The following is a 56506-nucleotide window of genomic DNA, read 5'->3' on the forward strand; positions in this document are numbered from 1 at the left end:
CTCCCTCTGATAAGCGCATTACAAGCGCTCAGGAAAGCAGCACAGCACTGAAGGCAAAATCGCTTGGCAGAATGCCAGAATTTAACCGGCATTCCGGGCAGGCCTCTCTAAAAAGAGTGTTTTCACACAGCCTGTGTCCCTAGCCCGCCGTCGTCGGAGCGCGGCGGGTGTGTGTGCTGGAGGAGTGCTGTGGAGTTCTGGGCGTTTCAGTCTGGGAGTAAGAGGAGGAAGATGCTGACGCAGGAGGAGGGGCGGCTTGTCGTTTGAAAGCGGTGGCTTGAAGCGATGCCCCGTGATCGAGGACGAGTTCGAGTAGGACGAGGACGAGAACGATAAGCTCGCGATCATGCACGGCGGGAATTTGGAGTGCGGCGCGCGAAGCGAGGGATGGGCAAAGCTGCCGCTTTCGGGCGTCTTGTGGCGGGCGTGGGCATGCTGGGTGGCGAGAGCGCACAGGCTGCCGCTTTCGTCGGGTTTGTGGGCTTTGTTTGGCCGTCCTGCACGGCGAAAGCGGTAGCTGCGCTCATTCTTCGCTGCGCGACCGCACTCCATATCCAGCTTCGCGTTGCCTTCTTCTGGTAGATGGGCTGGAAGTGGTGATGCACGCTCAGGCTCAGCACGGCGCAGTCAAACTGGCTGACTCAGCTTTATCTAGCCGTATCCATTCCAATTGATCAGCTCGACTTTGAAAGTCGTTAAATCGACGAAAACGCGGGTGCTGAAAGTGCCTCCATCGGAGATCGTGAAATAGGTTTTACGCCAGATGTCCAAACCGGCTTCCGTCGCCAGCAGGTGGAGCATGAGCATTCGCCTCCCTTTGATGAGGACCGGCATCATTTGAATGCGATACTCGGCTTGTTGCAGCCGGTTTATGATGCTCTCAATTTCGAATTCTTCCCCGGTTCCGAGTCGGCGGACGCGAAATTCTTTGATCATCGAAGTTAAGTTGAGGAGGACCTTGTTCTCTTCCTCGGGTGTGAACTGGCTCTCGAAAGCCAAACCGTAACAAGATTGAGCTTCCAGCAAGAAATTGCGGTCGCCGTGGAAAACAACGTGTTCGCAAACGGCTGGAGTCAGTGCGAGGCAGGGAGCCCCGGTCAACGACAGGACGAATAATAGCAGGAAGACCGACTTATATAGTCCTGTGAATGTCATGCCGATGCTAGGGTTGTGGAAGAAAGGAATAACACCTCTGAGCGACTCGGCCACTTCCTTGACGCTGCACAGCGCCCCCTACTTCTGATAAATCGGCAGGAAGTGATGATGCACGCTCAGGCTGAGTAGGGCGAGCGACGTTGCATACACCGCTCCGGCGCTTTTCTCATTGCCATTGCGGGGGAACCAGCTGCCGTCCTGGCCTTGGGCGGCGATGAGGGTCTGCTCGGTCTTCTGACGGGCGGTGGCGGCGTGGTCGCCGCCGCGCTGGTACATGCCCTGGGCGTAGTAGTAGCAGCCGTAGAAGAACCAGGGTTCATTGATCTCGGGCGGGGACTTGAGCAGCCAGTTGGCGGAGCCGAGGACTTCGGGGGCCTCATACTGGCCGCAGACTTGCAGGGAAAGCAGGCCGGCGGCGGTGGTGGAGAAGGTCTGGCGGCCGCCGTAGGGCTCGTAGCTGAAGGCGGCGTTGTCGCTCTTCGGGCGGCCGTTGGAGTCGCGGTCCACGCGGTAGCTGCGCTTGATGTAGGCCACGGCGTTGTCGATGGCTCCTTTGGGCACTTCAAATCCGGCGTTCTTGGCGGCACGCAGGGCCATGACCTGCCACACGCTCACGGAGATGTCGCTGTCGCTGGAGCTAGGCTCATAGCGCCAGCCGCCGCGGTTGGCCTCGCTCTTGGGCACCTGCTGGGAGCGGATGATGAGCTGGATGGCGCCCTCCAGCTGTTTGCGCAGGCGTTTGTCCGTGGCTTCGTCCGGGGCGTGGCCGATCATCTCTCCCATCATGAGGGAGATGATGCCGTGGCCGTACATGCGCGAGCGGTCGCTGCGGCCGAGGTAACCGTTTTCATCCGCCTCCACACCCTCCACCACGTAGCGAAGGGCTCTGCCGCAGGCCTGGCCTTCGGGCGTGGGGTCGTCTGGCATGTAACCCACGGAGGCCAGCCCCATGAGCGCGAGCGAGGTCATGGCCGCGCTGTGGGAGGGCAGATCGCCACGCGTGGGCTTGGCATCGGTCTTTTCATCGACGATGTAGCCGGCGGACTTTTGCTGCTTGATCAGCCAGCCGACGGCCTTGTCCACCGCCGCCTTGACCTGGGGGGAGATCAGCTCCGGCTTGGGGGACTGGGCGGCCGCGAGCGTGGTGGCCGCGAAGAGGATGAAAAGTGATCGGGAAAGGCGCATCAGGGGACGAAAACAGTCCAATGCACCTTCAACGCGCATTCATCCACGGAATTTGCGGCTCATTCTTCAACTGCTTCCAATTATTCCACGCCAGCATGCCGAAGACGATGAGGGTGAAGAGGCCGCTGCCGACGCGGACGCGCGCGTTGATCTGGAGCAGGCGCAGCACGCCATCCTGCAGGCCCAGCCAGAGGTCCGGCTGCAGGGAAAGCAGCGCCAGTGCCACCGCGCAGGCCAGACTGATCTTCAGCGCCTGGGTCTGCCGGGCATGTCCGAGCCAGGTGCGGCACAGATTGCCGCCGTCCAGGGGCAGCACGGGCACGAGATTGAGCAGCGCCCAGAAGATGCTGATCACAGTGAAATTATCGAGCAGCAGGTAGAGCCAGAGCCACGGCGGCCGCCAGAGAGTGGCGGCCCACCCGACGACCAGACCGGCGAGGATCTGCAGCGCCGGGCCCGAGGAGGTGACGATCAGGGACTCCCGGCGCGTGCGCGCCTGGCTGCCCACCGCCAGCCCGCCAAAGGCAAAGAGCACGATGCCCACGCGGCGGTCGCCGAAGTTGCGCATGGCCATGGCATGCCCCAGCTCGTGAATCAGGATCGAGATAAACGCCGCAGCCACCCAGGTGAGCACCTGCAGCCATTCCAGGGAGGACTGGGCCGAGATGGCGCCGCCCATGAGCGCGGCATTCAGCCAGAAAATGCCGTGGATCATGACAGGGAAGCCGAAGAGGATGAAGCGGAGCATGAGGGGGGAATGATGGAGGTGGGGAAGGCAGCGATTACCCTGTAAGGACTCGAACCTTAAACGAGAGAATCAAAATCTCCTGTTTTATCCTGATGTCTACCTCGCGAGACTGGCTGATATTTGCGGGGCTAAAGCAACAGCACGTCTACATTTGCATTGATGTGGGGGCGAAATGACTGCCTCACAAGGATTCGAACCTTGAATAACAGATTCAGAAGAGTTGTCTTGGTGCGCTGAACCCCTGATTTTACAAGGCCTCCAGGGCAAAAATCACTTTGCTACCGGTTCAGCTACCGTCAAAACCCAGCACTTTCCGCATCGCCAGACGCCTTTGAGCTACCACCTTGGCATTCAGCCGGTCCTGCATTTGCTCCCGCGTCGCCTCTGGAAAGTTCTCTTTGATGGTCTGCATTTCCTTCACCGCCTGACGTATGCCCGGCCCGGCCGTCTTCACAAGTTCATATCGTTCCTCGGACGTCAGAACATCAGCTGCAGCCCGGCCCAGCTTCCGTTCTCTTTCGATGCGCCACGGCCCCTCCTTGGCGGCTTTCTTCTCCATCTTGCTGAGGTAGCTGCCGACGTCGATCTGGTTGTCTAAGCCTGGCAGCCAAAGTTTTTGACGGGCCAGCCACAGGCCTTGCTCGTCCTCGCCCTGTCCCGTGGCGAGGCGCTTCATGATTGGCAAACGTTGCAGCGTGTCGAGCTTCACAGGCTCGCCAAAGATGTTCAGCGCTGGCTTGCCCACCATTTCCCGGATCACAGGCACATCTTTGAGCAACCCGGCTGTGATGGTCGTGTCGTCGATCTTGTCCCCGTGAAACAATTCGCTGATGTCTCTCAGCAGCCCTTGTGCAGGCACGAACCCAGCCGCAAACCGCGTGGCAAACTGTGAACTGCTACGCTGCCCTTCCAAGAGGTTGAACAGATCATTGATGCTCGATAGCACCCCTGTTTTCAAAAGCGCCTGAGGCGAAGTCCCCAGCGCATAAGCCGCTGCCCCCAGAGCGTGCTCTTCCTTCCCCTTTGGATTGTATCGCAGGTAGTCCATGGCATTGCCGGCCACGGCAAACACCAGCGAAAGCGGCGTCTCAGCATAGGAGACGTAGCCGTCTCCGACCTTGACTGTGAATGGGCGCCAGCCCTTGGGCATTTGATCTCGGCGCGCTTTCGTCGTAGGCCCCATGCCGTAGATCATGAAGGGGACTTCGTCGTCATCCCGATCGCGCAGAGCCAGTGCCCAGCCCCAGCACAGGCCTGCGCCTAATGTGCCGAGCATGCCGGAGGCGATGCGCTGGCGTCCCTCCCAGGCATCGAAGTCCACTTGGCTACGGTCCAGCCCATGTCTCGTGAAGCGCCCAAGAGTTCCTCTGACAATGCCCACTGGAGTGAAATCTAAGGCAGTGCTTGTCACATTCGCGACAATGTTAACGAATGGAATAAACGGCGTCAGCACCCGGACAGGGCCCCAAGGACTCGGGATCGAGAGCCGCTTGTGCGCATCGTTGATCAGTCCTGCAATGGCACCCATCGTTCCCTCGGGTTCCTGCGTGAATGTTGTTAGATCTCCAAACCTTGAAGCCTTGGCATTCAGATCCACGGGCCTCGATGCTTCCATGATCTCCCATGCCCTGCGCTCGACGTAGTCCTGGTTCCTCCCCTTGCTTGTTCCTGCCATCTCAGCCTGTGCCTGCGATAACGCGTTCTGATACTGCGTCGGACCATTGCCCAGCTGCTCAGCGAGATAATCCGTGAACCTCCCACCGTTGGTCTTCGTTTGCTCTGAGGCATAGCGCGCTGCTTCGAGCCACGCACGCCCTTCCTTGGCCGTGTGATAAAAGAAAGCATCGCCAGCACCCAGGGCACGGAAAACAAAACGGCCCAGCGCCACTCCATTCTTAAACCGTTGCCCCCACGTCTGCGGATTGTCGCTGTGAATCAGCTCCAGCGTCTGGCCGCTCCCGAAATGCAGGTCACCCTTGTAAGGCACCAAGCCTGTCTTCAGCGTGTTCCATCCCTCGAAGGCTCCACGCTTGGCACCCTCGAACATGCCGCGAATGAAATGCCACGTCTGTACAGGATTGTGCGTGGCCCCCACAGTCAAAGTTTTGAGCATCAGATGCACCGCGTTGCCGAAGACGTTCACGCCCTGCGTTGTCAATCCGCTCAGCACGTTGGCATACCAGAACGCTGTCACGATGTCGAGCGCTGGTATCCCCTTCCACATCGCCAGTTCAGCCATCAGCTTTGTCGTGGCCTCCTGTCTCAGGAACCCCTCAGGCGCGGCTTTCTGCGCCTCGATGAGACCCTTGATTTTCTTCCGCGTAGCATCGTCCATCAATGGCAAATCGAACGCTTCGGCGAAGGCCTTCAAAAACTGCGGACGGTCGAGAGCGCCGAGCTCGTGAGCGTCGAACAGCTTCCTCAAAAACTTGGGCATACGATCACGTGCTTTGCCTGGCAGCTTCGGTGTCAGCTGCTTCATCAGCCTGTCTATCGCACGCTCCTGTGCGATGACAGCGATGGCATGGCGCTCTTTGTCCAGCAGCCGCTGCAGTTCGGCGGCGTGCGCTTCGCTGGCTCCCAGCGCCATGGCTTGTGCCTTAATGTCGGGCAGTGCGTCGGGCTTCGCTTTGATGTACTCGCGGATTGCCTGGCTAAGAGCGCTTCCGACTTCCTTGGCCTGATGCGGGCCGCCGATCACGTGCCGCAGCGTTAAGCGGTCAATGTGCCCTTTCAGCTGTTGCTGAAAGGCATTCAGTTTCCGCTCGGCGGCATTGGCTTCAGCCAGCGCAGCCTTGGCAGCGCGCTCCATGTCCAGCATCCGCTGCAGTTCCACAGCCAGCGCAGCGTCCAGGCCTAGCTGACGGGCTTTCCCGTTGAAATCGGGAAGCTGGTCAGGCGTGGCCTTCAGATAGTCTCGAATGAGCTGGCTGAGAGCGCCTGTGTTCTGCTTCACTTGGTGAGGCCCACCGGTCACATGGCGCTCTGTGAGGCGGTTGATCTGGTCCCAGGCTTGCCGGGACAGATCTTCCGCCTCGCGCTTCTGAGCCGTCGCGTGAGCGGCGGCGGCATCATCGTCCAGTAGCGAGTGGAGACGGGCGGCCGTGTCCGGATCGATGCCCAGCGCTTGAAGCGAAGCTTGGAGCGTCGGGCCGTCGATCCGGCCGGCCGTGTAGTCGGAGGCGAGCTTGTGGACCTGATCTTTGGCGGCTTGCCCGGCTGGTTGCGCAGATGGTGAGGCTGCTTGCTGCCGTTCCATCTGCGCAATGAGACGGGCTGCGAGGGCTTGGGGATCGACGCGCCCTGGCTTCTTCTGGCTGGGCGGACGCGGCTTGCCCGCTTCCGCCGCTTTGCGCTGCTGGCGGGCCGTGGCCTTGGCTAGGTCGGCCTGGGCACGCTGGCGGCGCTTCTCCGCTTTCTGGGCGCGTTTCTGGGCCTGGGCAGCGTCGGCTGGAGTCGAAGCCTGCGTAGCCTCCAGCTGCGCTGCTGAGGCCTCCTGTGTGGCCTGGGCGAGCTGCTGGCGGAGTTCTGCGACTTGTCGCTGCAGCTCCGCGAGCTGATCGGCGGTGGTTTCTCCCAGCGCCTCGGCGGCCACGTCGTCTCGTTCCTCCGCCGCCGTGGTGCTCACTTCGTCGGCCAGCTTTGCTGGATCTTGGCCGGTTTGCACAGACATCTGCTTTTCTCGGGCTGCATGGACCTTGCGTTCAAAGGCCCGCAGCACTCCCTCGGAGCTCATGCGCGTCCACATCCCAAACACTCGCACCCCCTGCCCAAGAGTCGTGCCTTTGTGTTCCACCCATTCGGCTGTTTCGTGCAACAGGTCATCGAGGTAAGAGGTATCACCTCCTCCGGCCATTTCGGTTTGGCGGATGGCTTCATCGAGATGAAGGATCAACTGCAGGCCGATGGCCACGCGGTCAGAATCCACGAGGCCGCTTTCCGGATCAGTCATCACGGCAAATGCCGCCTCGGGTCCCTCACGGTCTAGGAAATCATTCGCCCGCTGTTGCCACTCCGCCTCGGACTCCACGCGGTAGTTGCTGCCTACGCTCTGGCGCCAGCTTTGCCTTAGACGCTCGTCAGCTTTCAGCCTTTGGCCGAAGGTCGTTTTCTCCCACTCGTTTACTGAGCTTGCACCTGGGCCGCCATTACCGGCTTGGCCTGGGGCTTCGGTTGCGTTGGCTCTGCCGGCATTTGCAGTCCCTTGAGCACGTAGCCCATCATTACTTTGCTCAACTCTTCCGCGGATCGCGGCTTGCCGTTCTGGTGTCCAGAATCCGTTTTGCTTTCTTTGCTCGAGCTCATGGTCAATCTGAGTATGCACCCTTCCCCGCGCATCGTCAAGAGAGCCGTAGGCCCGCCCAGCCAGCGCGCCGGGAGAGATGTGCATTGGCACGGCTCCGCTGTTATCGGCTACTTCCACTTTCACCTTCGGATTGCCGGCATACTCCCTGGCCAGACGCAGCACAGTTTGCTGTGCCCTGTGGTGCATGTCGGCCATCTTATCGGCGTTCGTTTCACGCCCTTCCCGCTCATAGCGGTCCATCATGTTCTTCGCCGCTTTCTCCAGTGGCGTGTGAATGTAGGTCACTGACACGTTGGCCCCCTTGCTCAGCGCCCGGTCTATCGCCGCCTTGCCGTTGGCGTAGGTTGCCATCGGTGCATCGATCAATACGTCCGCTTTCTCTGCCATCTGCGGCAACCGACTGCGCACATAGCTCTTCCCGCTGGCTGGCCCCCCGGTCAAAAACACCACGTTGCCACCCTCGGGCAGTGCATCGATTGCTCGTCTCGTGGCCTCGCGTGACAGCGCCGCCACCAGAGGATCTGTTGCCCGCGTGAAGTCCGTTCCATCATGCTCCGGGCTGCGCAGCATGTCGCGCATTTGATCGGCGTCGATCACGTTGCCATGCTTGGCCTGATAGTCTGCAAGGAACGACTCGGCATCCGGAGCCTTTGCATTCAGGATGGCCTGGCTCCTTTGCTGAAGCTCCGGCGGCAGAGTTTGAATGCCTCGCTGCAGGTCCTCATCAAGAGTGGATGGAGCGGGCTCCACCTGCACCTCTGGCCGGTTCAATTGCTCGGCAGTCGGCGGCGGCAACGTTCCTTCGAGCTGCTGCCGCTCCTGCGCAGTTTCGGCAGGTGCCGTGTCTGCAGCCTGTGGTGGCGTTTGATCCTGTGATACGCTTTCATTGCTTGCCCCTGTCAGTTTGTTCATGCCTGCCTTCACCACGGCGCCCGCGCCCATCAGTCCCAGCGAGCCCGCCAGTGAATCCTTCAACACCTGCAGCCGCTCCTGCTTGCTCAGATACGGGTTGTCGATGGTCGCGCTCACCTGCTCACCAGCCAGCTCACCCGCCAGTCCCAGTGCCACGTCACCAGCACGTTGCAGCCGCGTCGCACCCTTGGCGGCCGCCTTCACACCTTGCTTCACCGCCAGCATTCCCGGTATCACCTCGGCTGGATCCGCCGCCTCGGAAATCAGTCCCCTCACTTCCGGCTTCAGTGCACGCCCCAGCTTTGTATTGTTTTCCAGGTCTTGCTTGTCGTATTCCAGCTTCGCCATGAAGGGCGTTTTCAGCAGGTTCTTCTGTAGCGCCTCCCATGTCTGCGGGCTTCGGCTCACCAGATAGCCTTGCAACAGCTTCGCGTTCGCAGGATTGCCGAGCAGGCTGTTCTCCTCCGCATAGTCCTTGTCCCCGTAAAACTCCTCCTGCGTCTTCTGCAGCCCCGTGTGGTGCTCGTCGATCCACCCTTGGAAGCCACCCTTGTGAGTGAGGAAGTCCCCCCGGTCGATCTGCTCCTTCAGCCCGTCCAGCTTATTCACCAGCGGCTGCTCCGCATCGCTCAGCATTGCCGCACCGCTCACCGCCAGGCTCGTGATGTTGCGGCCCAAGGCGGGTCCCAGCGTCTCCATCGGCACCTGCCCCACCACACCCCACCCTGGCTTGCCATCGGGCAGCACTGGACTCACACCCATCACCCCCGTGCCGACGATGCCGGCCATGTCGTTGATGGCCTTGCCTGCCACTCCTGCATACCGCTTCGTGGTCTCCCACCCAGTCTCGGAGTCATTCACTTGCTGCCGCGTCTGCTGCGCGAGGGTGCCAAACTGCTGCCACCTCTCTGGCGTCCACCCACCGTTCTTGGAGATATAGTTGGATGCAGCAGCCACCCCCTTCTCAGACACCTCCTTCCGTTGCTCAAACGGCAGCGCATGAAAGTCCGGATCATTCAGCATGTTGTCCAGCTCTCCCGGATGCAGCATCGTCACTTCGTCAGACATGGTCTTGTGTGGTATGAAATATGATCGTGATTAAACCCCTGGCAGGAGTCCCTTCCATCCTCCCTGCCCCGCAGGTTTGGCAGGCTGCGCCGCCGCAGCCCCTCCACCCCCGGCGTCCTTCTTCTTCAGCTCCTTCCACCCCGGAGGCACCTCGTGGTCTGCTGGGAAGTCCACGATTTTTCCTAGATCGTTGACCACCTTCACCGTCTCCGCCTTGGCGGCCTGCGGTTCATAGGTCCAGCCTCCTTTGCCATACTGCGCCTTCACGCCCTTGGCCTTCATGTCCGCGATGTGCTGGGAGATTTGATCAGCGGTCGGCGCTTGCGGCTTCGTCTGGTGCTGCGGCACCGTGCCCATGGGCTTGCCGTCCGCAGTCGGAATGCCGTAGTCACTGTTAGGGATCGGAGTGAATCCTACCTTCGGCGTGCGGTTCCTGTCCAGCTCTTGCTGCTGCCGTGCGCGCTCTTCCTTCATCGCATCAGAGCCTTCGTTCAGGCCCCACATGGTCATCTGCTGCTGCCAGTGCTGGTCTGCAGCTTGCTGCCTTGCCGCCTGCTCTGCCTGCCACATCTGGTAGTGGTCCATTCGCTGCTGCTGGTCCTGTTGCACAGCATACTCATCCCTCCATTGCTGGTGTTCTGCCGCTGCCTGGTTGGCCGCATTCTGCTGGTTCATCGCTACCCGCTGGCCCGCGATCTGCGCAGCAGCATGGTAGTTTCCATCCGCCATCGCTTCACGCTCCGCCATCTCCAGCCGCCGCTCAGGATGTGCCTTCAGGCTGCGCCCCACAGCCCACGTCTGACTCATACCGGGACTCAAGGGCTCCCCAATCCCAGCAGGCCTCGGCGGCGGCGGAGCCTTATAGCCAGCCGGTCGCCACGACATCGGCGGCGGCGGTATGTTCATGGGCGCAGGCGGCGGCATCCCGCCACTTGGCGGGAACTGCATGGGTGCTTGCGGTTGCTTGGGCCTCTTCGGGCCGCCATCATCTTCCTCGTCGCCACCACCACCACCACCACCACCACCACCCGGAAGCGGCTCGTTCGTCTGCGGCTTCGTAGGCATGCCACCACCGCCGCCTTGTACCGGTTGTCTCGCCCAGTTCGCGTTATCCTGCGGCGATCCCGCTGCGGGTTTAGGTGGCTGCCATCCTGCGTTAAAAGCCTCACCCGTCCCAAATCCCACCGTCCCCGGGCCACGAGCTTGGTTGCGGTAAAACTGATCCAACCCGCTCCCGTTCCCCGCAGCGCTCCCCGTGCCCCGTTTCACAGGACCCGGCAATGGTTCGCTCGGAGGCATGGCCCCGCTTGGTGGTCGGTTCCCAGCACCTGGCGCTTGCTGCCCCTGCTGACCTTGCTGCCCAAACGGGTTCGCTATCGCCGCAAACGGATCTACACCACTCGGCGGCCGGCTACCTGCCCCCGGCATTGGCTCTGGCTGCGGAGCCTGCTGATTCGCGGCTATGACGTTCGCAAAGGGATTGTTTTTCCCCATCGGTGCAAAGGTCTGCGGAAAGCCCGCGGGACTTCCAGACACAGGCTGTTCCTTGTCCTGTTCCTGCTGCTGATCGTCCTGCTCCTGGTCGATGTTCGATGGTGGTGGTTTGGCCATGATGAAGTCCTCTCTCAGTGTTTGGTTTCTCTACCAGATTCGGCGCTCTGCCATCCCGCCTGCCCCCAGTTGCTTGAGGCATTTCACGTAGGGCAGGTGGCCGTCATCCCGCTCAATCATTTCTGCGGTCGCCCAAGGCGCGTGAACCATCGGGATGCATCCTTGCCTCTGGCCTATCAGCGCCAGCGTCACGTAAGCATGCCAGTCATCGCGCATCTCCAGAAGCCTCAGCACATGCTGGTCAGGATGGAGCCATGCGCACGTCCGCAGGCCGGTGCGCAGTGCGTCCAGCACACAGGATCGGCATTCCTCTTCATGCCCTAGCAGCAGCGCCCGATAGGCCAGCACTGCATTCACCCGCATGTAGTTCACAGCAAAGCTCGGATGCACACGCAGCCACTCCGTCACGGGGCTTTCTTCGTCCCACGTTGCCACTGCCTCTTTCAGTTTCAGCATGCGCCAGTAAAAGTTCGCTGTTCTCAGGCTCGTTTCCCAACGCACGCGCTCGCTCTCATTGCCGATCTCGCACAGAGACACATGAGCCGTTATCATCCTGCACTCATCAGCGCCCAGATCCGCACCCTCCATGCTTCGGTAGAGTGCCCAGCACTTCGCGTGGGCACGTTGCTCCATCGGTGCGGCCAGATCCGCCAGAACTGCAGACGCAATAGCCAGCTGCATTTGATGAGCAGCAGCACCTGGCAGCAATTTCCCGGTCTCGTGAAAGGAAGCGTTCATGCCAGTTTGATTGCCCTCGCGTGTTGAAATTTCACCGCCGCGTCTTCCGCCCTTTCGCCGCTCTCGCTGGTGTCCAGATCATAGCCCAAGAACTCGGCGGCCACGTCCAGGTGGCGCATTTTCTCCGCCACTGGAAAGCCCGCTGCGTGCACCGCGTGCACCATCGCTGGAGTGTGCAGGAAGCTGCGCCCTTGCACCATAAACCTCATGTAGTTGAAGCCAAAGGGAAGCAGGTGCAGCGGCACCTTGTTGTGCTGCACTCCTGCGTTGAGAAGGCTCTGGTCACCCCAGTCATGCAGTTTGTCTATTTTGCCTGCTTCGATTTCTTGGCTCAGCTTTCGGGCTGTGCCAAAGACTGCCCGGTGCTCTGCCCTGGAATTATCCCAGCAGAAAAAGCCGCTGTTAAAATATTGTCCGGCATCTAGGCCCAGCACCGGACAGTCATGCACCGGAAATGCTTTGGGGTGGAACACTCCCGGGTCATGAACCGCCATCCACGCCGCACCGTCCCATCCCGTCAGGTCCATGTCCCTGATCGCGCGCCAGTCCGCATCAAAGAAGACGCACTTGGTTTTTGGGCATAGCCTGTCCAGCCTCAGCTTCGTTAGATAGGCCTCCCGGTCTTCACACTCCACCACTTGCACAGGCACCTTCAGGTGCCGCTCGACGCTCTCCACAGCCGCTCGCGCTAGCTCCGCATACAGGGGCGTGCTCACAGTCACCGCCATCAGGGGCGCGGCTTTTGGGCCTAAAAGGTTTCTCAGAAAGTTCATCGTTTGTTGTACTGCCAGTTGTCACTCTTCACAAAATTCGTCATCGGCCTCACGCTCACGATTTTCGTCCCGCTCCCCGCATAACCGAACGCACTGATTCCGCTGCCCAGCAGCACGGGCCTTCCCCGTGGGTTCATGTTGCCTTTCTGGAAGTAGTCAGTGCTCATGGTCAGAACCTCATCTGTTTCACCGCAGGAGGATTTACCGTGGTCCTCACGCAGCGCCGCACTCCTGATTGTTGTGACACCACCTCGTCACACACATGGGTGATCCATGTCGTATGGTTCGTGGCGGGGAAGTCCTGATACTCACCAATCGAGATAGGCCGCTCAAACGTACCTGCCCCATTGAGCACAGTGCCTCCCATCTGTGTTTCGGGAAAGCGAATGTGCGGATGCAGGCACCGCTGGCTTCCGCTGCTGTTCCGCATGTTCCATGTCACCACCGTTGGCACCGGAATATCGAGCTGGAAGAAGTTGTCCGGAAATGGCTGATCACTCAGAAACACCTCCGTCTTCATTTTGCTGGCATACACTCCGCCCGGCAGCATCACGTATCGTTCAAACAATCGCGGCACACTCTTGACGTGGCCCCCCACCTCAAAGGTCAGAGGCTGCGTGCCGTCTTCGATGAACCCCAGACGCATCATCACGTCGGGCCATTCATGCGGCATCGTTCCCGGGTCTGTCAGGTAGCTGATCGGCTTTCTGAAAATGGCGCTGCGGTCGAGCGTGAAGTAGAACTCCCACAGCAGAGGACTTTCACTCTGCTCATCGCTCCGCCCTCCCAGCCGGTCATCCACAAAGATGTAGTCCTTGGTCCACGACTCATTGGAACGGCTCCGCACCTGATACGGGAAGTCCTTGTATTTTGTCACCAGTGGCACGGGCATTTTGTCGCCACGAATCGACGTGCTCGGCACGCGCACAATGAAGTCAGGCACGCCCGCCTGGCCGCTCGGCACTGGTTCAAAATCTAGGTAAGCCATGATCGTGCTCCGTGACTTGAATTAAGACACCCTCGACAGCCCAAGGCTGGCCGACCATCGTTTGGGCAGCACGTTCCCGTCATCCAGGATGAAGTGCACCACCGTCACGGTCTGCTTCTGCTGCCTCGGCGCCGTGTGGGTCAGCCGGTCATCTACCGCCGCGTTCAGCGTCCCGGTCAGCACAGACACCGTCCCCCCTCCAGAGTTTACTACTCCCCGTGTCGGTGCGGTGATATACACCCCCGCCCCCTCCATCGCATTTCCATTGCCGGGCGAATCATTGCCACCTGCGGTCACAGAGAAAGCCGTGCTCCCCCCGAACAGATCCCGGTAGGGCTCGATATTCAAGTCCACCGTCGCCACCGTCCCGTCAAAGCGGTAGGGTATGTAGCTGCGCGCCACCACCTGCACTCCGGGTGCATTCACTGTGGCCGTAGCCACGGCGCTCATGGTAAAAGTTGTGGCCGTGTCAACGGTGGCCACCGTCGTTCCGTTTGTGATGCCTTTGCCCACCAGCACCATGCCAGGCCATAGCCCCGTTGTGGCAGCGCATGTCACCACCGCATTGTTCTGGGTGAGCAATACACCAGCCAGCTTCACGGAAGCTGCCACACAGCCGATGGTCTCCACCACCCGGCCGCTTTCTTCGTCCACCACCTGCCATGTTTGTGATGCCATAAGCGTTTCAGTTTCTTCGTCTGGTTTCTGCGTACGTTGTTCGGGCTTTAGCCCGTCTGGTTCAGACCGTGAATCGTATCCGCGTTTTGATCAGGCTCAGCTTCCGCCGCTTGTTCATCACTCCGCCACCCTCACGCGAGCCCGCCACATCCGTGTTGCCCTCAATGGTCGGCACCATTCCGTTCTCATCCGGCGCACCAGTCGCTATCCCCACGTGCGAGAACGTGAAAATCACAATGTCCCCCGCCATGATGTCCAGCCCTGGGCTCCGCTTCGTCAGCGTTGTGTCATCCTGCTTCAGCGACCAGTTCTCCAGGTTCCACGCGCTCGCCGTCGTTGGCCGTTTGAATGTCGCTGTCTCCTTGATTCCCGTCGCCTGCATTGCCTGCCACACGCACCAGCACACAAACGCCGCGCACCACGGCCACGACTCATGCGGCGGCAGCACCGTCGCCGCTTTGTACTGGTCCACACGCGGCCCGCAGTTCGTGCCGTTCACTTCCTCCGTGCCAATTTCCTTGGTCGCGGCCTTCACAATCGCCTCAGGTAGTAGTCTCATGGTAGTTTGGGGTATCCGGGGCTTTCTGCCCCAGCTTGTTTCATCTCCGACTCACGGCGTCACCACCACCGGCTGCTTCGCGCTCGTCACCGGCACCGCCTGCAGCACCTTCGCCGCATCCGCCGCCTGCCCCGGCAGCTGCTTCAGCTCCAGCGCGATCATTGACGCCCCCGCCGCCGCACCGCTGCCCGTCGTCAGCCATACCGTGGCCCCGTTCGCCACATCGGCCAGCACATCGCCCCCCACCCTCACGGCGATGGATTTCCTCTGCTCTGCAGTCGTCCCGCAGCTCACCACCAGCAGGCAGCAAAGCAGCAAGCCCAGCGCTTTGAGTGAGCCTGTCACACCGGCATCCTTGGCCAGGTAGCCAAGCACAGCCATAAGCAGCGGGATCACCCACAGCTTCCAGTCGCTCAGGTTGCCCCCGTTCGACTGAAACTGTCCCAGAAAGGTCGCACCTGCCAGCAGGGCGCCAAAGATCGTTGTTCTCCAATTTTTCATGCGTCGATTGTTTTTGTTGTTGTTCTTACCCTTCCTGTTCCGGCCCCTCTTCAACCGCCGCCTCTGGCAGCGAGATGTTCAGTTTCCGAAACACACTTTTGTAGATCGCCAGTTGTCCTTTGATGAAGGACAGTTCTTCCAGCGTCTTCTCGAACAGCTTGCGCAGTGACAGCCGGTCCCGGCGGCACTCGTGATGGTCCTTCACGATGTAGCCAAAGAGCGCCACGATTACCGAAGCCAGCGCCCCGACTGCGATCTGAAACATGATTCTTTCTTGCGTGTCCATTATGACAAAAAATGTTGGAATCTCCTGCGCAGCCGCTTCTTCCAGCGGCTCAACCGCGTGCGCTCTCCGCCGGTCAGATTGTCTCGAAACATCGTGTCTTCCGTCACACCTGCGCGCTGCAGTGCCGCAGCCAGCACGCCCAGGTCATGCAGCGTTTCGGGAGTCTCAGGCCCTGCCACATGCAAAGCCATCTCCAGCGTCAAAGGCACGCTGCCAGATCCTCGGCACACCCGCATCTTGGCGCGGTGCCGGTTGATCAGGTGCCAGTCCAGCTTTCGCCTGAGCCACACGCCCTGCTGCGCAGGTGCGAATCCTCCCAGCGTGTCATACTGTCCGGACTCGAGGAGCTTCAGAAACAGCTCTTGCACCGCCTCGCACGCATCATCGGTCGGGCATCCCCGGCGCAGAGCATGCCCTACCAGCATCTGCCAGTGTTCGCGGCAGACTTCTTCGTCGATGCGTTGGGTGCTATGAGGTTCGGTTTGCATCAGAAGCTCGTGAAGCCTGAAAGGTCGATGTTGGTCAGGGTCGTGTAGCCACCCCCCAGCGTGGTCATGGCGGACTGCAGCGCAGTCCGGAATGCCTGCACACTGGTTCCCTGTCCGGAGCCGCCAAATGTCCAAAGATTGAGCAGCACGAGCTGGTTGCTTACGATCAGGCAGGAAGGGTTGCCGCTGTCGCCAGAGACCACGTCCTCGTAGAATGCTCGCCTCTGTGCATCCGCAGGCACGGCATACACCGCACGGGCGCCGGGGTCGGAGGTCAGGCTGGAGAGTTCGCGCACCAGCAGCTTCTCTTCCTGGTCGGTTCCCACGGTGGGCAGTGGCCGCGTCGCCAGCGTCGGCAGGTAGCTTGCCCAGTTGTCGGGCAGCACTTTCGCAAACCCAATTCCTGCCGGCACATCCGAGTCTAGAAGCCCGACCGTCATATCGGGGTAGTAGCTCGATGTCGTGGCCAGCGTTGACAGTGCTGTCAGCGTGCGCGTTACCACCGTATTGTCGGCTTTCACAAAGCGCATCGTGCAGCCCGTGGCCGGCAGATAGTGCGAGGCAAACAGCACGTGCCTTGGCGAGATCAGGATGCCCGCGTAGTAGGCTCCGCCGCTGCTGTTCCATGGGCTGATCGGTGTCAGATCCACACCCGTTGCCCAGCAGCTCGCGTTCCTCACATACACCCCGCCTGCATGATCTTGCGTGCTGAAAATCGGCAGCGCTGTGCTCGCTGTCTTTCCGGCGAGAAGCGTGTCGATGGTGCTTTCGACCTGCGCTCTCATCGTGCTTGCCGTGGTGCTCAGGTAGGTGTCAGCCGTTGCACCTGTCGCGGTGCTCGTGGTGACGTCCGCCGTGTAGATTGCCGTGGCCGTGGTCAGTTGAAGAGTGGCAGTGCCGTTGCCCGTCCACGTCCAGCGGTAGGGATCGGTGGTGTGTGGCGTGATCACGGCAGGGTTGCTGCTGGATCTCGCCACGCTTGTTGGCAGCACGTTGTGACCGTTGGGCGTCCAGTTCCACACGTAGTCTGTCACCGTGGTTGCTCCCACAGACCGTGTCACTGTCACGTCCTGAGTGGTCACTACGCTGCTGCTGGCCTGGCTGATGACTCTCGCCACGGGCGTTGCCGATCCTGTGTCCAGTGATTGCGCATTCAGGCCGCCCACGGTCAGGCCTGCCAGTGCATCGCCCACGTCGTCGTCCAGCTCCACACCCAGCCGCATGAACATCCGCTTGTGCCGCTGCCCCTGTGCCAGACACACAGAGATCACGAGACCCGGATACACTTCGGAGCGAATGGCCGACCTTCCGTCAAACCAGCGGCGCAAGGTCAGGTCTCCAACCTCGGGGACATAGACAATGCCTTCCCCGCCTGGGCGCGGGGCATACTGCAGGGCCACGTGCCAGCGTCCGTTGTAGCCGTTGCTGGGTGGCTTCGTGAAGCTCGCAAACTCCCATTGGCCGATGGCCGGCCCCGTCCTGCGCATGAACGCGATGCGTGGCATGCTCGCGCTCTTCGCGTCGGAGACATTCGGCACCATCCCTGACAGCGCATACTCCATTAGGTTAGGCACCCCATCGTGGTCTGGGTCGGCTGTGGTAGCGGCATTGCCGCCGGTCAGGCCATACGAAGCGATCCAATCGGCATACGTGATGGCATGCACGGGCAGTGCACACAGCAGCAGGGCGAAGATGAAGAATGGTTTCATGGGTTACCAGGTGGAGATGGCCGCGCGCTTCCAGGTGTTCGTCCCGGTGCAGACGTAGAAATAAGAACCGTCGTAGGCCACTTGGCCGGCAGTGCCGGTGCTCGATGCCGTGGCGGGCGCGCTTACCACTTGCGGCACGCCCATCTGCGCATGGGTGCGCACCGTTCCTTGCAGGTAGTTTCTCACCAGACCGCCACCACTGATGACGTCGATGGTTGCGAAGTAGCTCCCGGGCGTTGTTGGCTGCGACTGCGACAGCGGCCCCGTGTTTGCATACGTGAGACCGTTGGCACCTGCATAGCCTGCATTGTCCTGCCATGCTGCCATGGGTTGCGTCATCGAGTTCAGCATGACTCCGCTTCCAAGGATTCCGCTGTTCACCTGGCTCCCGTCAATGCTGGCCGTCAAACTTGCCGCCTCGATGCTGTCCACGGTGATGCGCCCCGGCCAGTACAGCGTTGGCTCCAGCGGGTCACCCGTGGAATAGAGCTGCATCGCTCCCGCTGGAGTTTGCAGCGTGAACTTGCCATCAGCCCAACCCATTCCTGATTGTGATGGCGTGATGGTCGCTGTGCCGTTTTCCAGTAGCCATGCACGCGCCAGCTGCTTCAGCTTGCCGCCGCCGCTGATTTCTGCGCCGATCAATACCAGCGGCACTAGGAGAAAGATGAGAAGCAATCGTTTCATAAAATCAGTCCTTTTTGCGCAGCCACCACTTCGACTGCAGCCTTGTGAATTCGACGGCCGCCAGCTCGTCGCAGAGATCCTTGGCGTCTTTCCTTCTGGCTCCGCCCGTCTCATACTGGCCCGCGCCTCTCCAATGCTCTGCCTGGGCAAACGCCAGCGTGGCATCGGTAAGGATCGCAATCAAAGGCGCATCGGGGTCTGTGCCGGTGAACTGCGGGCATGGAGGCCTCCAGAATCCAAACACCTGCGGGTAGTTGGTGCCCACGAAAACACCTGACTTGGCTGTGGTCGCATCCACCCAGCAGGCAGGTCCGCGCCGTGGATCTGTGGTCCAGAGATTGAACACGTGCGCATCGTCGATGTCGCCGTAATCAATCATTCCATCGGTCACAGTCAGCGTGCCTTCCTCCCATGAGTCTTCCCACGGCACACCTTCATACTTCCACGCAGCACGATAGCCTGCGTTGAAGTGACGCAGCAGCGTGGCCTTCTCGGCACCCTGCGTTTCTTCGTAGATGCCGCCAAGGCTGACAACGAAGTCGCGAAAGACATCTTCAAATCTGGCTGGTGTCCGCGCCATGAATTATCCTTCTTTGCAGGTGAAGGGCACAGCCGCCGTGTCAGAGATGATCTGCACGGCCCGATAGTCGATGAACGATGGCGTGTAGGTTTCCAACGGCCCCACTCGGATGCTTGGTTGCCCGACCACCGCGGCGCCGTTGTATTGAATCCACAGATCGGCAGTCTCGGAGTGGTTTTGCAGGCTCCAGTACACCCGCTCCGTATTCGCGGCCATCAGGACCTGGCTTGCGTTGGCAGCGGTAATCGTCCCGCTGCGGTCATCGAGCACACCCACTGCAGGGCTTGTGATATGGTGAAGTTTGGGACGTATGGTGACCATGGCTGAGAGTGGCTAGGCAGCGGCGGCGTCCGGAAACTCAGGCCGGATGATTTGCGCCTTCTGCTGGTAAGTCGGTTTGAAACAAAGGTGCTGGTTGTCCGCGATCAGCTGTTTGATGAAGGCTTCGTCGTAGACGTAGTTGGGGCAGTAGGCATGAAGCCAGGCGTTGAGCTTGGCTCCGATCCGGAAAGTGCATTGCCCCAGCCCATCGGTGGGCCGGTGCTGGGCTTTGAAGTTCTCCGCGCTGACTTCCAGCATTTCATCCAGAGCCTCGGCAAGCTCCACGTTTGCCCTTCGCTTGTACTCTTCAATCCACCACGCGCCGAGGTCTGCGCCGACAGCGGCATAGACTTGTTCTCGGACTTCGGGAGTGATTTCGACGTTAAGCATGGCGTGTGGAGCTTGCCTCGGTTGATCCTCTGGGAGAGGGAATGGCTCTCTTTAGGCGCTGCGCTTCCAGCGGGCGCCCATCTTGGGAACGTATTGCAGCCCGAACGTGTGGGTGCACAGCCCCTTGGTGGAGTTGCTGGACTTCGGCAGCTTCTCCACCTTCGGTGTCTGGCGCATGCGCAGGCAGCCGTAGCGGAAGTCGATGCCGATCGCTTCAGAGAGCTGCGTGCCGGTGTCAAACCGCAGCCAGGGGTGCAGTTGGAAGCGTGCCGTGCCGCAGTCGCCCTGGTAGGTGTCCACGCGGGTCGTGATCTTCATGTCTTTCGACTCGGTGTTGTAGCGACGCACAATGGTCATGTCCGCATCGGTGGGCACGGAATAGCCCATCTTGCTCACCTTCCGCTTGAACGTGCGCGTGCAGAAGACATCCAGGTCAATGGTGCCTTTCATCGCATCCCAGATCGCGCTGAAAGGATCATTGATGTCGTCTTCTGTGAGCGGGTAATCACCCGCGGTCACAGTCATCGTCTTCAGCGCACCGGACACACAGCGGAACGCCGAGGGGACAACAGTCGGGGTGTCCGTCTGTGCGGCAATGCCGGCAGTGTCCACCAGATGGCGCTCAAAACCACGCGTCTTGTGGTTCGCCACATTGCTGCCCGTCTGGCTTTCCTGCCCGCCAACGATGGTGTACTCCGCGCTGCGCATCAGTGTACGCATGCCTTCCTTGGCTTGGTAGGCATACTCATCACGGCCGCCTGTGGCGAACACCTGGTTGCCCTGCGCCACGCCGCCCACGATGATGGGCTTTTCGTAGTGATGCATGCGCCCGTAGATGTTGGCCCTGGAACCGTAGGACGCAGCCGTGTCGGAGCTGACTTCCTGGCCGTCCGGGCTGCCGCCGTTATCAGGCGCGGTCGGGGCGTCGAATTCGTAGTGAAACAGGTTGGCGTCGGGGCTGTCAGGCCCTTTCGGCATCCGGTTGTAGATGGGGGTTTGAGAGAGGTCGATATCTCCGCGCAGGAAGTCATAGACGTCCGGCTTGATGGTGGTCTGATTGCCAGAATGGACGATCATGGTCGTGAAAAGGGGTGAAAGTTTGGAATGCACTTCAGCCCAGGAATGCCGCGTCGATGGCGGCTTGGGATTGGCGGTCGCCGCTCTGCGCACTGTTGCGCAGTTGATCCAGCTGGCGTGCGGTCAGCTTGCCCGCGGCGGGCTTCGCCTCCCTCGGCTTTTCTTCCCGGGGTTTGCTGCGCTGTTCCGGCTTAGCTGACTTGGCGGGTTTCCCCTCCTTGCCCTTCTTGGCCGGTGGTTTCACCTCGACGAATTTGATTCCCTTGCCCTTCTTCTCGCGGAGCTCACGCCCGGCCTTCGCATCAGCGAGCACCTGCAGGAAGCTAGGTTCGCGCATCAGTTCAGGCACTTGCTTGAAGAGTTCGCTTTCACGATTGGCCACCTTGGGCCGCGTAAGGTCGGAAACGCTTTCGGCTCCGAGTGCCTTGGCCGTTTCACCGTAGGTCTTCAGCCAGGCCTTGCGGTCTGTCTTCGCCTTCTCCAGTGAACTGGTGAGGTTCTCGTAATGCTCGATTGCGGCGTCAACGTCATCCGCTGACATCTTCCGTTCCTGGTCGGTGCCTTCGGCCCACGTGCCGCCGTCTTGGTGGCGGTTCAGCCAGCGCAGTTTGGCCCGCGCATTGGCGAGCTTCTCCGCAGCTAGGCTTTCCACCTCCGCCTCGGTTTTCGCGGTTGAAAGAGGGTTGAGGGCGTTTGGCGCCAGAACCGCGTTGGGTGCTTGTCCAAGTGCGTCGAGCTGTTCTCTCAGCGTCTTGACTTCGCGCTTCAATTTGGGGTTCTCTTTCAGCAGCTGATTGAACCGCTTGCGCAGTCCCTTCTTGCCTTTGAAAGCGTCCTCTTCCTCCTCGTCAGATTCAGACTCTTCGTCATCGTCTTCCTCGTCGGCTTCGGATTCTTCATCCTCTTCCTCGTCGTCAGATTCAGACTCTTCGTCATCATCTTCGGATTCTTCATCCTGTTCCTCCTCATCAGATTCAGACTCTTCGTCATCGTCTTCCTCGTCGGCATCGGATTCTTCATCCTCCTCCTCGTCGTCAGATTCAGACTCTTCGTCATCATCTTCTTCGTCGGCTTTTGGCTTGAGTTTAGGCTTGGGCTTCTCCTTCGTCTGAGTGTCCTTTTTGCGCTCGCCAGACCCTTTCTCCTCGGGCAAACCCATGAACTCGGCGGCAATCTCCGCCGGGCTAAGCTGTTCGAATCCCTTGGTGACAGGCATTTCCGGGGCAGGTTTCGCTTCACCGGGGCCGGTCGACGCGCCAGCCGCAGCGGCTGGCGTAGCTTTCCCCGATGTTGCAGAGCCGCTGGCAGAGGCGGCGGGTGTGTGTTGTGCAGCCATGATGTGTGCATGCCGCTATGGGCAAGTGCGCCGATCATTCCCGCCTTCCCACCAAACCCCAAGCCACTGCCCGCCAGAATAACCTAGGAAACCTGAAATAACCTGGAATACCCAAACACAAAACACCCGGAGCGCTTCCGCGCCCCGGGTGTCTCACTCTCTAACCAACAACCGGCAGACAATCCGGCTGAAATTATTTGTCCCTGAAAAATTCCTTCAGGCTCGAATGCACTTCCCCGTTCTCCAACAGCATCAGCAGCATGGCCAGCACGTCATCCACTGCCTGCCTGCCTCCGAGCTGGTAGCGCGTATCGTCTCCTCGATGCGCATCACTGCTTGCTGCCTCCATGCACTCCTCACGCTGCACTGCCAGAATTTGCAGCACGGCCCTGATCTTCGGATCTTCTCTGTATCCGTGCAGGGTTGCTCTAAGCTCTGACCGCGAAAGGATCGCCCCATAGGCATCAGGGATGTTGATCAATCGTCGAGGCCTTAGTAGGCGAAAAAGTTTCTTTAACATACGCATGCATCGTTGGTGTGATGGATTAGGATATACCTCTCTGGCACTTACGCCTTACCACATAGAACCATAAACTTATGTCTCTCAAAATATCACAGATCACCTGCATTGGTTGGACGCTTCTACCGCGGCTGCAAAATCGCGTTCCCTGTCCCTTCACCCTTGAAGAATTGGAAGATGCCATCGCCAACCGCACAACAATGGACCTTCTGTTAAAGCTTGATGATGAGAACCAGCTCATTTTGACCTCTGTCAACCTTGGCAAGGACGCGATTAATAAGGCGATGTCAGACGCTGGGTATGCCCTCAGTGGTCGGTGGTCCCACAAGACAGCGATTGAGGACGATGTTACTTGTTGCGTCATGGCCATGGTGCTCGAAGCGATTCAGCAGAATTTCAGACAGTTTTCCCCTATGGAGTAGATCGGACTTTAGGACACACCTGCTTCATTTGCCTTTACCCCCGTGCGTCCAGTGACAGCATTCTGAATCTGCTGTTGCTGGAAGTTCAGGTACTCCTGCTCTTTCTGCATCATGCCCGACAGCGTCGGGTCCATCTGGGCGCGCTGCACATTTCCGGGCATCTGCATCCACTGCTGCAGCACCTGCATTCTCAGCTGAGGGTTGCTCGCCTTGTCATCATACCCCACCGGCACACCGGCCATGATCTTCGCAATCCGGCTTTCCTGATCGTCCACGATCTTCCCGCTCGCCGCCTCCTGGCTCATCACCAGCCGGTTTGCATACGTCGGCGAAAGCATCCTCGCCAGGATCATCATCGCTTCGTTCCAGTCCACCGCACCCGCACGGTCATTCTGCATCATGATCCCCAGAACCGTGGCGAACTTCTCGGCGGCATCGTCGCCGTAGCCGTCCACGTGCACGCCGATGGAGATTGCCGCTCGCCCCTTGAGCTGGTCACGGTTCATCCCCAGCTTCACCATCTGCCCGTTGATGTCGCTGATCTGGGTGTCCGTCATCTTCTCCTGCATGATCGTCCAGATGATTCTCAGCACGGCCACCTGGCAGCGGCGGGCCTGCAGCACCTTCCACTCGCGGAACATTCGCTTGTCTTCCGGGTCGGTGTCCTTTCCTCGGAAGTAGTAATCGTCCACCAGCTTGTCCACGTACTGCATCACAGCCATGGAACCCTGGTCAATCGGTGGCACTTGCATGAACTGGGAGCCGGCATAGCTGCTCGTGCCGCTGCGTTTGGCATACAGTTCCTTGCCCGGGGTTATGCCCACGTGCTCTCCGGCAGTCCTCAGCAGCGGCGGATTGCTCCCCAGCTGGCCCCGCGCCCCTTCACCGTCGAGCGTGTCTTTCACGAAGCTCTGCTTGTCCGCCACGATGTCAGCCACTCCACGAGCCTGAATCGCATACAGCACCGGCTCCGCTGTGTCTACCACCAGCGGCATTTCTTCCAGGTCGGTAGGCTCCCAGAACAGCATGTCGTCTGGCATGTTCGGATTGAAAGCCCCTTTGTAGACCATCGGCAGGCCTTTCTCATTCACGGCTTTGCGCCACACATACACGACCAGCCAGCGCGGCAGCTTCTCCAGCGCTGTGCGGTCGATCACCAGCCCCACCCCCATGCTGTTGAGTGACCAGTTGGGAATCGTGATGGCCGATTGGGTCGTGAGCTGCTCAAAGAACTGATTCTTCTTCGTCAGCAACTCTTCCATCGCCTTGGCATCCCACTTCTCCGTTTCTGCTTTCTCCCGCAGTTGCGTCTCGGAATAGTACCGCACCACGAACAGCGCGTCTGTTTTCCCCTCGCCGCTCATCGTCACTGGATGCACGCAGTTGATCCACGGCATCAACGTCTCCACGTTGAACATGTAGCCATCATCACGCGGCGCGGTGTACTTCGCGGGCTTGGCCGGCTCTTCGCGCAGCTGCTCCAGCACGGATTCCGCCTCAGCCTCGGACATCTTCGGGTCCACACTCTGCAGCAGCGCCACATAAGGCTCGTCATCACCGTCCTCGTCCGCCAGAAGCATTTCAAGTTTGACGTTCACTTCCTGGACAATCGCGCTGTCTTCCTCTTCCGAGAGTTCCACCGGCTCCTCTGACTGCGCTTCTTCCATCTGTTGCGCCAGCTCGATCAGCTTGGCTTGACGTGCCAGCTCGACGAGGTTGTCTGTGATGGACTGCAGGTCCATCTGCAGGAGTTCGCTTCGCTGCTTGCGCTCGTCATCCACGAGAATCATCCCATAACCCAGCTCTTCCGTGCAGGTGCTGAAGAGGTCGGTTTGGTAGGCCACGTTGAAGCTCTTGTCTTCCAGCAGGCTGTCCATGGTGGTCTGCCAGAGCGAAGCCAGCGCGGCCGGGGCCTCATCTGCAGCACGTCGCGGCTCGCACCTTACATCCCCGCGGCTCGTCACAGCAGAGCGCAGCAGCATCAGCCAGCGCACAATCTTGTCGCAGGTATACACGCTCACATCCGGTGCTCCGGGCCAGCGCCACACTTGTTTCTCTTCCTTCTGGTCCTGTTCACCCAGCCGCCCGTCGGGCTGCTTGTTATTCCACAGGCAGCGGCGGGTGTTGTGGCAGTTCACCAGTCGGCTGAAGATCCCGATGGCGTTCCCCGCCAGGATGCACTCTTCAAGCTCCGCAATCAATTGCGTTGCCTTGGGAACCTCGTCGGTTTCCAGCGTTTCGATTCGTGGATTGGAGTCGTCGTTCATGGCTTTTCGATCCCTCTCCCAAAGGTATCGAGGCCTGCCGAGACAAGGCCGATGATAGGGGCATTCCCTCGCCGGTCAAGCCTCCCCGATGGCCTTGTGGTAGTATTCCATCAGGGCCGCCACACAGAACCGCAGGTTGCGTTGGTGCTCGATGCGGCGCGGCATGAGCGCTCCGCAGCTCACCAGTTTCTTCAGATGCTGCTGTCCATTGGAGGCAAAGCCCCAGAACTCCAGCATTCGCGCCACGTCGCCGCTTCCGATGTGGCGCGGTCGGCTCTCCTCGTCGCTGAGGTGCTTGAGCTCAGGGGGTAAGGGAACAGTTGAATTCTTCATGGTGAAATTATCTGCCGCCGCTGGTCATTAAAATCTTGCCCACGTACTCTGGCCCCTTGAGTTCCGCATAGGCCACAGGATCACGGAAGTCTTTGCATGCCTCGTCTGCCGCCTTTGTGGTGTCCCGGAACTCTGGCACACTGTAAGTCTGAAACATAAACCGCAGGTTCTCGCACTCCTCGTTCACGATCAGCTTGGGCAGTCCCATGACGTCATCGGCCAGAGCTTCTTGAATCAGTTGATCTCCTTCCGTTAGGCGGTCCCCAGGTGCTGGCATGAAGTCGATGGCGTTCTCTTCACCCCACATGGCCTCCAGCAGCGTCACGACTTCCTTGTCTTCGTTCTCTGTTTTGGTCGCCGCAAATCGGCTGTCCATCCACGACTCCTCCGCATCCACAAACGGCCCCTCCAGCTTCCAGTCCTCTCGGTCCTTCCAGCTCAGCTTACGATTCACAAACCGCCCCTTCCACTTCACGCCATGCTCTTCGAGCTTTTGCAGGATGCGCTTCCTTCCTTCCCAAATCAGCCTCGTGTAGCGCGCCCGGTTCCAGCGTTTTAGCCTCAGCCGTTGCGCCGGGCCGGGGTCTCCGTTGTGCTTGCCCGTCTCGCTCGGCTCCGCCCATGGGCCGGGGAAACCATGGCCTTCAATCTCCCACTGCGGCGAGGGCCACTCCTGCGTATACCATCGCCTGCCGGCAGCATCCACCAGCAGCCACACGATCACCCAAGGCTTGGCCCCGGCCGGGTCGCAGATCTCATACACGGTCGCATCCGTCGGCCAGTCCTTCCAGTTCCGCACATGCCATGCTTCGTCGTAGTCGCTGAAGGTGCTCATCCAGCTCTTGTCCACGTCACCGTGGGCCACGAGCCTGATTTCATTCTCACTCTTGCCTACCAGCATTTCACGCACCGCCGCGTAGCCTGGCTTCATCACGTTGTCGCTCGTGTGCAGATAGGCTACGAGGCGCGTTCTCTCCACCGGCTGCGCAAACCTCGGCACTCGTGGATCCGCCACACCCGGCTTGCCGGCCAGCAGTTCAGATTTCACCCAGCCGTACTTCCTCGCCCCTTGCAGGAAGCTGCTCACGGTGGGACTCCAGCCCTCTTTCGGCGTGAAGGTGATGATGTGCACGCTGTGATACAACGCCCCCAGCAGAGCCACAGGCAGCGTTTCCCCGCGCTCCAGCATCGCCTTGGCTCTCCGGATGCGCGCCAGAAATTCCGGTTTTGCCGTGTCAGCCGCCCTTGTGGCCAGACGCTCGCGGATCGTCTTCACTGTTTGCACTGGCACCAGCTCGTCACTCGTCGCACACGTCAGCTCCATCCCTTGCAGCGTTGACAGATCCTGTTTGTAGAATCGAAACTCAAACCGCCCGCCGCACTGCACCTTCACCTTGTCTTCGTTGAAGCAGTCCCAGTAGATGTTGAACTCCGCACCCGTGAACCCCGTTGCCTCGGAGTAGCTAAACTTCGTGCGCTTGTCCCTCTTGTGTTTCCCCGTGCTCGTGTCCAGCTCCGGCGGCAGAAAACGATGCACACGCATCTGTTGAATCGAGCGGCTGGTGATGTCCGTTTCGTGCATCCCCACCACCCACGAATTGGGCGTGTAGAAAAAGCTCGCGTTCACCCGCCGCGTTGCCCCTTCGGTCTTGCCCGCTCGAATCCCCCCGGTCACCAGCACTTCCAGCACCAAGCCCGGCATGGCCAGTCGCTTCTTGCACATTTCCAGATCGATCTGGCGCCAGATGTCCGGCTCACATGCCCAGCGCAGCGGGTCCTTCGTCTCATTCTCAATCAGCCGGTTCCGCTGAAACACCCGCTTAACCACCGTCTCCGGCGTCACCTCTTCTGTCACGGCCCCTACACGCATCGTGCAGCGCGTGAAATCACACGGCTCCGACCACAGGACCTCCACACGCGGGTGAACCGGATGCTTCAATTGCTTCGCGAGATTCTGCTCCAAATGTTCGCGCACCGTCATAATCTCAAGCCCCCAGCAAAAAGTCACTCTGCACCAAGCGCCCCGCCGGCCGCTTCCACTTCGATCCCTGCGCCTGTCCCATCGCCGCCGCCAGCGCCTCCAGTTCCTCCTCAGACAACATCGGCCCCTCCTCACCCTCACGCGTGTCTCGGAAAATTTGGTGCTGGTGCACAAAGCCGCTGAGGCATTTTTTCAGCGCGGCCTTCATGGCTTTTTGTGTCGCCAGAAAATCGGGCATGAAATGTCCGAAGCACGCCCGCCAGTCCTCCTCCTCCATATCCGTCAGATCCGCGATGAGTACCGACCCGTAAGCATAAGGCTTTGCTTTCCGCCCTTTCCCGGACACCCAGGGAAAGGCCTTGTTGCCGGTGTGACATTTCACCGGCTCATTTAGCACATAGGCCAGACACTGCACACCTAGCGCCGCCAGATCTGCGTTCACCATCGGCTTGCGCTTCACATCAAAACACTCCAGCACCCGCCGCTTGCGGTCATCAGTCCGCAGATCATCGAGGCTAAGGCGATGCCGCCGCAGATGCCTTTCAAGCATCTCCAGCGCATTCGCTCTCTCACCCCCGACTCCCGCCGCTGCCAGAGCAGCCAGCTTCCGCGCCTTCATCAGCGCTGATTCATAGACTTCGTTCATACAGCCACCTCCACTGCGGCACATGGCCCTTCATGCCCTGCATCACGCGTGCATTGCCACCCGGGCGGCGCAAGCTGGCATTCAGTCTCCAGGTCCCTTTTTGTCAGGCTCTCCTGCCACCGCATTTCCGCATAGCCCGTTGTCATCCCTGAGTACTCACAGCCAGCGATGAAGCACTTCTCGGCCACCTCAAGCAGTTTGGCCCTCAAATTCTCCCGAGCTTCATCCCGCTGGTTCACTAGCGTGGCCAGTAGTTCCATTGGATCTTGAGCATAGCCACTCACACCGGCACCGGCGGCAAATCGAATGATTGTGTTCCAGTGGGTGAAATAGTCCTCGAAGCGCTCCATGCCCTCTTTCTTCAGGTCCGCTTCAAGATCATAGATCACCTGCAAAGAGCGCTGCAGCGCCTCGCGGTCATCCAAGATCTTGCCCAGCGTCTTGTCGGTTTGCTCTGCGTATTCCCTCCACGTCACCGGCTGCATGTCGCGCCCATCATTCGGGCAGGGCCTCAGCTCTGGCGCTTTTGAGGCAAACACCCCGGCTGGAGAGATCACATTGTTTTGCTGGATAAACCGGCACTGCGGACACTGCCACATGCCAGGCACAAAGAGTTCACTTGCGTTCATCGTTCGGTATTCAGTTCGTTGTTGTTTCCTACCCAAAAATCACCGCGAGGTCCCGCCCCGCAGAAACGTGGTCGTTAAGGTCCTCGCCTTCCGTAGGCACCTTCGAGCAGCGCACCTTGCAGCCCTGCGCTTCCAGCTGGTCTTTCCAGCGCTCCGTTGCCACCGCCCCGGCTTCATCGTGCTGTTCGATGATGTGCACCGACCGACCGCCCAGCATCGCCAGCGCGCCGTCATGGATCGGATTCGAAGCCCCGAACATCGCCACGGGAATCCCGCCAGTGTAGCCCTCGGCCGCCGCGTGATACGCTGCGATGAAATCGCCCGTTCCTTCGACGAGCAAAATCTCCGCCTGCGGACTCTTCAACGCCACCGTCAAGCCCACCGGCCACCGTGCCCAGTTGTGCTTGATGCCCATCACCTTCACGCGCTCAAACCACAGGCCGCCATCCATGCGCCGCACCTGCACATTGCATGGTTCATCCACATCGAGCACGGCCCATGCCGGCTGCTCGTAAGCGAGGCAGAAACGCACCACATCATTTTGCACGGCCAGTGCCACGCCGTGGTGGTGGGGCAGTTTCCGCAGCGCGGCCAGCGCCTGCCAGTGTCTCAGTTCGCCCTTGTACAATTTTGGGATGCTCGGCAGTTCTCTCATGGTTGGAATCTCCATCGGTCTCTCCACCGGCTCCCTCTTGGCTCGCGGCACCCGCTGCATCCCGGGTGGATCATCCATTAGCTTGTGTCCCTCCAGGGTCTCCGCCGCTTCTACGGCCCCCACCTCGTCGAGCTCCATCACGAGTTTGATCACGTCACCCCCGCACTGGCATTTGCCGAAGCACTTCCAAAGCTGCTTCTTCGTGTCGATGCTGAAGCTCATGCCCTTGGCCTCATTGTGCAGCGGGCACTTCGTGAGAAAGCCCGTGCCGCTCCTCACCAGTTTCGAGCCACGTTTCATCAGCTCGTCCTCGATGGAATGCCGCGCCTTGATGTCTTCCCAGTCGATGCTCACGCCGCCTGCTTCTCCTTTCCTGTGCTGTCAAACAGCCGCTTGTTCGTGCTCACGAAGTCGAAGAAGTCCCGATCCCATCGGAGTTTGATCGGCGGCTTGCCCGTGGTGTTAGGCCCATGCCTGTTCTTCACAATGTCGGCGTAGGCGTAGCAGGTCGGATCGTCAGCTTCACGGTCCTCAAACTCTGCCGCATCCGCCTCCTCGCCCATCACCGCCTGCTTCGTCGCTTTCTCCAGCCCCTCCAGCTGCTTCTTGATGTTGTTCCAGAATCCAAACATCACCACGAGATCAGCATCTTTGGCCAGCTGGGCTGTCTCCGCCATCGCGTTCAGGCCTGCTCGATGTCCCCACGTTTCCTGCTTGGGTTGTGCCAGCACGATGATGGGCACCCCGCACTCTTGCGCCATCAGGTCCAGTCCCTTGCTCACGTCCACCATCTCCTGCGTTCGGTTCCCCCTGGCCGCCTTGCTGTTGCTCGTGATCAGCTGCGCGTAGTCAATGCACAGCAGCTTCAGCCCGTGCCTCAGCACCGCATAGCGCGCCTTCACTCGCAGCTCCTGAATCGAAATGCCCGGCACAAACTCAAAGAACAGCTGACTCTTCACGATTCGCTCATGCGCCTTCTTCAGCGCTTCCTGCTCTGCCCTGCTGATCTGCCCCCGGTGCATCTTCGCCATCTCCACCTTGCTCTGTGTGATGATCAGTCGCTCTGTCAGGTTCACATCATCCATTTCCAGCGTGAACACCCCCACTGGGCAGCCAAGATAGTTCAGGTGTTTCACGCCGCGCTCCGCCATGTCCAGCGCTTTGAAATACTCGTCGTAGTCCCCCGTTCCAAACGCCCGGTTCCACGCCACCTTCATCATCGCCACCGTCTTACCCCCGCCCGGCGGCGCCACGAACATAATCACCTGGCCGCCCCGCATTCCCTTGATGTAGCTCCGGTCAAAATCCGTGAAGCCAAACGGCAGGCCGCCTGTTACAAAGCCTCGGTTTGCAATCGCTTCCTCAATGCCCGCATAGGCCAGATCCAGACACGTGCTCACATGCCGCATGCCCGCGCCTTCTTTTTTCGCGTGCAGGGCGAACAGCTCTGATTCCGTCGCTTCCAGCGACTCCGCTGCCGGCTGCTGCAGATCGAGGAACCGCGCCGCTGCGGCCTGCGAGAGTTCATAGCCACGCCGCCGTGTGTAGAAGTCGTCCAGCTTCTCTGCCAGCATTGGCCATGCGTTCGCACTCGGCACAAACTGCGCGAGCTGCTCCAGCAGCGTGCCTCGCGTGCGCTCTGGCACCTGGCCTTGCATCGCCACATCCAGCAGCGACACATCCATCGGCAGGCTTTTCCCCGTGAGTTCCACCACCACACGCCACGCAACCACGCGCTCTGCGGCCGTGAACCATTCCTCGCGCCCCTTCACCACCATCTGCAGGCGCTGCTCAGGTGTCGCCCGGAGCGCAGCCGCCAGAAAAGCGGTTTCGGTGTTCGCGTTCGCCAGCGCCGTCCTCGCATCGCTCATTCAGCCGCCGCCCCTTTCTTTTTTTTCGCCTCAATCGCCGCCACAATCTCCCGTCGCGCCAAGTCGCTGACTCCGGCCCATGTGTCAGGAGATGGTAGTCCGTGGTAGATTTCTGCCCACACCTCGCGCCAGTCGCATGGCGTCGGGCATGCGAATCCCTCCGCGCTATCTTCCGGCTCCTTTCTGCCGTCCTGCGCCAGCGTCCACAGCGCCGCCTTCGTTTGGGGTGCAAGCGCTGCCCACGAATCCTGGAGGCTCCGCCGCGTCCTCGGGGTTTGATCCTCCCACTCGCCATCTGGCGTCCAGCCCTCGTGATCGATGGCCACCACCCGCCAGGGGAAGTCCGGCGGCCTTATTTTTTTCGCGGGCGGCGGCGCGGCCCCCTCTTTTTTTTGCGCGTTCGCTGCCCCTGTACCTCCGCCAGTAGGAGGGGAGAGGGTGAATCGCTCGGGAAACAGGCCCATCCAGCCGTTCGCGATGCTGTCCGACACACAAGCGTCGAGCTGTTCATCGTCCAGCACGGCAACTTTGGTCTGAAGCGCTGGCCATGAAGGTGCTCGCACGGTCTTTCGGCTCGCCGTGCGGTAGTCGAGCCACCGTTGCATGATCTCCACCCGGCGGGGAGACCAGTCCGCAGGCATCGGGAGAGAGGCCCCGCCCCCCTTGGGGGCTTTGGGGGTGCTCTTCGCTTCCTCTCTAATCCCATCCAATCCAATCAAATCGGTAGTGCCTGTGGATGAATCAGAGGTTGCGCCATTGCTAGAACCTAAGGTTGCACCTGTGGTATCCTGTGGTCTGCCTGTGGTCGAACCTATGGTTGCGCCTTTGGTGGGGTCTATGCCATAGCCTCGCGGATGCCATGTTGCGCCCTGCTTTCTCAAACCTCCCGCCCACTTCCCGACGAGCGAAGCATTCACCTCGCCCCATCCTCGCACCTGGAACCAGCCCAGCTCATCCGCCGGCACGATCCAGCGGAGCTCCAGCATGACTTTCGAGAGCTTTTCGGCCTCTCCCTCATAGCCGCAGATTCCTGCCAGCATTAGCGGCGTCAGTTGGAACTCCCAGGCCTTCCGCGTCTGGCAGTGGCCCCACAGCAGCAGCAGCGCCTGCAGCGCCTCCGCCTTGCCGATGGCCGCCGCCAGAGCCTTCGTCTTCCAGTGATTCACAAAGTCAGTCTCGATGATCATGCTTAAATTTTGGTTGTGGTTTCACCTTCAGGGGGGCCGCACCTGGTCAGAGCCGCTCGGAGATCCCCATCTGCGATTTGCCGCATCGCCAGCCGTGTAGCCTCAATCATGTGGCCGACCACGTTGCCTGCGTGCTGAGGCCCTTTCAGAGACACGTGTCCGTCCCCTCGGAACTCCACTGCAAGCATTGGCCATGGTTGGCCCTCCCGGTATTCCACCACCACCACGGCATGCGTGACAGGTAGCTTTGACTTGGAGGTCAGGTCTTCGGTCAGCAACGCAGGCGCGCCCGCCTGCCCTTCGTTTTTTGAGTCGTTGTCGGTCATAAATTCACACATGCAGTCACATAGCCCTTCACCTCCGCGGCCTTCTTCGAGAGGTCCACACAGCTTGAGGTTTGCAGATCCATCAGCTCCGCCCGCATGGCGTCGATATCGTCGAGGCGCTTTGCTGCCTTCAGGCGTTCCTGCAAGGCTTCAAGCAACCCGGTGAACTCGTCACAGGCATCCTCGGCGTGCTCTCGAAGAGTCTTCATCTTTCATGCCAGCTTCACTACCTCACGGATGACTGCTGCTCCCATCCCCGGCGGCACGCCGTTGCCCAGCAGGTGTGTAGCCAGAGCCACGTTGGCAGGCAGCTCGTAGTCGCTTCGGAAGCCCATCGCTGCCCGCGTCTCTGCCACGGTCAACATCCGCATTTCATTGCCTCGCACGATTGCCCACCGCGCCCGCGTCGTTATTGTCCCGATGGGCCGGGACAGCGAGCGCCCAGTCAGACCGCTGCCGCTGCCGTAGTAGGGCATTACGAAGTTCTTTCCACAGTCGCGGCGGCCCTGAGCAATGCGCTTCAGCGTGCTCGGAGAGCGGCCTGGCTTGCGCACCCTGCTCCACGTTCCCGAATCGAGATCGACCACGGAACCGAATGCCACCGGGCTCTGTTTTGGGAAGCTCAACTGCAGTGGTCGTTTACTTCTCGTGGCCACGATGAACACACGCACTCGGTTCTGTGGCACTCCAAAGTCTGCGGCATCGAGCACATGCTCCGCCAGTGTGTAGCCAAGCGCTTCAAGCGCTGCTTTCCAAGCTGGATAAAGCACCCACTGCAGGAAGCCCGGCACATTTTCGACGATGACAACCTGCGGCCGGTGGCACTCCACCGCTGAAGTCACCGCCCAGGCTGTGGCCCGTTGCGCATCGTGGTGGCTTTGCTCTTTGCCTCGGGCCGGTGTGTGTCCCTGGCAAGCTGGCGAGGCCAGCACACCCTCATGCTTTGGCACCTCCAGCCAGTTTGCTTGGTGCAGGTCCTGACACACCATCGGCACCAAGGGATGATTCCGCGAATGGTAGTACACGGCAGGCGCCCAATGGTTCCCCGCCCACACCACCCGCTGTCCCGCCATCTCCGCCCCCTCAGTGAACCCGCCCAGCCCGGCGAATAGATCAATCATCCTCATCATAGGAAATCTTTTTTGGCTCAGGCCGTCTTCGCAGCGAAGGTTCCGAACTTCTTCCTTCGCATCTCTGCCAGTTCCTGAAGCCTCGTTTTCAAAGCCTGGCCTTCCAGTCCCTCGGACTTCCCACAAAGAGGGTGCTTCCCACGGCAAAACTCTGCGAACGCGAGCTTCCTCAGCGTCTCCCCGCCCGACGTCATCGGAAAATCGTGCCACGTGATACCACGGTGCACGCGGTCAGGCTTAGGCATGACTCGCGCCCTCCTCTTTTTTTGATGTTGGCAGCGGCTCGATCTTAACCACGCGGCAGCGGTCGCGCTTCAACTCGTCCGAAATGTCGTGAAGTCGAAGCTTTGCTTCCAAGGCTTCTGCCGTTGGGGCGAGGATCACCCACTCGCCGCTCTCACTGTTGGCGAAAACTGCAGCCACACCCTCGTAGGACAACGCGCCGGGGTAGAGCACCGCGTTGCCTTGGGCGTCTCGTTCGGGATTGCGAGGGAATTGAAGCAGTGCTTCAAGCTGCCTGACCCGCTGCAGCCTGCCAGACGCCAGTTCGCTAAACACACGCTCTGGATCTTTGTCCCGCTCCTTCAGCCAAAGGTAGCCGTGCAACGTCATCTGGGCGTCCTGAAGCGCGTTGTGCGCCTCCGCCCTCGGCAGCTTCCAGCCACTGAGTTCCTTCAGCCGGTCGAGCGATGAAGAGCCGCGATCAATAACGCCCTCGTCCATCAGTTCACCGAACTTCAACTGGCTGCAGCGCCAGTCGTGCCGGTGCGGCATCTCAATGCCAGTCATTCGGCCCGCTTCCTGGAAGAAGCCTTTGTCGAACGCGAGGTGATGGCAGACCAGCTTCATTTGCCGCCGCTCTTCTTTTCGTTGTTTCAGCCACTCATCAAACCTCTGCATGGCCGTGTGCAGATCCACCGCCCCCAGCTCTTTCCAGCGCTCGGGCGTATAACCGTTCTTCTGCGCCGCCTCGGGATCAACCGTCTTGCCCGGCTGGCTCTCGACAGTGATGTGAACTTCGAAGCTGGCTTCACTCCAGCTGCAGCACGCCCCGATTGAAAGCAGCGCGTGAATTGACGGATACAAGCCGCCCGTCTCGGCATCAGAAGCAACCAGTTCCATAGTGGTATTGTGTGGTATGAAGCCTTCACCGGGGCGGCCAACCCACCGCCCCGGCTCCGGCGGTTGATCAGCCTTCGGTGCTTTCCTCGGACGTCACGGGCGGCTGAGTGCCTGTGTCTTTCTGCTCCGCTGGCGCCGGGTCACTCGGCGGCTGGGGCTCGCCAGTGGCTCCGTCATCCTGCTCCTCTTCCGTCGTAGGGGGCGGCTGGGCAGGTGCCGGGGCGGGCGGCCCCTTCTTTTTTTCGTCCTTCGGCTTGGGCTCCTTCGGGGCCTTCGGCGCGGGGGGCGGCCCTTCTTTTTTCAGCGCCTCGGGCAGTGCAGCCACAGCGAGGCTCAGACTGTTCTGGCCGTTGGTCAGCTGCTCAAGCTGTTTGCTGATCGTGGTCAGCGACACAGCATCAGGTGAGGCAGGCGCATCCGCCGCCGGGTGTGGTTGCATCGTCCCGATGATCGGCACCGTGGCACCTTCGATCACCATCGAAACCGAGGTGAATGAATGGCCCGCCGTGCGGAGCTGTTCGAGCAGTTTTTGCAGAGCGATGTCGGCGCTCTGTTCGGTGCCTTCACCGCACGTGCCCGTGCCGTGGATGAGGATGGAGTATGGTTTCATTTCGTCTTGTGGTTTGGGGTATCAGCCGCCGCTTCATGCGGCGGACATTCAGAGGCCGCCGCGACGGCGGCGGAGCGCCCAGCGGGCGGAAAACAGCGGAGGTCATTCCCGGGTTCCCGGCCCCTCGCGGCGCGGCCCCCCTTCTTTTTTTTCTGACCGGCACAGGCATGGGCAGGCTCTCCACGCGGGGAGCCGAGGGCAGGCAGCAGCACTCCCCTTTGAAATAATTTTTCCCCGGCAAAATGAATGTCCCTGTCGAGGTCCATCCCCCGGCTGGCACCCCCTCCCCCCCTGTTTGAAAAACGCCAAACCCACAGAGTAAACCGGTAGCAATCACGATGACCAAAACTAAAAGCATTGAAAATGAATAAACTAAAAGGTCTAAAGCACAGATACTCAATCTGTTTCCGCCTCTAAAGTGTTCGTTTGAGTAGGTGTCGGCGGGGGCATCGGCACCGCACCCGAGCCGCTCAACTGCGGCAAAATATCCGCCTCAAATACCATTTCAGAAGGGGGCAGAGCAGCCTTGCGGGCGGCCTGAAAGAACCGCAGGCTTTCTTCCTCCTCAGGGCTGTGCTGGTGCTCCACGCGGGCCGTTGCGCCGCCGGTGAGAAGCTGTCTGATCTCAAACAGAAGCTTCATGTCGAAGGCGCTTGGCAGTTTGCCCAGCCTGGCTTCATCGAGCACGCTCTCAACCTTCAAAGTCAGGATCTCGTCAATCTGGCCCGCAAGGGTCTCGGATTTTGATACTACAGCCTCTTTCCACTTGGGATGATGCCGGACGGCGTTCACCGTGCAGGGCGAAACCTTCAAGGCCTCGCAGATCGACGGCACCGGCACACGTCGCACAAGGAACCAAACGATGCCGGCCAAGATGTCAGGTCGTCGAGCCTCCAGGCGCGTCAGGTCGGGCCACCTTCCATCGGCCTCTTCCTTCTCCACGATGTCGATGGAAAAGCCGAGTTCCATTGTCTCTTGAGCAGCACTCAACAGCTTCTCCACGTCCGGGTCTTCGTAGTGATCCGAGGGTGTCATTCGCAGCCAGAAAAAAAAGAAGAGGGGCGGCGGGCGGCCAAGCGCTCCGAGAGCTTGGCCAGATCAGTCTCCTTGATGCGGACAAACCGGCCTAGCTTCACCACAGGCAGCACAGGCTTGCCATCAGCGCACGCTTGCCGCGTCCAGGTGTAAACAGTCTGGACAGAGGTTAGAGACAGCAAATCCACGACTTGCTGCACCGTGTAGAGCTGCACTGCTCCAGCAGGCCGACCACGACCTCGCTTCTTAGTTTGCTCTTCAGATGTGTCGTTTTCACCCATCGCGAAAAAAAGAAAAGGGGGCGGCGGCGCGATCACGCCGCATCACGCATGGCTTCGTAGTGCTGCCATTCATCCACACGCATCACCTGCGCGAGACCATCAAAGGCAAAGACCACATCGTCACTGCCTGGCAATAGCACCGCGATTTGCGGCGCCGTTCGACCATACGAGAGGAAATAGAGAGCCTCAGGTGTCAAACGCGGCAGCGCCAAAAGCTGCCCACAATCCGGGCAAGCTGCCGCCCTTGGTGGAGTTGGATTTTCCATCGTCGAAGTCATAGAAATGGGTCCCCAGCTTCCCCGGGGTCGGTAGGAGCCGTTTAGCCGCTCCATCGCTGGCAGGGTTCTCGCCCCATCCGCTCTCCGGTCGCTGTGTCCGCGCCCTGGCGTCTCGACTCCCCGTCAAGCCGGGGACACGCAAAAAAAAAGGCCCGCCGCTGCGTGGTGGCAGTGGCGGGCCGTGGGTCTAAAATTCTTCCTCTTGGGCCTCCAGTCGATTAAGCCTCACCTGGTCACGGATGAACTCGCGAGAGGCCTTGGCGTGCGGCTCCATCTCGTGCCAGTGGTTGCAACGGTTCATCTTGCGCAGCAGATCGGCGGCTTCTTCAAGCAAGCTTTTGTGCCTCGCGTGCTTTACCGCCTCGACAATCACCTTTTTGGACCGCGTGGCACGTTTCCCCACGACCCATACTATGTCGCGACGGTCGCATAGTTGCGCGCTGTCAAAGCTGGCCAAATGATCGGCGTGCAGGTTCAGCACATACTGCAAATCAAAGCCCCTCAAATCGACGAGAGAGACGCGAATCAGAGTACCATCCACAGGCTTCTTCGAGCTCGTGCGCTGGGCGTACAATTGCCTGTAGTCCGCCGTGCCAAGGAAGCTCGCACCGATGGGAATGGCATCCGCTGTTAAGTTGGTCGAAACCTCCTTCATGCTCTCCGCGCCTCCTCACGCTCTTCACGTTCCACCTCAGCTACCAGCATGGCGATAGTCTTGATCAGGTGCCGCCTGGGTGTGCTCTCCACCTTGAAGGTGGAGGGGTGCCACGGCCAGTCCTTGTGATGCGTAAAACACGAAGGGATAGGCTTGCCAGAGGTGAGCTGGATGAACGCCGTCTCAAGGTAGCATTTCGCACCCGTGATCAACTGGCCCAGCGTCCAGACGTCATCATTGCCGGCATCGTAGCCCTTCGCGTGCTGCTTGGCGCGTTCCCACAGCACCTCGTCATGCACGCTGGTAAAATGCATCTTCTCCAGCATGCGATAGGCCAGCGCCCGCGCCGCCTCCTCATCACCACTGGCCGCCTGACGCATCAGATCAGGCTGAGCCATGAGTACGCTGGCCATGACCTCCTTGGCCATCACACCGACATCGTTATCAGGGGCGGTAGGGCTCATACCATTGTGCCCTCCGGTTGACTTCCCCAAGTCTTTGCCAGCGCAAGAGACTGGCGGGCTTGCGCGAGGTATCGGTGGGCCGTCGCCCAGCCGCCGCATCCAGACCTTGCAGCCTGTGCTACTTCAGGAACATGCAGCCAAGGGGCGAGTTCACGGCGGCTCTCCTTTGCCCTGGAACGCATTCGTAGCGCAAAGGCAATTTCACGTTGAGCCATCCGGAGCCAGAACAGCCTCACGCCATCACCGCAGCCTCGCGGCTAGCGCCCTCCTTTGCGGCAGATCCGCGCTGGCCCAGCAGCTTTTGCCGCCGCTTCAGCAGTTCCTGCATTTCTTCACCGGCCGCCTTAGACATCTCCTCGTTGGGAGACGTCAGCATGGGCTGTAGCAGGCCCATCATGCTGTTCAGAAGTTTTAGGTTAGCACTCATACGCCTACATGTAAACATAACGAATACATGGAGGCAAATGAAATGTTGCCCTGATTGATATATGTGTTACTTCTGCTTACACATGGACTCCTTTTCAAACGCCCTTAAGACGTGGTTTCATAACCACTCTGCCATCTCGCTGAGAAACCTATCCAATGAAGCTGGCCTCACTCCAATTGACGTCAGCAGGGTCAGGGCGGGGGAAAAGCAGATCACTCTCACAGCGCTTACCAAGCTCCTCCCAGCCATCGAAAAACTCAGCACCCGCACAGAGGCCCGCTCGCTGCTCGTAGCCTACTTGCACGATGAAACACCCCCGGACTACACGGGAGATGTCCGGGTCTATGCCATAGACGAAAGCACGGGCGCCATGGAAAAGGACGTCATCGCCCACACGCGAGACCGCTGGGAGGCACGCGCCCGGTCAGACGCGACCTTTGCCACTTGGTGGCTGACAGCTGACGGCTACATGCACGAGGCTGATACCGACGCCGTTGACGAGCGCGCCATCAAATACCAGCAAGAGAGGAACACTGAAATCGCCTTGGTCGCGGAAGAAGCTCCAGAGGACAACGTCACGCCTTTACCTACCAAGCACCCAGCGCAGAAAGCCGTGGACGACATCAACGCACAGTTTTCACAGCTAAAGGGGGACGATGTGAATAAGAAAAAAGCCAGCGAGGGTTAAAAAGTCTTGCCCAGCAGGCGAGTATTTAACATACATTAACATTCCAACCACGAGGTTTGGAATGAACACGGAAGCAGCCCCACTACTCACTGCGGCAGATCTGGCCGCAGTTGAAGCATTTGCTCAGATGAGCGGCATAGAAAGCTCCCGACTTATCTACCTAGCCGTTCAGGCTCTCGCTTCCCACGTGCGCACAAACGGCTCCCTGAGCCTTCCGGTGCGCATTGGCTTGCCCAGTCACTTGTGTCAGCACTGCCCGCTTGCAAAAGCACTCAATCAGCCCGCGCCCGCCGAGGCTTCAAACATACTTCCCGGCCCGTGGAAAATTTAACCCTGGGGTTTGTTAGTTGCAAAAGCGCTCAACATGCTACCCACCACAAAAAGTAAACCAGGGGCAGCAAACGCAAGAGCTCCATACCAAGGCCAGTGCCACACATCATGTGCACCAAAATACGACCCTATGACAATAGGCAGTCCAAACTTTCCCATGCAGCAGATGATCACAATAAACCATGCCCATCCATTACCCCAATGATGTGCTATACCTAGCCATCCCGCCCAAAGCTGAACGGCTCCCAGAGCCAAGATCGCGAGGAAAAACAGACAGCCTAAGACACCGGAAAATTTGGAATTCATAAAACGTCGTTCAACACTACAGCTTCACCTTCACACTTTGAAACACTTTCCCACCCGTCGGATTGAAGCCTGGACGCGGCCCGTTGAAAGTTTGATTCGTTGCCTCAATGCTCAGGATCCTGTTCAGCAGGTAGTTACGCCAGCCAGGTCCACTCCCCGACTTCGAAGCCCCCTGCACAAACCACGCCTGTAGCGCAGGCTGTCCAGTCGTCGTCACCCCCAGAAGATGCGGCTCGATCAGACGCGGGCCTGCTTCTCCATTGGCATAGGTGATCTGAAGCATCTGCCGGCCTGCGATGGCCTGCGCAATCACTTCTTCAGGCGTTGCCGCTGCCAGCCAGGATGTGGCAAGCATGACTAAAAGAACACTAAGAACCGTCTTCATGCCGCCACTCCAACACACCCACAGGCACGCGTCAAGCTCCCATCAAAAACCCAACCAGCGCAATTTTATTGTTGCATGCAACAATAAAGCGAATACAATGGGGGTGCTGCGCTTCACCGCAGCACACAACTCAAACCAATAACTAGCCCAGAAAGCCATGTACTCATCCCCCTCTACCACCCGCATCTCTCGCTTCGCTCGTCGCTCCAATGGAGCCGTAAACTACACCAGCACCCGCGATGCTCTGGATCTCAACCAGCTTCAGGATCTCGCCCCCAGCGTCTTCGCTGAGGGCGCCCACGCCAGCCGCTCCCGTCAATACAGCTACATCCCCACCAGCGAAGTCCTCGCCGGTCTCATGCGTGAAGGCTTCCGCCCTTACGCTGTCATGCAGGGCGGCTCTCGCGATGTGGAAAAGCGCGGCTTCACCAAGCACCTGATCCGCCTCCGCCATGACTCCCAAGGCCTGCAGGTGGGCGGCACACACAATGAGATTGTGCTCATGAACTCGCACGATGGCACCAGCTCATACCGTCTCATGGCCGGAGTCTTCCGCCTGATCTGCGGCAACGGCCTGGTGGTTGCTGAGTCCATGGTTGAAGACATCCGCATCCCTCACAAGGGAGACATCACCGGCCAAGTCATCGACGGTTGCGTTGAACTCCTCACCAAGCTCCCCCAGCTTTCTGAGAGCGTGCGCGAGATGGAAAGCCTTCGCCTCACAGAAGGCGAGCGCGCCGCCTTCGCGACTGCTGCCCTTGTCGCTCGCTACGATGAAGGAGAGGCCCCCATCACGCCGTCCCAGCTGCTCACGCCACGCCGCACTGAGGATGTCGCCCCGACCCTCTGGAACACGCTCAACGTCGCTCAGGAAGGCCTGATCCGGGGCGGTCTCTCCTACATCCAGCGCGACACCAACGGCCGCCGCGTGGCCCGTCGCCGCACCCGCGAGATTGGCGGAATCGATCAGAACACCACCGTGAACCGCGCCCTGTGGACCCTCGCCGAGGAAATGAGGAAGCTGAAAGCCACGGTCTAACAGCCGGACACGACAAAGGCCGGGGGCAGGCGCTCCCGGCCTTTGCATTAGAACTCGATACGTTTAGACTGAAAGAGCGCCCGTGCAGGTCTTCACACCCGCACGAGCCATAGCCCAGAAAGCCATGAGCCAGCCAAAGCCAGCCGACACACTCTTAACCAAAAAGGGACAACCACGCAAGCGCGCCCCCGGTGGCGGCCGCAAAGATGCTGGTCGCAACCGAACCCTCCCCAACCGCGTTTCAGAAACCGCGCACCAGCAGTTCGAAGCTATTGCCAAAGCCCGCGGCTGCACACTGACAGAGGCCATAGAGCATGCCGCCGGGTTGGCACATGCCCAACTGCAGAAAGCTTAGTGGACCATCATTACACCTCCATGCCATCAGATCGAGTTCTCAAATGCCTCATCCCCGTGCGTCTTGACGGCATCACCATGGATCAAATTTTCGAGGTCGTTCAAGAGGGGGACACTTATCTTGTCGTTCTCCAATGGGCGCAGGCAAAGGAAGGGAAGCGACCACGTCAATACGTCGCAATCAATGCCAGAGAATTTCAAGTGGTTGAGGATTTAAGCTGTGACCACGAGCTTGAATGCACCTCCATCACCATCGATCTCGATAACGCCACCACGTTTGATCTAAAGGATGATTCAGGCGAATCTTTCACACTGCCGCCGCTGTGAGAGTTTTACAAAATTCAGGTTGTACTATGGGATCCCTGTCGTACCTACGGCGCCATGAAATATCAGCCCAATCGCGACTACGACAGCAACGATGTAGTTCAGACTCCTCCCGATCTCGCAGAGCGCATTGTGGCTCATTTTAAGCCTACAGGACGCATCTTGGAGCCGTGTCGGGGACTCGGTAATTTTTGGAAATGCATGCCAGGTGCCGAGTGGTGCGAAATCAGCGAAGGTCGGGACTTCTTCGAATGGACCAAGCCTGTCGATTGGATCGTGACAAACCCTCCATGGAGCGAGATCCGTGCATTCCTGCAGCACTCCATGTGCCTGGCAGATCACATCGTGTTTCTCATGACGGTCAATCACGTCTGGACCAAAGCCCGAATTCGCGATATTTACAGCGCTGGTTTTGGCATCAAGGAAATCTGCCTCTGTGAAATGCCAGAGTCTTTTCCTCAGTCAGGCTTCCAACTCGGAGCCATCTACATCACCAAAGGCTGGCGTGGAGACATCTCCTTTGCAGATGTCTCCATCAAGAAAAAGGCCAAAGCTTCACGCGTTACCGTCAAGCCGCGGGCCAAGCGTACGCCCGAATATGCCTGTTAGGCGGTCCTCCCAGCCCCCGTTGCCATATTCGAATGCGTAACGGGGAATTCTCTCAAGCTGTGTGTCGTTCAAGGTGATTGAGCCGTCTGGCTGCACCCCAGCCTGCAGGTCTTCCAAGAGGCCTTGGTAGCCACCTTGCCCTTCGATTCCTCGATTCAAAATTTCTTGCTCGGCGGCGTTCAGTGTAACGGTAATCATAGATCGCGACCTGTTTAGTACTCTCACCTAGATGTCAAACAGCATTTCCCGAAAGCTTGTCCCCGCTCGATCGCCAATGTTACTTTTCTCTCCCTCATCCGAGGTCCGAAAAAGTAACATCACGCCGCCTCTCTCTTCTTCCTGCCACCAATGCCCACAGCAGGTACCACGCGGTTCTCGATGCTGTACCGGTCGGCCATAGCCTCGCCTTTGTGGCCCAGCGTGGCACCCACGGCCGCCTTGCCACCAAAGCGCCTCATCATCTGCCCCTTGCGGTGCCTCAGCAGATAGGCGGCATGCGTTCCTGTCACTCCGCGCATACGCAGCCAGGCGTTCAGTTCCGTATGCAGCTCGCGGCTCTCTGTTACATGCTTTGCGCCGATCAAGCTCCCCTCGGTCATCACTTCCTGAGCCACTGACACCACCTCGGCAGACACCGGCGTCAGTACCTCCGCACCATGCTTCGCAGCCTGCACTTTGATCAGGCCGCCGAAGTCGCACAACTCAGACTCCTTCACGCGCCACTCTTGGGCCATCTTCTTCCGCACCTCCGCCGCCTCAGCAGGTGTCAGTACCTGCAGGCTCGCCTTAGCCAGTCTGCGCACACTCACTGGCCGCATGCCCGTCTCATCGCACAGCATGAAGAACAGCCACACACGCGGGTTCTCAGTCTTCAGCTTCGGCAGCGCCTTCTCAATCCGCTCGTCGATGTTCTCCTCAATTGACTTGTGCCCCTTAGGGCAGGGCAGTGTCAGCGTAATGCCCCGCCATTCCTCCAGATCTGGCACTTCCAGGCCTCGCAGCACCTTGGCCCGTGACTTCTCCCCGAAGATGCTCTTCGCGCTCGTCAAATAGGTCAGAATCGTGGTATTCCACGGGGCCACCGTCACATCGTCCAATGCCGGCAGTTCACCCGCCGCTTTCAGCGCCCGCAGTTTCTGCCAGCCATCTTCTGGCATGTTCTTGCCAGCCCCCGCGCCCAGCCAGCCTTTCCGGCCTGCCTCCTGGCGCAACTCTGCCCAGTCCAAAAACAAGTCACGCGTGAGATCCTCCCACACCATCTGCTTCTTCTCCTTACCCGTGGACTGCTCATAGATCGACGCGAGGAAATTCACGCGCTGCTTACGGTCAGCAGGCCCGCGCTTCTCATACACCTCCAGGACCTCCTGCAGTGGCGTCCACTTCTTCGGATTGCGCAGCTGTTCCAGCTTCTTCATCTCGCCCTGTTGGAGTAGCACAGTCTGCGTCATCAGCCACGACTCCGCCCATTTGTGCGCGCCTCGATGGCACCCGCAGTTCGGACGTGCCTCGATTGGATCAGCCTCGCACTCCATGCACTTCTCGCACACTGGGAACAGTTTCGCGCTCCTCAGCATCTCTTTGCCCTGCAAATAGAACCTCACCGCCCAGTTCGGCTCATACTTCCCGGCCCCTGGCTTAGCTTGCCGTGTGGCAGAGCGCGGTTGACGACGCAGGGTGAAGGAGCCGAGGTAAGTCTTCATAGATTTGCTACCGTTATTGCTACCGCAACGGCGCAAATAATACAAGATAATTCCAAATAATTGAAATCAGCCTGGCCGCATCCGGCATTCGCGCTGAAACGCGCCAAACCCTTGATTTGCAGGCATTCCAGCGTGGTTTCGTGCCTAAAACCATCCCTTTAGGATGGTTGCCTCACAAGGATTCGAACCTTGAATAACAGATTCAGAATCTGCTGTGATGCAGGGGGAGGAGAGGCGTATCCTTGGGTCGAATATTACGAGGTAATTGCAGTCCACTTGGAGTGCGGTCGCGGAGGGAGGCACGACCGCAGCTACCGCTTTCCGCAGGCGGGGAGGGTGCGCGTATGGCGGGAGTCATTTGATGGAGGGAGCAGGTGGGAGTTCGCAGGCTGGTGAGCTTGCGCCTGCCATGGGCTGCACGAAAGCGGCAGCTCCGATGCAGGCTTGCGCCGTGCATCTGCGCGGCCGCACTCCAAATGCGCGCTGGTGCTTTCGTGGCAGGCTATGGAGTGCGGTCGCGGAGGGAGGTACGACCGCAACTGCCGCTTTCCGCAGGCGGGGAGGGTGCGCGTGTGGCGAGAGTTTTTGATGGAGGGAGCCGGTGGGAGTTCGCAGGCCGGTGAGCCTGCGCTTGCCATGGGCTGCACGAAAGCGGCAGCTCCGATGCAGGCTTGCGCCGTGCATCTGCGCGGCCGCACTCCAAATGGGCGCTGGTGCTTTCGTAGCAGGCTATGGAGTGCGGTCGCGGAGGGAGGCACGACCGCAGCTACCGCTTTCCGCAGGCGGGGAGGATGTCCGTACGGCGAGAGTTATTTGATGGAGGGATCAGGTGGGCGTTCGCAGGCCGGTGAGCTTGCGCCTGCGGCGGGACGCTCGAAAGCGGCAGCTCCGATGCAGGCTTGCGCCGTGCATCTGCGCGGCCGCACTCCAAAGATGCTGCGCATCGGCGCTGGGTTGTTTGAAAGGGGGCATGTCGCGAGTTGCCAAAAAAAACACTCCGAAACATCCCGGTGGTCCCCTTCGTTAGGCGGTGTCACTCCATTCCATGAAACGTCTTCTGACCTGCCTCCTTCTTTCTTCCTCGCTGCTCGCTCTGGCCGATGATGCGGCTGACCTGCTCTCTCAATCGGGCGTCAAAGGCGGGATTGTGGTGCATGTGGGGTGTGGCGATGGCAAGACGACGCTGGCGCTGCGGCCCAGTGCCAGCTACCAGGTGCAGGGGTTGACGCAGGACGCGGCGGCGCTGCCGATCATCCGGGAGGCGATCCATCATACGGGCAAATACGGTCCGGTGGCGGTGGATACCTGGGACGGAAAGCATCTCCCGTACATCGAGAATTATGTGAACCTGCTGGTGGTCGAAGACGCGGCGGCGGTGGACAAAGCGGAGATCGATCGCGTGCTCACACCGCTGGGCGTGGCGATGGTGCGCAAGGCGGGCGGCGGCTGGGAGAAGATCGTGAAGCCCTGGCCGAAGGGCATGGATGAGTGGACGCACTATGCGTATGACTCGAAGGGAAATCCCACCTCCAAGGACATGCTCACCGGTCCGCCTTCGCGCATGCAGTGGGTGGGAAATCCACGCTGGAGCCGCCATCATGATCGTATGTCCTCCGTGAGCGCGGAAGTCAGCGCGGGCGGACGTCTCTATTACATCATGGACGAGGGCAGCCGCATCTCCATCCTCATGCCGGCCAAGTTTGCACTGATCGCCCGCGATGCCTTCAATGGCACCGTCTTGTGGAAAAAGGCCATCCCGCAGTGGAGCACGCACCTGTGGCCGCTGAAGTCCGGCCCCACGCAGCTCACCCGCCGTCTCGCGGCGATTGGAGACAAGGTCTATGTGACTCTTGGCATCAGCGATCCTATCACCTGCCTCGATGGTGCGACGGGCGAGGTGATCCGCGAATATCCAGAAACCAAGGGCGCGGAGGAACTGCTCTACCGCAACGGCATTCTCTATTCGCTGGTGAATCCCGAGGCCTGGAGATTGAACGAGGAGTTCGCCGTGAAGCAGCAGAGCGATCAGAAGCGCGTGGAGACGGAGTTCAACTGGGATGGCAAAACACGGCACCTCATGGCCGTGGATGCCGAGACCGGCAAGACGATCTGGAAGGTCGATGACAAGGTCGGGCCCATCACCATCGCTCTCGATGACAAACGCATGGTGTATTACAATGGCGACGGCCTCACCAGCCGCGATGTGAAGACGGGCAAGGTGCTGTTTGCCGATGTGCCCGAGGCGCGCCGCAAGCTCTATGAGTTCAACTTTGCCCCACGCGTGGTGCTGAACAACGACGTGATCCTCTACGCCGGCGGCGATGGATTGATGAAGGGCATCCATGCGGACACGGGCAAGGAACTGTGGAAATCCTCCCACGAAAAGAGCGGCTACCGCAGCATGGAGGATGTCATCGTGGCGCAGGGCTTGGTCTGGAATGCGGGCACCACGCAGGGAAATCAGACCGGCGAGTACACCGGTCGCGATCCGCTCACGGGCGAGGTGAAGAAGCAGTTCTACCCCGACGTGCCGCAGGGAACGTATTGGTTCCACCATCGCTGCTACATGGCCAAGGCCACGGAGAATTACATCATCCCCTCGCGCACCGGCATCGAGTATGTGGACATGGCCAAGCAGCACTGGGACCTGAACCACTGGGTGCGCGGCGCCTGCCTTTATGGCGTGCTGCCTTGCAATGGACTGACGTATGCCGGTCCGCACAACTGCGCCTGCTACCCCGAGGCCAAGCTCGATGGCATGGCCGCCATGGCCTCCGCACCGCGCTACCCCATGCCGCCGCACACCGCAGACAGCGCCCGTTTGACCAAGGGGCCTGCCTACGCTGAAGCCATCGAGGAAAAGCCCGCCGACTCCAAGGACTGGCCGACGTATCGCTCCGACAATGCGCGCAGCGGCTTCTCCAATCAGGACCTGAAGAAGGATCTCGGACTCGCCTGGGAGGTGAAGCTCACCCCACCGCTGAGCACCACCACCAGCGCCGCCGGTCTGACCTTTGTGTCGGAGGTGGACAAACACACGCTGCATGCCTTCAATTCCGCCACCGGCAAGGAGGCCTGGCATTTCATCGCAGGCGGTCGCATGGACTCGCCGCCCACGTATTGGCAGGGCCGCGTCTATATTGGTGGCAATGACGGGAATGTGTACTGCCTGCGTGCCAAGGACGGTGCGCTGGTGTGGAAATTCCAGGGCGCTCCGGTGATGATGAGCCACGGCGCGTGGGAAATGATGGAGAGCGTGTGGCCCGTGCACGGCAGCGTGCTGGTGGAAAACGGCCTCGTGAGCTTCGTCTCCGGCCACTCCTGCTTCCTCGATGGCGGCCTGTGGTTCTACCGCGTGGATGCCAAGACCGGCGAGATGAAGGTGAAAATCAACTACGACGACCGCGACCCCGAAACCGGCGGCGATTTGAACGACCGCCACAAGACGCTGCAGATGCCCGTGGCTCTGAACGACATCCTCAGCAGCGACGGCAAGTGGACCTTCCTGCGCACGCAGAAGATCGGTGTGGACGGCAAGCGCGTGGAGATCGGCCCTGTGAGCGGAGATTTTGACAAGCAGGGCGGCGCGCAGAAAGGCGAAGGGCAGCACCTCTTTGCGCCGATGGGTTTCCTGGACGACTCCAATTTCCATCGCAGCTACTGGGTGTATGGCAAGAGCTTTGCCGGTGGTCACGGCGGCTACTTCCAGGCGGGCAAGTATGCGCCTGCGGGCCGCATTTTGGTGCATGATGACAAGAACGTGTACTCCTACGGTCGCGAGGCTCAGTACTATAAGTGGACCACCACCATGGAGTACACCCTCTATGCCACACCCAAGGCTCCGCCGGAGGAAGCCATGGAAACCGAGGCCGCCACCACCGAGCGCAAGGGCAACAGCGTCGTGCTTGATGAAAAAGGCGTGCCCCTGGCCGTGCAGCCCAAGGGGGAGACACAGGTCGGCCACAGCGAGACTTTGAAGGCCCAGGCGGAAGCTAGAAAGAAAGGCCAGGGCAAGGGCAAAGGGAAAGGTGCGGAGATGGCCGGCAAAGGAGACGCCAAGGGCGCTGCGAAAGGCGGTGCCCGGGCAGGTGCAGGTGCCGCACCGCTGCCCGGCAGCGTGCAGTTCCCGGCTGCGGACATCCTCGATCCCGCCCAGACCGCCATCACCGTCGAGGCCTGGGTGCTGCCAGACAAGGCCAGCGGCACGATTTTGAACCACGGCGGCCCCAAGCAGGGCGTGTCTCTGGACTTCCACGACAAGAAGCCGCAGTTCCACATTCGCAGCGACACCAAAGCCACCAGCATCGCCTCTGCCGAGGCGCTGGGAGATGGCTGGCACCACATCGCGGGTGTGCTCGCCGCCGACAAAAAGATGACTCTCTATATCGATGGCAAGCTGGTGGCCCAAGGCTCGGCCTCAGACCTCGTCGCCGCCAAGCCCGCGAATCCGCTGATCGTCGGCAATGGCACCGGCGTGGCCGAGGAAAACGCCGGCGCTTACAGCGGACTGCTGGACCAGTTGGTCATCTACCACAAGGCCCTCAGCGCCGCCGAAGTGCAGGAGCGCTTTGAGCAGCCCGATGCGAAACCGAAGGATGCCATCCTCTACTGCAACTTCGACAACGGCGACTCCCGCGACAACTCCGGCAATGAAGTGCACGGCGTCGGTGCCGGTGTGGAGTCAGGGAAGGGGAAGGTGGGCGGTGCGCTCTGGTTCAAGGGCGGTGCCGATGCGAAGGGCGGCGGCAGAAACAAAAACGCCGGCAGCTTCGTGCAGCACAGCTGGGACCGCTTTGTCCCCATCGTCGCCCGCAGCATGGCGCTGGCCGGCAAGACGGTGCTCGTCAGCGGCGCACCGGACATGATCGATGAAGAATACGCCTTTGAACGCCTCGCCGCCAAAGACCCCGCCATCCTCCAGGAACTCAAGGAGCAGGATGAAGCGCTGGAAGGGAGGCGTGGCGCCAAGATGTGGGCCGTGAACACCGAAACCGGCGAGCAGAGCAGCGGCCTCGACCTCACCAGCCCTCCCGTGTGGGACGGCATCACCGTCTCCCAGGGCTGCGTCTTTGTGAGCACGATGGATGGCAGGCTGCAGTGCTTCGGGAAATGAGGACGGGGAATGACGAATGACGAATGACGAATGACGAATGACGAATGACGAATGACGAATGACGAAAAGAGGCCGCGCCTGCTGGACCGTAGGTTGGGTGTGTTTGGCGAATACCGCCTCCTCAAACACATGAACTTCTTTTCGCCAAACCACCCGACTTCGAGGACATTCGTACGCCCCATGGCCAACCATGCGCCGGCAGACTCTCCGGCGTCTTCCTCCTCCTCTTCCTGCCCCCTTTCCGGGACAGGGAGTAAAAGGAGGAGCAGGAGGCAGAGAAAGATAGTTCCGTAGGAGCCGCTGCATTCGACATTCGTTATTCATCCCCGCCCATGCCCTACAAGCGCCTCATCCTCCTCATCGCCCTCTGCACCACCAGCGCCCTGGCATGCACCATCCCCGTGTTCCGCTTCGCGCTGGACCGCTGGGAGGCGGACAAGTTCCACCTTGTGCTGCCGCCCGCCGTGGCCAAGGACCCCGCCATCCAGGATCTGCTGCGCCCCATGCGTGCCAATGGCAAGGCCAACCTCGACATCACCACCTCCAAAGATCCCGCGCAGCAGGAGGCGGTGCTCCTCTCCTCCCGGGACAGCGACAAGAAAATCTGGTCCGGCAAGCTGGATGCCGCCACGCTCGCTGCGGCGCTGGACTCGCCCGGTCGGCAGAAAATCGTGCAGCAGATCCTCGCGGGCGATTCCCTCATCTGGGTCATCGCGGACAATGGCTCTCCAGTGGATGTGGCGGAAGTCCAGCGCATCGAAAAACGCCTCAAGTTTCTGGAGCAGGTGGCCGCGCTGCCCATCCAAGACCCGAATGACCCCGACAGCCAGCTCGGCCCCGGCCCGCCCCTGAAGCTTAAATTCGCCACCCTCAGGCTCAATCGCAATGACCCCGCCGAGCAGATCCTGCTGCGCATGCTGGCGGGTCCCCAGGCCGCCATCGATCCCGCTACCACCAGTTTTGCCAGCGTGGTCTTTGGCCGCGGGCGCGTGCTCGGAGCCTGGCCGCTCAATATCCTGGACGATGCCGCGCTGGAAAACGCCTGCATGTTCCTCGTCGGCCGCTGCGGCTGCCGCCTGAAAAACGAAAACCCCGGTTGGGACATCCTGCTCAATCTCGACTGGGAGAAAGCCCTCGCCGCCCCCCAGCCTGCCGAACTGAAACCCGCCGACGCTCCTTCGTCAGCTCCCGCACCCGTCCCTGCTCCTGCCGCCAAACCCGCCGCAGTCCCTGAAACCGTGAAGATCGTCCCCGAGAAACCTCAGGCCGAAGTCCAGCCCGGCAAAGGCCCCTACATCGCCACCATGGCCGCCGGACTGGCCCTGCTGGTCGTCATTCCGCGCTGGTTGAGGAAGTAGCTGTAGAAACGGAAAAGACGGCCTACGGAATACACGGAACAAACGGCGTGAGGCGAGAAGCCATGCCAATGAACTCGTCTTTTTGAGTGGGCGGTTTGGACAGATCCCTTGCCGTGTATTCCGAGTTGATTCGTTTCACTCACCCTGCGGGCTCACTTCGTTCGTCTGTCTCGCGTTCCTCGGATCCGTAGGTCATCCATTTCGGTATTCAGGGAAGGGAAGGGGCATTCGCAAACGCGACAGCGTCGTGGAGTGCGGTGACAGAGAGGCAAGGGGCAAAGCCTTGCCTCGTCGGCACCGCTTTCGATGGGGCTGACGAATAATCTTCGGCTAGAGCCTGCCGTCCAGCCTGCAAAAGCGGTAGCTGCGATGCAGGCTTGCGCCTTGCATCTTCGCGACCGCACTCCAAGACGCTCACGCGCTTTCGGTCCCTCCCTTTCCCAAGCTCCGCCTTGTCCCCACCCCTGTAGCGACTGGACTGAATCGAAATCTCAAAACTTAATAAAAGATTTGCCAAAACCATTCATTTGAGAGAATATTTAAGTTATCTGAATAATCAATAGTTGCCCTACTTGTCATGAAAAGGACTTTCATTTGCGCCTTGTTTCTCGGCGTTGCCGTGTGCCAGAGTGCCTTGGGGCAGCCGAGTGGCGGCGTCATGGGTATTCCACCTCCCGGTTATGGCACAGCTCCCAGTGGCTACGGACCCCCACCTCCCGGCTACGGCGGCACCCCCAGCGTGCCGGCCTACCCAAACTCCCTGCCACCTTCCACGGTCACTCCGGGCGTGACGCCGCCGCCTCCTTCAGCGGACCCGTATGCCTCCGCGCCCATGCCGGGGCAGATGTCTTCCTACACTCCTCAGGGCGTCAGCAACTATTCCTCTCCCCAGCCCACCTCTGCCAACTACGGCAATTACGGCGGCTCGCCTCGATCCGGACCTAACATGGTCAATTTCAACAACATCGAGGCTTACTACCGCTATCTGGCACCCAAGCACGGGGACCTCGCGGGAGCGAACACCATCGGTGCGACTCTGACCGTGGCTCTCTTCAACCCGCTCTATCTGAAGTTTGGTGCCTCCTGGGGCAGCGGGTCAGGCGGTGGCGGCATCGTCGCCGGGGCCACCAAGTCCAACTACGACTTCGCCAGCATCCAGGCGGGCGCGGGTTTCCACACCTCGCTGATCAACGACAAGCTCACGTTTGTGGCTGAAGCCGGTCTCATTTATGCCAGCCTGAAAGCCAAGGACAGCTCCGTAAGCTTCAGCGATGGCTCCATCTACGTGCGTCCGGCCCTGCGCTACACGCCGCTGGACTGGCTGGAACTGCAGGGCGGCGTCACCGTCTCCAGCGCGGACCGTTACGACAGCAAGATGGTGGACCTGACGGCCTACTTCCGTGTGCTGCCTATGTTTGACGTGGGTGTCGGCGGCGACTTCGGGGACTCCACCCGCGCCTTCCGCACCACCCTGCGTCTGCGCTGGTAAGGCAGGGGAAAGTACTCGCGAGCTTCAGCTCGCCTCCGGAAAGAGCTCCGCCGCGCCCTGAGCTCCGCCTTCCGTGAAGCGGTGCTTTTCCCGGCTGAAGAGCGCTTCCCAGAGCGAGCTAAAGCTCACAAGTACTTTCTGCGCCTGGGAACAAGTACTCGTGAGCTTCAGCTCGCCTCCGGAGAGAGCGCCGTAGCGCCCTGAGCTCCATTTCTGGGAAGTGCGCTGCCTTTCCGGCTGAAGGGCGCTTCCCAGAGTGAGCTAAAGCTCACGAGTACTTTGTGCGCCTGGGAACAAGTACTCGTGAGCTTCAGCTCGCCTCCGGAGAGAGCGCCGCAGAGCCCTGAGTTCCATTTCTGGGAAGTGCGCTGCCTTTCCGGCTGAAGGGCGTTTCCCAGAGCGAGCTAAAGCTCGGGACTACTTTGTGCGCCTGGGAAAAGTACTCGTGAGCTTCAGCTCGCCTCCGGAAAGAGCGCCGTAGCACCCTGAGTTCCTTTTCTGGGAACTGCGCTGCCTTTCCGGCTGAAGGGCGCTTCCCAGAGTGAGCTAAAGCTCACGAGTACTTTGTGCATCTCTCCTCCGCTCAGCTCTTCCGCGTCTCAACGGCCTTCTTCCGCTTGGGAAAGCAGGTCCGGCAGATCTCGCAGACGGTCCCATCGCAGCCGCGGGCGGGGCAGTGCTCCCGGCCGTAGTAGATGATCTGCAGGTGCAGCTTGTTCCAGGAATCTTCGGGAAAAAGGCGCTTTAGATCCCGCTCGGTCTGCACCACCGATTTCCCGTCCGTGAGCGCCCAGCGCTGGGCCAGACGGTGGATGTGGGTGTCCACAGGAAACGACGGCACACCAAAAGCCTGCGCCATCACCACTTGCGCCGTCTTGTGCCCGACACCGGGCAGCCGCTCCAGCGCTTCCAAGGAGTCAGGCACCTCGCCCCCGTGCTCTTCCGTCAAGATGCGGGAGAGCTCCTTGATGGCCCGGGCTTTCTGCGGTCCCAGGCCGCAGGGGCGGACGATGGCTTCGATCTCGTCCAGCGGAGCTGCCGCCAGTTTGGCTGGAGTTCGCCCCAGCTTGAAGAGGGCAGGGGTCACCTGATTCACCCGGACATCCGTGCACTGGGCGGAGAGCAGTACGGCCACCAGCAGGGTAAAGGCATCCGTGTGATCCAGCGGAATGGGCGGCTCTGGGTACAACTGCCCCAGCCGTTTCCGGATATAGTCCGCACGCTCCTGCTTGGTCACCGGGAAAAGAGTAAAACCGGGGTCTAGGTGCTGGTTTGGATGCGGGCCACCATCCGGCGGATGTGCTCGTAGCCCTGGCGCTCTCTCATGATGGAGAGGCTCTTGGAAAAGGAGCCCCACTTCAGCACGCGAATGTTCACATTGCGGACGCCCCAGGCCTTCATGGTGGCCTTGTCCGGCTTGTAGAGGTCGATGGTGTTGGTGCCCACCAAGGCGGAGCCGTAGTCGTCCACTTGATACACATAGGGCAGGCCTTCGATCTGGAAAATGGTGCCCACGGGATAAACGGACCAGTCCGCAGCGGCGCTGCGCACATTCCCATACTTCAGCTGCGTGCCGACGGCGGTCTTCGCGCCATACACGATATGATCGGCCTCGCCATGAGTGTAGGCCGTGGTCCGCACGGATGTGATTCGAGTGCCCTTCCCAAAGATGCCTGAGGATTCACAAGATGCCAGAAGACTGACGCAGAGGCTGAGAAGGAGGAGGGTGTGGATTCGCATTTTATTAACAATATCTGATTGTTAACTTTCCTTTTAGAACACTTATTGTGAGTTAAATCCGCGCTGAAAGCAATCTCTGATTTTTGCCGCATTTTTGCGAAACGCGCCGGCCCTTGTGAAACCGGGCGACTCGGACGGGCGGCGAGCAAAAAAGGCGAACAAAGGAACAATGGAGGGAGCGGCATACCGCTGCGATGTCCCCGGGATGCCCCTCACCCTTGCCTCTCCCCCAAGGATACTTTGAACGAGTGGGGATGCGCTTGAGGGGAAGAGGAGATGCGCTTTGGGCCGAACACGCCCCTCTTTCGGCCAGCTTCAATCCGTGAGCCTCGTCACTTGCCCAGCGCCTGTCCCAGCACCGCCAGCCGCCTCCAGCAGGTCCACAGCCCGCCGAAAAAGATCACCGTCAGCGCCGTCAGGATGCCCCAGCGTTCCCAGCCCATGAGGTGCTGGGTCAGCTCCACCAAAATGCCGCCGCAGAGCACGGCCATGCGGTGCTGCTTGGCCATGGGGCCGCGAAAGTCGTGCCTGCCTGTCAGGGACGCTCCCAGCATTCGGATGTAGGCTGTCCAAACCGCCACGACTGCACAGCACCAGCCCATGGGAATGACATGGAAGAGCTTCACCACGCCCGGGTCCCCCGCGCCGCTGTAACCGGCCCCCACCATGATCAGCACATCCGCCACCCGGTCGGGTGCGTCATTGTAAATGGCTCCCACGGGAGATCCTTTGCCGCCCTCCACCGCCACCATGCCGTCCATCAGATTGCAGATCAGCCGCAGCTGGATGCATGCGAACGCACCCAGCCATACCGCCAGAATGCCGGGCGTGCTGGTTTGATCTCCCGCCACCATCAGGCAGGCCATGGCACCGCCGGCAAAGACGGCGCTCAGCACCGAGATCGCATTGGGAGACACCCCGGCCCGTGCCAGCCAGCCGGCCATGCCATGCGCCCAGCGTGTGTCGCGGGACTTCAGGCTGCGGCGGGAGGCCAGGTGCTCCTCGGGTACGCTCATCCGGGCGATGCAGAGGGGTTAGCGAGCTAGCGCGCCGTGGACTTCCAGCTCACCACGCGCCCGCCCACGAAGTCCGCCACACCGGCAGTGTAGGGGATGTAGGTCACAGACGTGCCGCTGCCCCACATGGGGTAGCCGCCGAGGCCGCCGTAGCCATACGGGCCCCAGCCACCATAGCCAAACCCGCCGAAACCGAAGCCCATGCTCATGTTCATGGAGCGCACCGGCCGCTGGCCTTCATAGGTCCAGCTTTCGCCCGAGCGGCCGCGGTTGACTCCCACCGAGACGGCATCCGGCCTGCCCCAGGCGAGAAACACCGCATCCCGCGTCATGCCTTCACGAATCAGCCCCTTTGAGACAAGGTTGCGATCCTGCGCATTCAGTTTGGAAAACATCTGCGGGTTCTTCTCAATGCGCGTCTTCGGCGTGGAGGAACATTGGACAAAGGAGAAGGCCGCGATCGCGGCCAGACACAGGCGGAGGAAAAAGGGCGCTTTCATGGTAGGGGCAGTTTGCGTGGAATGCGGTTGTTTGTCGAATGTTCTTAATGACGCTGATTCTCCAGACTTCGTTCAATGCTCTTTTCTTGGGTGCCCGGAAAAACGACGTAGTACCAGCCAGCCACCTGAGAGCGCCATAGTGCCGGCAAACCACCAGGGCCAGAGGGTGAGGGATTCTGCAAAGACACGCGGATCGTCCGTGCCGAGGTGGAGGCAGCCTGCCTCCCACTTCGTCTGCCAGCCGAAGAGCAGCGTCAGGAGTCCATAGGCCAGATTGATCGTCAGCCCGCGAAAGCTCAGCGCCGTGGCGCGCTGCCCGGAGTCCACGATCTCATTGAGGTAGTGGGACAGAAAGAACTGCAGGAAGCGCATGCTCAGAAACAGAGGCACCACCAGCGCGATGCCCGCCCAGCCTGGCTGCGGATGCGCCGCCGCCATCAGTCCGCCGAACACCATGAGGGCCAGCCAGGTGAAATTCTGCCGGGCGCTCATCGCCTTGGCGCTCGTTTCCATCAGGCCCGCGGTCGCCAGCCCCAGCAGGGAGACCCCGGTGCCGATGACCCCATACCAGCCTTCCTCGATGCCGACGAGGCGGTAGAAGTTGCTCGCCACCGTGAGGA

Annotated in this window: 56 protein-coding genes (1 of these 56 cut by a window edge); 8 read left to right on the forward strand and 48 right to left on the reverse strand. The window is 60.2% G+C overall.

Features of this window, described 5'->3' with window-relative positions:
* Positions 1 to 651: 651 nt before the first annotated feature.
* From ACILSO_RS29190 to ACILSO_RS29295, 22 genes are all read right to left on the reverse strand, one after another.
* The gene (locus ACILSO_RS29190; RefSeq protein WP_395741024.1) at positions 652 to 1209 is read right to left on the reverse strand and encodes a hypothetical protein; all 558 of its coding nucleotides are present in this window, start codon (positions 1207 to 1209) and stop codon (positions 652 to 654) included.
* Between the two features lie 24 nt (positions 1210 to 1233).
* Positions 1234 to 2340, reverse strand: coding sequence for a hypothetical protein (locus tag ACILSO_RS29195; RefSeq protein WP_395741025.1), 1107 nt, complete (start codon positions 2338 to 2340; stop codon positions 1234 to 1236).
* Between the two features lie 28 nt (positions 2341 to 2368).
* A complete protein-coding gene (locus ACILSO_RS29200) occupies positions 2369 to 3088 on the reverse strand; it encodes a hypothetical protein (protein ID WP_395741026.1) in 720 nt (239 codons plus the stop codon).
* A 286-nt stretch (positions 3089 to 3374) separates the two neighbouring features.
* Positions 3375 to 8984, reverse strand: coding sequence for a zeta toxin family protein (locus ACILSO_RS29205; RefSeq protein ID WP_395741027.1), 5610 nt, complete (start codon positions 8982 to 8984; stop codon positions 3375 to 3377).
* Positions 8985 to 9404: 420 nt separating this feature from the next.
* The gene (locus tag ACILSO_RS29210; protein WP_395741028.1) at positions 9405 to 10439 is read right to left on the reverse strand and encodes a hypothetical protein; all 1035 of its coding nucleotides are present in this window, start codon (positions 10437 to 10439) and stop codon (positions 9405 to 9407) included.
* Positions 10440 to 11015: 576 nt separating this feature from the next.
* Positions 11016 to 11723 carry a hypothetical protein gene (locus ACILSO_RS29215; protein WP_395741029.1) on the reverse strand — a complete coding sequence of 236 codons (708 nt, stop codon included), beginning with the start codon at positions 11721 to 11723 and terminating at the stop codon, positions 11016 to 11018.
* Positions 11720 to 12439: a hypothetical protein gene (locus ACILSO_RS29220; protein ID WP_395741030.1), complete on the reverse strand. Its 720-nt coding sequence runs from the start codon at positions 12437 to 12439 to the stop codon at positions 11720 to 11722. The genes ACILSO_RS29215 and ACILSO_RS29220 overlap by 4 nt, the downstream gene beginning before the upstream one ends.
* A 53-nt stretch (positions 12440 to 12492) precedes the next feature.
* The gene (locus ACILSO_RS29225; RefSeq protein ID WP_395741031.1) at positions 12493 to 12663 is read right to left on the reverse strand and encodes a hypothetical protein; all 171 of its coding nucleotides are present in this window, start codon (positions 12661 to 12663) and stop codon (positions 12493 to 12495) included.
* 2 nt (positions 12664 to 12665) lie between these two features.
* Complete coding sequence (locus ACILSO_RS29230; protein WP_395741032.1) at positions 12666 to 13484, reverse strand: hypothetical protein; 819 nt, start codon at positions 13482 to 13484, stop codon at positions 12666 to 12668.
* 21 nt (positions 13485 to 13505) lie between these two features.
* Positions 13506 to 14162 carry a hypothetical protein gene (locus tag ACILSO_RS29235; RefSeq protein WP_395741033.1) on the reverse strand — a complete coding sequence of 219 codons (657 nt, stop codon included), beginning with the start codon at positions 14160 to 14162 and terminating at the stop codon, positions 13506 to 13508.
* Between the two features lie 61 nt (positions 14163 to 14223).
* Entirely contained in the window at positions 14224 to 14721 is a 498-nt protein-coding gene (locus ACILSO_RS29240) for a CHAP domain-containing protein (RefSeq protein ID WP_395741034.1), read from the reverse strand.
* A 51-nt stretch (positions 14722 to 14772) separates the two neighbouring features.
* Entirely contained in the window at positions 14773 to 15222 is a 450-nt protein-coding gene (locus ACILSO_RS29245) for a hypothetical protein (protein ID WP_395741035.1), read from the reverse strand.
* 25 nt (positions 15223 to 15247) lie between these two features.
* Entirely contained in the window at positions 15248 to 15487 is a 240-nt protein-coding gene (locus ACILSO_RS29250; protein ID WP_395741036.1) for a hypothetical protein, read from the reverse strand.
* Between the two features lie 20 nt (positions 15488 to 15507).
* The gene (locus ACILSO_RS29255; protein ID WP_395741037.1) at positions 15508 to 15996 is read right to left on the reverse strand and encodes an RNA polymerase sigma factor; all 489 of its coding nucleotides are present in this window, start codon (positions 15994 to 15996) and stop codon (positions 15508 to 15510) included.
* On the reverse strand, positions 15996 to 17705 hold the full coding sequence (locus ACILSO_RS29260) for a hypothetical protein (RefSeq protein WP_395741038.1): 1710 nt from the start codon (positions 17703 to 17705) through the stop codon (positions 15996 to 15998). The genes ACILSO_RS29255 and ACILSO_RS29260 overlap by 1 nt, the downstream gene beginning before the upstream one ends.
* 3 nt (positions 17706 to 17708) lie before the next feature.
* Positions 17709 to 18392, reverse strand: coding sequence for a hypothetical protein (locus ACILSO_RS29265; RefSeq protein WP_395741039.1), 684 nt, complete (start codon positions 18390 to 18392; stop codon positions 17709 to 17711).
* A gap of 4 nt (positions 18393 to 18396) precedes the next feature.
* Complete coding sequence (locus ACILSO_RS29270) at positions 18397 to 18972, reverse strand: hypothetical protein (RefSeq protein ID WP_395741040.1); 576 nt, start codon at positions 18970 to 18972, stop codon at positions 18397 to 18399.
* A gap of 3 nt (positions 18973 to 18975) precedes the next feature.
* The gene (locus tag ACILSO_RS29275; protein WP_395741041.1) at positions 18976 to 19293 is read right to left on the reverse strand and encodes a hypothetical protein; all 318 of its coding nucleotides are present in this window, start codon (positions 19291 to 19293) and stop codon (positions 18976 to 18978) included.
* 12 nt (positions 19294 to 19305) lie between these two features.
* Positions 19306 to 19683: a hypothetical protein gene (locus tag ACILSO_RS29280; RefSeq protein ID WP_395741042.1), complete on the reverse strand. Its 378-nt coding sequence runs from the start codon at positions 19681 to 19683 to the stop codon at positions 19306 to 19308.
* A 51-nt stretch (positions 19684 to 19734) separates the two neighbouring features.
* On the reverse strand, positions 19735 to 20760 hold the full coding sequence (locus tag ACILSO_RS29285) for a DUF5309 family protein (RefSeq protein ID WP_395741043.1): 1026 nt from the start codon (positions 20758 to 20760) through the stop codon (positions 19735 to 19737).
* Positions 20761 to 20794: 34 nt separating this feature from the next.
* On the reverse strand, positions 20795 to 22096 hold the full coding sequence (locus ACILSO_RS29290) for a hypothetical protein (protein WP_395741044.1): 1302 nt from the start codon (positions 22094 to 22096) through the stop codon (positions 20795 to 20797).
* Positions 22097 to 22289: 193 nt separating this feature from the next.
* On the reverse strand, positions 22290 to 22577 hold the full coding sequence (locus ACILSO_RS29295) for a hypothetical protein (protein WP_395741045.1): 288 nt from the start codon (positions 22575 to 22577) through the stop codon (positions 22290 to 22292).
* Between the two features lie 116 nt (positions 22578 to 22693).
* Here ACILSO_RS29295 and ACILSO_RS29300 point away from each other — a divergent pair, with 116 nt between their 5' ends.
* Complete coding sequence (locus tag ACILSO_RS29300; RefSeq protein WP_395741046.1) at positions 22694 to 23038, forward strand: hypothetical protein; 345 nt, start codon at positions 22694 to 22696, stop codon at positions 23036 to 23038.
* An 8-nt stretch (positions 23039 to 23046) separates the two neighbouring features.
* Here ACILSO_RS29300 and ACILSO_RS29305 read toward each other — a convergent pair whose 3' ends face one another.
* The 19 genes from ACILSO_RS29305 to ACILSO_RS29395 form a co-directional block, all read right to left on the reverse strand.
* A complete protein-coding gene (locus ACILSO_RS29305) occupies positions 23047 to 25305 on the reverse strand; it encodes a hypothetical protein (RefSeq protein ID WP_395741047.1) in 2259 nt (752 codons plus the stop codon).
* 75 nt (positions 25306 to 25380) lie between these two features.
* The gene (locus ACILSO_RS29310; protein ID WP_395741048.1) at positions 25381 to 25638 is read right to left on the reverse strand and encodes a hypothetical protein; all 258 of its coding nucleotides are present in this window, start codon (positions 25636 to 25638) and stop codon (positions 25381 to 25383) included.
* Positions 25639 to 25645: 7 nt separating this feature from the next.
* Positions 25646 to 27493, reverse strand: coding sequence for a hypothetical protein (locus ACILSO_RS29315; RefSeq protein ID WP_395741049.1), 1848 nt, complete (start codon positions 27491 to 27493; stop codon positions 25646 to 25648).
* Between the two features lie 130 nt (positions 27494 to 27623).
* Positions 27624 to 28265, reverse strand: coding sequence for a hypothetical protein (locus ACILSO_RS29320; protein WP_395741050.1), 642 nt, complete (start codon positions 28263 to 28265; stop codon positions 27624 to 27626).
* The gene (locus tag ACILSO_RS29325) at positions 28262 to 28894 is read right to left on the reverse strand and encodes a hypothetical protein (RefSeq protein WP_395741051.1); all 633 of its coding nucleotides are present in this window, start codon (positions 28892 to 28894) and stop codon (positions 28262 to 28264) included. The genes ACILSO_RS29320 and ACILSO_RS29325 overlap by 4 nt, the downstream gene beginning before the upstream one ends.
* Positions 28895 to 28922: 28 nt before the next feature.
* Complete coding sequence (locus ACILSO_RS29330; RefSeq protein ID WP_395741052.1) at positions 28923 to 29903, reverse strand: CHC2 zinc finger domain-containing protein; 981 nt, start codon at positions 29901 to 29903, stop codon at positions 28923 to 28925.
* Positions 29900 to 31420: a replicative DNA helicase gene (locus ACILSO_RS29335; RefSeq protein ID WP_395741053.1), complete on the reverse strand. Its 1521-nt coding sequence runs from the start codon at positions 31418 to 31420 to the stop codon at positions 29900 to 29902. The genes ACILSO_RS29330 and ACILSO_RS29335 overlap by 4 nt, the downstream gene beginning before the upstream one ends.
* A complete protein-coding gene (locus tag ACILSO_RS29340) occupies positions 31417 to 32607 on the reverse strand; it encodes a hypothetical protein (protein ID WP_395741054.1) in 1191 nt (396 codons plus the stop codon). The genes ACILSO_RS29335 and ACILSO_RS29340 overlap by 4 nt, the downstream gene beginning before the upstream one ends.
* A gap of 2 nt (positions 32608 to 32609) precedes the next feature.
* Positions 32610 to 32933, reverse strand: coding sequence for a hypothetical protein (locus tag ACILSO_RS29345; RefSeq protein WP_395741055.1), 324 nt, complete (start codon positions 32931 to 32933; stop codon positions 32610 to 32612).
* On the reverse strand, positions 32930 to 33142 hold the full coding sequence (locus ACILSO_RS29350) for a hypothetical protein (protein ID WP_395741056.1): 213 nt from the start codon (positions 33140 to 33142) through the stop codon (positions 32930 to 32932). Before ACILSO_RS29350 ends, ACILSO_RS29345 begins: the two co-directional genes overlap by 4 nt.
* Positions 33143 to 33145: 3 nt before the next feature.
* Positions 33146 to 34060, reverse strand: coding sequence for a DNA cytosine methyltransferase (locus ACILSO_RS29355; protein ID WP_395741103.1), 915 nt, complete (start codon positions 34058 to 34060; stop codon positions 33146 to 33148).
* A gap of 240 nt (positions 34061 to 34300) precedes the next feature.
* Positions 34301 to 35185, reverse strand: a complete 885-nt coding sequence (locus ACILSO_RS29360) for an exonuclease domain-containing protein (protein WP_395741057.1) — start codon at positions 35183 to 35185, stop codon at positions 34301 to 34303.
* A gap of 67 nt (positions 35186 to 35252) precedes the next feature.
* Positions 35253 to 35795, reverse strand: coding sequence for a hypothetical protein (locus ACILSO_RS29365; protein WP_395741058.1), 543 nt, complete (start codon positions 35793 to 35795; stop codon positions 35253 to 35255).
* Positions 35796 to 36191: 396 nt separating this feature from the next.
* Positions 36192 to 36797, reverse strand: coding sequence for a hypothetical protein (locus ACILSO_RS29370; RefSeq protein WP_395741059.1), 606 nt, complete (start codon positions 36795 to 36797; stop codon positions 36192 to 36194).
* 29 nt (positions 36798 to 36826) lie between these two features.
* On the reverse strand, positions 36827 to 37147 hold the full coding sequence (locus tag ACILSO_RS29375) for a helix-turn-helix domain-containing protein (protein WP_395741060.1): 321 nt from the start codon (positions 37145 to 37147) through the stop codon (positions 36827 to 36829).
* On the reverse strand, positions 37144 to 37389 hold the full coding sequence (locus ACILSO_RS29380; protein WP_395741061.1) for a hypothetical protein: 246 nt from the start codon (positions 37387 to 37389) through the stop codon (positions 37144 to 37146). The genes ACILSO_RS29375 and ACILSO_RS29380 overlap by 4 nt, the downstream gene beginning before the upstream one ends.
* 187 nt (positions 37390 to 37576) lie before the next feature.
* Positions 37577 to 38044, reverse strand: a complete 468-nt coding sequence (locus ACILSO_RS29385) for a hypothetical protein (protein ID WP_395741062.1) — start codon at positions 38042 to 38044, stop codon at positions 37577 to 37579.
* Positions 38041 to 38508, reverse strand: a complete 468-nt coding sequence (locus ACILSO_RS29390; RefSeq protein WP_395741063.1) for a hypothetical protein — start codon at positions 38506 to 38508, stop codon at positions 38041 to 38043. Before ACILSO_RS29390 ends, ACILSO_RS29385 begins: the two co-directional genes overlap by 4 nt.
* Positions 38509 to 38740: 232 nt before the next feature.
* Positions 38741 to 38905, reverse strand: coding sequence for a hypothetical protein (locus ACILSO_RS29395; protein ID WP_395741064.1), 165 nt, complete (start codon positions 38903 to 38905; stop codon positions 38741 to 38743).
* Between the two features lie 112 nt (positions 38906 to 39017).
* Here ACILSO_RS29395 and ACILSO_RS29400 point away from each other — a divergent pair, with 112 nt between their 5' ends.
* Positions 39018 to 39623: a hypothetical protein gene (locus tag ACILSO_RS29400; protein ID WP_395741065.1), complete on the forward strand. Its 606-nt coding sequence runs from the start codon at positions 39018 to 39020 to the stop codon at positions 39621 to 39623.
* A 652-nt stretch (positions 39624 to 40275) separates the two neighbouring features.
* On the opposite strand, the gene ACILSO_RS29405 is transcribed toward ACILSO_RS29400, so the two are convergent.
* Positions 40276 to 40614 carry a WYL domain-containing protein gene (locus ACILSO_RS29405; protein WP_395741066.1) on the reverse strand — a complete coding sequence of 113 codons (339 nt, stop codon included), beginning with the start codon at positions 40612 to 40614 and terminating at the stop codon, positions 40276 to 40278.
* A gap of 187 nt (positions 40615 to 40801) precedes the next feature.
* Between ACILSO_RS29405 and ACILSO_RS29410 the strand changes: the two genes are divergently transcribed.
* The 3 genes from ACILSO_RS29410 (at position 40802) to ACILSO_RS29420 (ending at position 42970) form a co-directional block, all read left to right on the forward strand.
* Complete coding sequence (locus ACILSO_RS29410; protein WP_395741067.1) at positions 40802 to 41683, forward strand: DUF932 domain-containing protein; 882 nt, start codon at positions 40802 to 40804, stop codon at positions 41681 to 41683.
* Between the two features lie 375 nt (positions 41684 to 42058).
* Positions 42059 to 42364, forward strand: a complete 306-nt coding sequence (locus ACILSO_RS29415; protein ID WP_395741068.1) for a hypothetical protein — start codon at positions 42059 to 42061, stop codon at positions 42362 to 42364.
* Between the two features lie 54 nt (positions 42365 to 42418).
* Entirely contained in the window at positions 42419 to 42970 is a 552-nt protein-coding gene (locus tag ACILSO_RS29420; protein WP_395741069.1) for a hypothetical protein, read from the forward strand.
* A 317-nt stretch (positions 42971 to 43287) separates the two neighbouring features.
* Here the strand turns inward: ACILSO_RS29420 and ACILSO_RS29425 are convergent, their stop codons facing one another.
* The gene (locus tag ACILSO_RS29425; RefSeq protein ID WP_395741070.1) at positions 43288 to 44385 is read right to left on the reverse strand and encodes a hypothetical protein; all 1098 of its coding nucleotides are present in this window, start codon (positions 44383 to 44385) and stop codon (positions 43288 to 43290) included.
* Between the two features lie 1330 nt (positions 44386 to 45715).
* On the opposite strand from ACILSO_RS29425, the gene ACILSO_RS29430 reads away from it, so the two are divergent.
* From ACILSO_RS29430 to ACILSO_RS29440, 3 genes are all read left to right on the forward strand, one after another.
* A complete protein-coding gene (locus tag ACILSO_RS29430) occupies positions 45716 to 49783 on the forward strand; it encodes a PQQ-binding-like beta-propeller repeat protein (protein ID WP_395741071.1) in 4068 nt (1355 codons plus the stop codon).
* 332 nt (positions 49784 to 50115) lie between these two features.
* Complete coding sequence (locus ACILSO_RS29435; RefSeq protein WP_395741072.1) at positions 50116 to 51141, forward strand: hypothetical protein; 1026 nt, start codon at positions 50116 to 50118, stop codon at positions 51139 to 51141.
* Positions 51142 to 51718: 577 nt separating this feature from the next.
* Positions 51719 to 52630, forward strand: coding sequence for a hypothetical protein (locus ACILSO_RS29440; RefSeq protein ID WP_395741073.1), 912 nt, complete (start codon positions 51719 to 51721; stop codon positions 52628 to 52630).
* 583 nt (positions 52631 to 53213) lie between these two features.
* Here ACILSO_RS29440 and nth read toward each other — a convergent pair.
* From nth to ACILSO_RS29465, 5 genes are all read right to left on the reverse strand, one after another.
* Positions 53214 to 53867, reverse strand: a complete 654-nt coding sequence (gene nth, locus ACILSO_RS29445; RefSeq protein ID WP_395741074.1) for an endonuclease III — start codon at positions 53865 to 53867, stop codon at positions 53214 to 53216.
* Positions 53868 to 53890: 23 nt separating this feature from the next.
* Complete coding sequence (locus ACILSO_RS29450) at positions 53891 to 54370, reverse strand: 3D domain-containing protein (protein WP_395741075.1); 480 nt, start codon at positions 54368 to 54370, stop codon at positions 53891 to 53893.
* A 332-nt stretch (positions 54371 to 54702) separates the two neighbouring features.
* Positions 54703 to 55386: a CDP-alcohol phosphatidyltransferase family protein gene (locus ACILSO_RS29455; protein ID WP_395741076.1), complete on the reverse strand. Its 684-nt coding sequence runs from the start codon at positions 55384 to 55386 to the stop codon at positions 54703 to 54705.
* Positions 55387 to 55412: 26 nt separating this feature from the next.
* A complete protein-coding gene (locus ACILSO_RS29460) occupies positions 55413 to 55886 on the reverse strand; it encodes a hypothetical protein (RefSeq protein ID WP_395741077.1) in 474 nt (157 codons plus the stop codon).
* A gap of 72 nt (positions 55887 to 55958) precedes the next feature.
* Positions 55959 to 56506, reverse strand: partial view of an MFS transporter gene (locus tag ACILSO_RS29465; RefSeq protein WP_395741078.1) — the 3' end only. It continues 775 nt past the right edge of the window; the window shows 548 of its 1323 coding nt (coding positions 776-1323); its start codon lies off the right edge, out of view; it ends in the stop codon at positions 55959 to 55961.

The sequence above is a fragment of the Prosthecobacter sp. genome (assembly GCF_044226605.1).
Taxonomy (GTDB): domain Bacteria; phylum Verrucomicrobiota; class Verrucomicrobiia; order Verrucomicrobiales; family Verrucomicrobiaceae; genus Prosthecobacter.

Coding starts and splice junctions, on each gene's coding strand:
- ACILSO_RS29270 (WP_395741040.1), bottom strand. CDS start 18,972: ATGGCGCGGACACCAGCCAGATTTGAAGATGTCTTTCGCGACTTCGTT.
- ACILSO_RS29360 (WP_395741057.1), bottom strand. CDS start 35,185: ATGGAACTGGTTGCTTCTGATGCCGAGACGGGCGGCTTGTATCCGTCA.
- ACILSO_RS29260 (WP_395741038.1), bottom strand. CDS start 17,705: ATGAAACCATTCTTCATCTTCGCCCTGCTGCTGTGTGCACTGCCCGTG.
- ACILSO_RS29310 (WP_395741048.1), bottom strand. CDS start 25,638: ATGAAGAATTCAACTGTTCCCTTACCCCCTGAGCTCAAGCACCTCAGC.
- ACILSO_RS29440 (WP_395741073.1), top strand. CDS start 51,719: ATGAAAAGGACTTTCATTTGCGCCTTGTTTCTCGGCGTTGCCGTGTGC.
- ACILSO_RS29425 (WP_395741070.1), bottom strand. CDS start 44,385: ATGAAGAAGCTGGAACAGCTGCGCAATCCGAAGAAGTGGACGCCACTG.
- ACILSO_RS29255 (WP_395741037.1), bottom strand. CDS start 15,996: ATGCAAACCGAACCTCATAGCACCCAACGCATCGACGAAGAAGTCTGC.
- ACILSO_RS29335 (WP_395741053.1), bottom strand. CDS start 31,420: ATGAGCGATGCGAGGACGGCGCTGGCGAACGCGAACACCGAAACCGCT.
- ACILSO_RS29235 (WP_395741033.1), bottom strand. CDS start 14,162: ATGGCATCACAAACATGGCAGGTGGTGGACGAAGAAAGCGGCCGGGTG.
- ACILSO_RS29250 (WP_395741036.1), bottom strand. CDS start 15,487: ATGTTTCAGATCGCAGTCGGGGCGCTGGCTTCGGTAATCGTGGCGCTC.
- ACILSO_RS29320 (WP_395741050.1), bottom strand. CDS start 28,265: ATGAACGAAGTCTATGAATCAGCGCTGATGAAGGCGCGGAAGCTGGCT.
- ACILSO_RS29290 (WP_395741044.1), bottom strand. CDS start 22,096: ATGGCTGCACAACACACACCCGCCGCCTCTGCCAGCGGCTCTGCAACA.
- ACILSO_RS29410 (WP_395741067.1), top strand. CDS start 40,802: ATGTACTCATCCCCCTCTACCACCCGCATCTCTCGCTTCGCTCGTCGC.
- ACILSO_RS29450 (WP_395741075.1), bottom strand. CDS start 54,370: ATGCGAATCCACACCCTCCTCCTTCTCAGCCTCTGCGTCAGTCTTCTG.
- ACILSO_RS29300 (WP_395741046.1), top strand. CDS start 22,694: ATGTCTCTCAAAATATCACAGATCACCTGCATTGGTTGGACGCTTCTA.
- ACILSO_RS29340 (WP_395741054.1), bottom strand. CDS start 32,607: ATGATCATCGAGACTGACTTTGTGAATCACTGGAAGACGAAGGCTCTG.
- ACILSO_RS29325 (WP_395741051.1), bottom strand. CDS start 28,894: ATGAACGCAAGTGAACTCTTTGTGCCTGGCATGTGGCAGTGTCCGCAG.
- ACILSO_RS29280 (WP_395741042.1), bottom strand. CDS start 19,683: ATGCTTAACGTCGAAATCACTCCCGAAGTCCGAGAACAAGTCTATGCC.
- ACILSO_RS29430 (WP_395741071.1), top strand. CDS start 45,716: ATGAAACGTCTTCTGACCTGCCTCCTTCTTTCTTCCTCGCTGCTCGCT.
- ACILSO_RS29265 (WP_395741039.1), bottom strand. CDS start 18,392: ATGAAACGATTGCTTCTCATCTTTCTCCTAGTGCCGCTGGTATTGATC.
- ACILSO_RS29400 (WP_395741065.1), top strand. CDS start 39,018: ATGGACTCCTTTTCAAACGCCCTTAAGACGTGGTTTCATAACCACTCT.
- ACILSO_RS29420 (WP_395741069.1), top strand. CDS start 42,419: ATGAAATATCAGCCCAATCGCGACTACGACAGCAACGATGTAGTTCAG.
- ACILSO_RS29245 (WP_395741035.1), bottom strand. CDS start 15,222: ATGAAAAATTGGAGAACAACGATCTTTGGCGCCCTGCTGGCAGGTGCG.
- ACILSO_RS29200 (WP_395741026.1), bottom strand. CDS start 3,088: ATGCTCCGCTTCATCCTCTTCGGCTTCCCTGTCATGATCCACGGCATT.
- ACILSO_RS29415 (WP_395741068.1), top strand. CDS start 42,059: ATGCCATCAGATCGAGTTCTCAAATGCCTCATCCCCGTGCGTCTTGAC.
- ACILSO_RS29210 (WP_395741028.1), bottom strand. CDS start 10,439: ATGCCTACGAAGCCGCAGACGAACGAGCCGCTTCCGGGTGGTGGTGGT.
- ACILSO_RS29350 (WP_395741056.1), bottom strand. CDS start 33,142: ATGAAGACTCTTCGAGAGCACGCCGAGGATGCCTGTGACGAGTTCACC.
- ACILSO_RS29355 (WP_395741103.1), bottom strand. CDS start 34,060: ATGAGGATGATTGATCTATTCGCCGGGCTGGGCGGGTTCACTGAGGGG.
- ACILSO_RS29365 (WP_395741058.1), bottom strand. CDS start 35,795: ATGAAACCATACTCCATCCTCATCCACGGCACGGGCACGTGCGGTGAA.
- ACILSO_RS29395 (WP_395741064.1), bottom strand. CDS start 38,905: ATGATGGGCCTGCTACAGCCCATGCTGACGTCTCCCAACGAGGAGATG.
- ACILSO_RS29215 (WP_395741029.1), bottom strand. CDS start 11,723: ATGAACGCTTCCTTTCACGAGACCGGGAAATTGCTGCCAGGTGCTGCT.
- ACILSO_RS29275 (WP_395741041.1), bottom strand. CDS start 19,293: ATGGTCACCATACGTCCCAAACTTCACCATATCACAAGCCCTGCAGTG.
- ACILSO_RS29390 (WP_395741063.1), bottom strand. CDS start 38,508: ATGAGCCCTACCGCCCCTGATAACGATGTCGGTGTGATGGCCAAGGAG.
- ACILSO_RS29460 (WP_395741077.1), bottom strand. CDS start 55,886: ATGAAAGCGCCCTTTTTCCTCCGCCTGTGTCTGGCCGCGATCGCGGCC.
- ACILSO_RS29240 (WP_395741034.1), bottom strand. CDS start 14,721: ATGAGACTACTACCTGAGGCGATTGTGAAGGCCGCGACCAAGGAAATT.
- ACILSO_RS29225 (WP_395741031.1), bottom strand. CDS start 12,663: ATGAGCACTGACTACTTCCAGAAAGGCAACATGAACCCACGGGGAAGG.
- ACILSO_RS29230 (WP_395741032.1), bottom strand. CDS start 13,484: ATGGCTTACCTAGATTTTGAACCAGTGCCGAGCGGCCAGGCGGGCGTG.
- ACILSO_RS29405 (WP_395741066.1), bottom strand. CDS start 40,614: ATGCTTGCCACATCCTGGCTGGCAGCGGCAACGCCTGAAGAAGTGATT.
- ACILSO_RS29455 (WP_395741076.1), bottom strand. CDS start 55,386: ATGAGCGTACCCGAGGAGCACCTGGCCTCCCGCCGCAGCCTGAAGTCC.
- ACILSO_RS29385 (WP_395741062.1), bottom strand. CDS start 38,044: ATGAAGGAGGTTTCGACCAACTTAACAGCGGATGCCATTCCCATCGGT.
- ACILSO_RS29305 (WP_395741047.1), bottom strand. CDS start 25,305: ATGAACGACGACTCCAATCCACGAATCGAAACGCTGGAAACCGACGAG.
- ACILSO_RS29285 (WP_395741043.1), bottom strand. CDS start 20,760: ATGATCGTCCATTCTGGCAATCAGACCACCATCAAGCCGGACGTCTAT.
- ACILSO_RS29435 (WP_395741072.1), top strand. CDS start 50,116: ATGCCCTACAAGCGCCTCATCCTCCTCATCGCCCTCTGCACCACCAGC.
- ACILSO_RS29345 (WP_395741055.1), bottom strand. CDS start 32,933: ATGACCGACAACGACTCAAAAAACGAAGGGCAGGCGGGCGCGCCTGCG.
- ACILSO_RS29380 (WP_395741061.1), bottom strand. CDS start 37,389: ATGACTTCGACGATGGAAAATCCAACTCCACCAAGGGCGGCAGCTTGC.
- ACILSO_RS29195 (WP_395741025.1), bottom strand. CDS start 2,340: ATGCGCCTTTCCCGATCACTTTTCATCCTCTTCGCGGCCACCACGCTC.